Source organism: Methylophaga sp. (assembly GCF_009711715.1).
Classification (GTDB): Bacteria; Pseudomonadota; Gammaproteobacteria; order Nitrosococcales; family Methylophagaceae; genus Methylophaga.
Map to the genome: position 1 here is coordinate 1 of NZ_VENF01000021.1, position 54,536 is coordinate 54,536.

Consider the following 54,536-nt stretch of genomic DNA (forward strand, 5'->3'; position numbering starts at 1 on the left):
GATGATTTAATGGCGCCGATTGAGGGCTATCGGCCGATAAGTAAAAATTGATGCCTCTCTACAGGCTAGCAAACACGGGGGCTTCGGAGGTTTTTGCAGTATTTGGAGGCAAAATCCCTAGGACCCCCTTATGGCGAGAACGAAAATAGTGATTTTGGTGATTTTCGATTTTTTGAGCACTTTGGTCCGCCCTTTTACTCTTTCCAGGCGGGTCGGAATCATTTCATTTTTCTTGATAACACCGGCAATACCCCTCTCCAGTGGCAGCTTGACTGGCTGAGGCAGGAATTAGCGACTTCTGACGCCATCCACCGCTTTGTTTTTCTGGGCCTGCCGTTTCGTCCACAGCGTGAGAACACTTCCGCTTTTTCACGGGATAATTATTTTAACAATCCTGAGGTTGAAGCCGAATTGCACCAAATTTTCAGCGCACAGCATGTCGATGTGGTTTTTTCGGCCAACCTGTCCCGGTATGACGTGCAGCAAAGAGACGGCGTGCGATATATCACAACAGGCGGTGCGGGCGGGGTCATTGTCGATGATGATAATAGTTATCACCACTACACGCAGGTGTCGGTATCAGACGATGGGGTTTCAGTTAAGCCGATACGTCCTGCCATCAGTCATTCTTCTCTGCAAAGAACACTGAATAGCATCTGGTCTGCGATATTTACTTTCTTTTATGTCAGTTTCCCACGATTTCTGGTGGTAGTCAGTGTGCTGGTGCTGATCGGCTTCAAGCTGCGTGAAATCATTTATGAAGAGCGTGACTTCTACACCCATTTCTCTATTGATGATTCGCGCTATCGTGACAAACCCAAACGAATTGCGTTTTTTAGCAATAATTTCTTTCCCTTTATTTCCGGCGTGACGATTTCGATTGACCGTCTGGTCAGAGGGCTGGTCGCCAGGGGGCATCAGGTTCACCTTTTTGTACCCGACTATCCGTCCATGAAGACCTCGACATCACTTTGTACCCGAGTCAAAACACTGCTGGCTTTTGGGACAAACGGTGAATTCAGACTGACCAATCCGTTTCAAACCAGTATCAGAAAAGCCTTCAAGCAGCTTGATCCGGACCTTGTTCATGTCCATCATCCGTTCTGGCTGGGTTCGGTCGGTTTATGGCTGGCTAAACGATATAAAAGCCCCGTTATCTACACCTATCACACACGGCTAGAAATGTACTCTCATTATGTGCCACTGCCGGGCGCGTTATTCAGAAATGTTATTTCTCACCTGCTTGTTCGCCGTTTTTGCAATAAATGTGATGGCATCATTGTGCCCACCTACTCCACCGAAGAATATCTGCGTCTGATCGGGGTGAAAAGCCGTATTTGTGTTCAGCCCAGTGGGGTGGAATTCGAGCGCTTCAACTCGCCACAAATTCAGTCACTGGATGCGCTCAGACAAAAATATGCAATTCAGCCAGATCATCTGGTGCTTATCTCAGTGTCGCGGCTGGGACGGGAGAAAAACGTCAAGTTTCTGATTGAGGCAATCGCCAGTCTGGAAACCGAAATGCAGCAGAAACTTCGTTTGCTGATCGTGGGAGAAGGCGATGATCGAAATTATCTGGAAAACTACATATCAGACAATAATTTACAAGACATTATTAAACTGGTTGGTGCAGTGCCGCCCGATGAAATCCCCGCCTATTACCAGCTGTCAGATATTTTTGTTTTCGCCTCCAAATCAGAGACACAGGGCATGGTGCTGCTGGAAGCAATGTCAGCCGGCCTGCCCGTAGTAGCAATACGTTCAAGTGGCATTGATGACGTCATTATTGAAGCCGAAACCGGCTTTAAAACGCTGGATGATATTGAAAAATGGAACAGTAAACTGAAACTGCTGATCGAAAACCCTGCCATGCGAACCCGGTTTTCGAAACAGGCTGTCGCTTTTGCCCGTCTGCATGATTGTGACAGCGTGGCCAGAAAGGTAGATCATTTTTACAGCGAAGTATTAGCCGCTTATCACCAACAGGATCAGCGTTAGCCAGGTCTTATTGATTAGCGTTTGAGGCGCCTGTCCAACCAGACCAGGAACCCTATCAGGAGGCCAAGCAGTGAGATAGCAATGAGGATAGCTGTCCATGGCTGATCACCTGCAGCCGGCACCAGCAATTTACCGAGCTGGCCACCAAAGGCAATCACCAGAATGAGGCCGGGAATAAGCCCGACAGCAGAACCCAATATGTAGCGTCTGAATTCCATTTTAAATGCGCCGGCCAGCATGTTGGTGACCGTGAAAGGCGCAATCGGCAGCAGATTAATGACAACCATGCTCCTGAAACTATTATTCTGAATATAGCGCTCAGCGCGTCGAACCATTGTGCCGCCATGCTTTTCAATCGTATCGCGACCAACCCAGTGCCCCATCACATAGCCTGTCGCCGAGGAACTCAACGAGCCCAGAACTGCACACAACATGGCCCACTCAGTGTGGAAAACAAGGCCGGTAGTGACGACTAATAGCGTCAACGGGAACATCATCGCGAGCATTATCACGTACAGCAATGCCACTGAAATGAGTCCCACAAATGAGTATTCATAGTGCTGAATGCGATGGCCATAATTCAACAAGGCCGCTTCACTCATGTAGCCGCTATCTATCAGATAGCGCCATAGCAATGCCAGTCCAAGCAGTATGGTAAAAATCAGCACCGTACGTTTAATTGATCTACTCAATTTTGTCACCTTGGTGAAGAAGACACCTATGCCAGATTTATCAGAATGTCGAGGCTATGCGGTGCTTATGTAAGGAGATCCTGCCTCTGCAGGATTGGTCCGGGCCCAGCGCACTAAGTTCCGAATCGGGACGTCCCTAAATTAAGAACAAAGACACTAAAAATAGTGACATGGGACCAAGATAAAATGATTGTAGCCCCGTCGATCCAAGCTAAAGGGCATGGGGGACATTTGAAAATATCGCTGTTAAGCTAAAGTCTGTTATTACGTCATATTGTATCGTGCGCTTTCATTCTGATGGATATCTGATTTGCAGCATCACACCACCCATTCTGCCTACAACGACATTGCTCCCGGCTCGCCGGAATCGCAGGGTCGGCGCAGGCGACTACGCGCCTGTCAGGAATGCGACTGGGTTGTGGCCCTGCCGGGCTTAAGACCCGGTGAAGTGGCGGTTTGTCCCCGCTGTCAGCACACCCTGGTCAAGCGCCATTTCAGACCCGTGCAACGTAGTATGGCGCTGGCCATCAGTGCACTGATGGCTCTGGTACTCGCCGTCAGTTTTCCTTTTGTCAGTTTTTCTGCGTTGGGTATAGGCCAGAAAATTCAGCTAACGCAAACAGCCACACAATTGTTGAGTTTTGATCAGCCGCTGATTGCCATACTCGTATCACTGACTATTGTGATCCTGCCAGCAACTTATCTGCTCGGTGTTATCTGGCTGCAAACGGGCTTGCTGCTTAATAAGCCGCTTCGATTCAGCCGGGGTATCGCCCGCTCTTTGAAACATTTGCATCCCTGGATGATGGCAGATGTGTTTATCATCGGCGCACTGGTCAGTCTGTTTAAAGTTTCCAGTGCAGCTGATGTTACGCTGGGCATCGGTTTCTGGGCATTTTTCAGTTTCGCCATTTTATTACTGATGACTATGCGTTCACTGGATGATGACTGGTTATGGTTTGCCATTGCCGGTGAGCCGCTGGCGCCAGAGGGAACAAAGACCGGGCAAACTGCTGCCTTACAAGGGCTCACTGGCTGTTCTACCTGTGGTCTATTGCAGCGTCTGCCGGTTCGGGGCGCGGGCTTCTGTCAGCGTTGTGGGGAGCATTTGCAACCGCGACTGCCCCATTCTCTTCAGCGAACCTGGGCTTTATTAATTACTGCCTGTGTGCTGTATCTTCCGGCCAATGTTTATCCCATCATGCACAGTACCCGTCTAGGACAAACTCAGCCAAATACCATTATTGGCGGCGTGGTTGATTTGATTAATGGCGGCTCCTGGCCGATTGCTCTCATTATATTTACCGCCAGCATTATCGTACCTGTGGGCAAGATTCTGGCCCTGGGTTGGCTTTGTCTGCGCGTGGGAAAAAGCAGTGAGATTAGCCATCGCAGTCGGATACGACTGTACCGGCTCATCGAATTTATCGGCCGCTGGTCGATGGTCGATGTCTTTGTTGTGGCGATCCTGGTGGCTTTGATCCGTGCCGGTAATTTAATGTCAATCACACCCGGCCCGGCTGCACTGGCTTTTGCCTCAGTGGTAATATTAACAATGCTGGCTGCTATCAATTTTGACCCCAGACTGATTTGGGATAACCCCGCCGAACAATCAAACCAAGCTTTCAAGGACCCGCTCCATGAGTGACACCTGTTCAGCCGATCAGCAGCAGGATACTGATTTACACAAGGCAAAGGCCGTCAAAGCCTCGCGTTTATCACCGATATGGATCATCCCGGTGGTGGCGGCTTTGATTGGTGCCTGGCTGGTTATTGATAATTATCTGCATACCGGACCGCTGGTCACTTTGACCATTTCCAACGCCGAGGGCATTGAAGCCGGCAAAACCCGAATCAAAACCCGCAACGTGGATATCGGTCGCGTAGAAGAAGTGAAATTATCCGAGGATCTCAGTCATGCCTTGATCCTGGCTCGGATTAATCACGATGCCGAAGATGTGCTGGTCGAAGACACCCGTTTCTGGGTGGTCAAACCGCGCATCAGCCGCGAAGGTATCAGTGGCTTCGGCACTGTTTTATCCGGCGCCTATATCCAGCTCTATCCCGGCGACTCAGAACAGCAACGGCGCCAGTTTGATGTGCTGGAACAGCCTCCGGTCGCGCTGGATGGCACAGAAGGTATACGCATCAAACTGGTCAGCCAGCTGGGTAACTCACTGCGCCCTGGCGACCCGGTCACCTATCAGGGTTATACCGTCGGCCGGGTGGAAACTGTCGAATTTGACAGCGCATCACTGCAGGTGAATCACCAGCTTTATATCGAAAAGCCCTATGACGCCCTAATCAACAGTAATACCCGGTTCTGGTCTGCAAAAGGGGTGAACCTGGAACTCAGTTCCACCGGTTTTGAGGTCAATATTGCGTCGTTGGAATCGCTGATAAGTGGTGGAGTTACCTTCAGTGTTCTGGAAGATTTACCAGCCAGTCCGGTCGATCCGGATCGGATATTTCAGTTATTTCCCAGCGAAGAAGCGGCCCGTCAGGGAATGTTCAGTGACTCACTGGAATATGTGCTGCTGGTTGAGGACACGGTGCGAGGACTCAGCGAAGGTGCGCCGGTCGAGTTTCGCGGTATTCGTGTCGGCACCGTGAAAGAGGTGCCATGGCGTTTTACGTCACCGCAACGCCGTATTCGTGAAAATTTCGCCATTCCGGTATTAATCAGTCTTGAGCCACAACGTCTTGGTGGTCAGGAAGAAGTCGATCTCGAAGCCTGGCGTGAGAGACTTGAAGGCATTGTCCGCAACGGTCTGCGTGCCACGTTGAAATCGGGGAATCTATTAACCGGTGCCTTGTTTGTGGACCTGAATTTTGAACGTGAAGAGGCGGTTGAATACAAGGCAGAGACCTTTGAAGGCCGTCTTGTTATTCCCACCACACCAACGGGTCTGGCACAAATTGAGCTCAAGGTCTCCAGTCTGCTGGACAAGCTGAACAGCCTGAAAGTAGAGCCGATTCTGGCGGGCATGGATGACAGCATGCAGCAATCCGAGACACTGTTGCGTGAGGTTCGGGCGCTGACCGCCAGCATTAAACAGATGCTGAATAACCCGGAAATACAGCAGGTACCGGCTAATATCAATCAGACGCTGGCCGAGTTAAGGGATGCCATTAAAGGCCTGTCGCCTGAGTCACAGGCCTATCAGGAGCTGAACCAGACACTACAGAGCCTGGAAACCCTGCTGCGCGATTTACAGCCGCTGGCCCGTACCCTGGGTGAACAGCCTAATGCCCTGATCTTTAACCCGCCCGCGAGCGATGATCCACAGCCGCCGGCGGCCAAACCTTAACTGGAGCAGCGTTTATTGTGAGCACATTGAAGCCCTACCTTACTGCCCTTTTCATTCTCCTGCTGACCGCTTGTGCCAGACAAACGGTAGAAAAACAGCATTATTTTCTGCCGGCAGTGAGCAGTGTTGCCGAGTCTGCGGATAAGCTGGAGACAAAACGTCTACTACAAATCAGTGAAGTACAGCTGGCTGATTTTCTGGACAAGTCCGGTCTGGTGCTGCAACTGAACGACATTACCCTGAATCAGGCTAAAAACCATGTATGGGCCGAAGATCTGCGCCGGCAAATCAGTCGCGGTTTGCAGTCGCGACTGAACCGCCAACAGCAAGCATTTACGGTCGTCGGACCGCAAACGGCTGCTGACATGCGCTTGTCACTGGAAATCCATGCTTTCCACGGCCGTTATGACGGCCTGGCGCTGACCAGTGGTCAGTGGCAATTGAAAAATCAGCAGGGAGAAATAAAGCAGATTAAGCGCTTTGAGATAAAGACTGAACTCAATCAGTCTGGCTACCCGGCCCTTGTCAGAGCGCTGGGTGAAAATCTCGATAAACTGTCGGCGCAAATGACACAACAGCTGCAACAACTGCCCTAGTGTGCTGTCTTCGCATGTAAATTGACACTGTGAAGCTGAAGCCTGACTTGGGTTTTAAATCTCATCCACTTTTTTAATTTCCTCTGACGACCAGTTGGCGATGGCTGCATCTATGCTGCCGTGACGGCTGACAGCCCCGTCAAACTGATTCATGTAAACCAGTCCCAGGTTCACGCCATCCAGAATGATATTGTGCACCTGCCAGGGCTTGCTGCTGTCTTTTCTACCCATCGAGTAGTCAATCGAATAAACCTTGTTATTGCCGGTCTGGGCCTTCATTTTGATATAGGCCCGGGTATCGTTTTGCGAACTGAAGTCATCCGGTAGTGGCAGTACCTCAACGCTTTTAACTTCAAAAGTCTGGAAGCTTTTCATGTAGAGCTTCGACAGGCTACGCTTGAAGGCTGCCGAAAATTCCTGTTTCTGTTGCTGCGTCGCCTGTTTGCCATGTTTCCCCATCACTCCTCGGGCAATCGCATCAAAGTCCACGGCCGGCTCCAGCGTCTGCAACAGCTCATCAGCCATCGCCTGCGTCATTTTGCGCTCATCCAGAGTTTGATGTTCCTGGATGATATCCAGCACTTCACTGGTGGATTCCTGTATCACTTCTCTGGGATTTTTAATGTCCTGTTGCGCGCTGGCCGACAGCGCAAAGAAAAGCAGGAAAGCCATTAATGCCCGTTGGAAAAAAGTCGCTTGTCGCATAATAATCTACCCCTTCTCCGTCATGAGAATATCACTGAATAAGTCACTTTTTGCTGCGCTGAGTTCGCTGTTTATCATTTGATTGATAGGCCAGGATCAGCAAACCGGGCAAAAGCGTCAGATTGGCGGTCAATGCCAGTAACATGGCCAATGCGGTCATCAGACCAAAATACACGCTGGGAATAAAGTTGGAAAAGACCAGTACGGAAAAACCGATAATAACGGTGATTGAGGTGTAATAAATCGCATTACCGATACTCTGGTGACTATGGCTGACCGCCGTTCGTACGTTCTCGCTGGCAGCATATTCCTTCCGGAAGCGGTGCAGATAATGAATGGCATCATCAACGCCGATGCCGATAATGATCGCGGCAATGGTAATGGTCATCACATCCAGCGGTATGCCCAGATAGCCCATCAGGCCCAGCGCCGTGGCGGCGGCCAGCACATTTGGGATCAATCCCACCAGCGCCAGCGTCAGCGATCGGAGTAACAGCATGAACATGATCAACGTGGCAAGAATGACGAATATCAACGTCGAGGTTTGCGAATCGAACAGATGCTGAAGCATGCCATTAAACAGGACCGCCATTCCGGTTATGCGGATATTTTCCGGTTCAAAGCCCAATTCATTAACCGCATAGTTTTCGATATCGGCAATCAAGCCTTCAATGGTGTAATCGGGCACCGTTTCATGCAGACGTAAGCTAATCCGCATCATTCCGCTTTCCGGCGAGGCGTAGGGTTCAATCAAATCCTGGTAAACCCGCTCGGGCATCGCCTTTAGTGCCGTGACCAGTTCGACAGGTCCGAGTGGTTCACCGTCGTTATATGTCTGGGCGACCTGCTCCAGGTTTTCCAGTGAAATAACTTTACCAACCGCAGCTTTGCTGTCGAGATAATCATGCATCTCTCGCAAATATTGGATCTTATTGGGGGTGAACCAGTAAAGCCGGGCGTTCGCGTCCTCACCGGTGCTGAAAAAACTGCTCTCCTCCCGATCGGCTGCTTCATAGGGAGGGAATTTGAGGATAATATCCATCGGCATGGTGCCGCCCAGATTTTTATCGATAAATTCCAGTCCTTTATGAATTTCCGTGTGGTCGCGGAAATATTCGACAAAGCGGTTATCCATACTCAGCCGGCCGATACCCAGCGCTGCAACAATAAAGGCAATCAGCATCAGACCCAGAATCAGCCGGGTGTGGTTTACCGCGAGCGTACTGAGCCATTGTGTTATCCGAGGCTCGTCATGAAGGCGGGCGCTGTCACCGCTTCTGGGTAACAGCAACAGGATCCCGGCAAACAAGGCATAAGTGACCAAAAAGGACACCAGAATGCCGATACTCATAATCCAGCCGAAATCCATCACCGGCACGATATCGCTGGTAACCAGCGAGCCGAAAGCCACCATGGTTGTCAGTGCCATGTAAACACAGGGGGCCAGCTTATCCTTCATCGTTTCCAGCACCAGATCCTGATGCGGCATGTCGGTGTTTTTGGCACCCAATTCCCGATAGCGGACAATCAGATGAATCGCGAAGGAAATGCTGAAAATGGTCAACAGGGATATATAGTTTGATGAAACCACCGTGGTTGGCTGTTGCAGGAACCCCAGGATCCCGGTGGTCAGGAAAATAGTGACCCCCGTACTTGCGAGTGGAAACAGGACCCAGCGCCATTGCCTGAAAAGCCAGAACAACATCATAGAAATGATGGCAATGACGATAACGCCAAAGATCAACACATCCTGTTTGACATAGCTGATCATATCGGCGGCTATCATCGGCACCCCGCCGAGATAAGCCACTACCTCATCGCTCAAATCATCACGAATACTGCGGATATCGGAGATTAATGCCTCCCTGTCCTCCAGATGCTGGCTGTAGATCTTTTGATAGCGTGCTTCGACCGATGCCAGCTTTTCCTTTTGCTGTGCTGTCGGCTGCTCGATTGCACGCAATTCACGGCGTTCGTCCCTTAATTCTGCGAGTTGCTGATTTTGTTTTAACTGAATCCGTATCGCCGTGGTCTGACCATCTTCGGAAATGAGCAGATTGCGAAATAACGGACTCCGGGTCAGCTCCTCCCGCGCCATGGCCAGGTTCACATCTTCTGACAGCAGCGTGCGGTACCCTGTCGCCAGCTCAGAAACCGGTACATGCGGACTTTGCAGCAACGGTGCTTCCAGGAGTGAATCTACCGAGCTGACCCCTTTCACCTGTTCCAGCTCAGCTACAAGCGCCTGCAGATTTTCAATACTTGGGGGGCTGAGCAATGCCTGCTCTGTTGGCTTGTAGGTCAGTACCAGGAAGCCTTCACCACCGAACTGGTTACTGACATCCCGGTAATAAGCGAGATCCGGGTCTCCCTCTGCCACCAGTGTGTCTTCCGATGCATCAAAGCGGAAGTCTTTGATGAAATAGGCTGCCACCAGGCACAGACCGGTGATCAGCCATATCAGATAGCGTGGGTAATTAAAGCTTTTTTTCATGTCATATATTCAGTCTGAACTCGCAAAGCTAAGCCCACTGTGCCGAATCCCCCACTGACAGTAAAGGCCTTATAGCTGGAACCATAGACTATTAGTTGTAGCCGTAATGGCTAAGTTCATTTAACCGACAAATGCAATTAACAGGAGACAGATATGGGCCTGCTTATCGAGGGGAAGTGGTTTGATCGATGGTATGACACCGCTGCCAACAAAGGCCGGTTTAAACGCGATGAATCCAAATTCCGGCATTGGGTCACTGAAGATGGTCGCCCCGGCCCAAGTGGTTCCGCTGGCTTTCGGGCTGAACCGGACCGCTATCATCTGTATGTCTCACTGGCTTGCCCCTGGGCGCACCGAACACTGATATTCCGCAAACTCAAAGGGCTGGAATCGATGATTTCCCTGTCCGTAGTGAACCCGTATATGGGGGAAAATGGCTGGACTTTTGAAGCCGGTAACGGCGTGATAGCCGACCCGGTTTACGATGCGCGTTTTCTGCATCAGATATATACGGCCGCTGATCCGGCTTTTACCGGCCGCGTTACCGTGCCGGTGCTCTGGGATAAACAGCAGAACCGGATCGTCAACAATGAATCCGCCGAGATAATTCGTATGTTCAACGCGGCTTTTAATGGGCTGGGTGCCAAAGAAGGTGACTTTTACCCGGCGTCACTGCGTGCCGATATCGATGACATCAATGCCTATGTTTATGATCGTATCAATAACGGCGTCTACAAAGCCGGCTTTGCCACCACACAGGAAGGCTACGAAGAGGCGGTATTACCGTTATTTGAAGCGCTGGATGAAATTGATAAACGTCTGTCACAACAGCGATATCTGGTCGGCAAACAGATCACGGAAGCCGACTGGCGCTTGTTTACTACCCTGCTTCGCTTTGATGCCGTCTATTATGGTCATTTCAAATGCAACCTCAGACGTATTCAGGACTATCCGCATCTCGCCGGATACCTGCGTGAGCTTTATCAATGGCCCGGTGTCAGTGATACGGTCAGCATGACACATATCAAGGAACATTATTACCGCAGTCACTCCAGCATCAACCCGACCGGTATCGTGCCTGTTGGACCTGTGCTGGATTTAAACCGGCCACATCGCCGTGAGCAATTCTGATATACGTTTCGGGGTAATGTGAGGTTACCGGCAGATAGCCCGGGGAACGAAAGTTTTTAATGAAACCGGCCATTGGAAAATCACATGCAGGGCCATTACGCAGCGTGGTTATTTTGTGTCGCCACCCTGATTGCTGGAGAATCAGTCAACAAGCCTGTAGTTTCAGGCAAGTCATTGCGGTCATCTGACTTTAGAATTTAAAGCAGACTGGACAACAGACATCTTATCCCGCATCTAACACTGTGAGCATCGGACCATGAGAAACATCCATGCAGACAACCCATAAAATTCCCCCTCAATCTGGAGACAGCGATGAGAGTGCTGATGCGCGTGCAGCGCTGGCCAGAATGATCAGCCGCTATGCACCGCATGATGGTTTATTCGACCTGCCTCTGCCCGGCGTGCATTTACTGAGAACGTCGACCAGGGAAACCAACCCTACCCGCGCTGTGACCAAGCCCGGCATGTGCATTATTGCCCAGGGTGCCAAACGGGTTTTGATTGGTCAGGATGTCTATGATTATGACAACTCTCGGATGGCAGTGTACTCAACCGAAGTGCCGGTCTCAGCCAAAATCGTCAAAGCCAGTGTTGCTGAGCCTTATCTGTGTCTTATCGTTGATATTGAGCCGCAAAAGCTGGCGGCGCTGACGATGAAAGCCTTCCCCAATGGCGTTCCGCGGGTGCAGCATCCGAGAGCATTATTCATTGGTAAAGCCAATCCTAAAATTGTTGAAGCCGGCACCCGTCTGCTGGAACTGCTGGCCCAGCCCAAAGAGGCCGAGTTTTTGCAGCCTTTGATCATCGATGAAATCTTTATTCGCCTGCTACGCAGTGATATCGGCACCCTGGTGGCCCAGATTGCCGCTGCCGACTCCAGTTTGCAGCGTATTTCCAAAGCTATCAGCTGGATCAGGGAGCATTTTAAAGAAGCCATGAAGGTCGAAGAGCTGGCAGCGCTCAGTAATATGAGTGTGTCGGCATTTCATACCCACTTTAAAACCGTTACCCGCATGACGCCATTGCAGTTTCAGAAAGAACTGCGCCTGCATGAAGCCAGACAAATGATGCTGACACAGATGATGGATGTCAGCACTGCCTGCATGTACGTCGGTTATTCCAGTGTGTCCCAGTTTAGTCGCGAGTACAGCCGCTTATTCGGTGTACCGCCCAGTAAAGATGCCCGTTCCCATCTCGCAGTGAATTGAGTTCAGGCAATATCAAATACATGTTTTGAAATTTGAAGGGATTGATTATGAAAATCACGATCAATGAGCAAGTTCACCAGATCGATGTGCCTGACGAGATGCCTATATTGTGGGCGCTTCGGGATGTATTAGGCATGACCGGTACCAAGTTCGGCTGTGGTAAATCACTGTGCGGTGCCTGCACGGTCATGATGGATGGACAGCCTATCCGCTCCTGTGTCACCCCGGTTAAACAGGCGGAAAACAAAAATTTAACCACCATTGAGGCCGTTTCCAGGCAGCCTGCTGGCCGGGCCATTCAGGCGGCCTGGCTGGATAATAACGTTCCGCAATGTGGCTACTGCCAATCCGGACAGATTGTCTCGGCGACAGCCTTGTTGAACTCAAATTCCCGTCCCACTGATGATGATATCAACAACGCCATGAGTGGAAATATCTGCCGCTGCGGCACCTATACCCGGATTCGTGATGCGATCAAGCAGGCAGCTAAAAACCTGGAGGCCGGTCATGAAGGATAATATCGTCAATATCAGCCGCCGGAATTTTGTTAAAGGCTTTGCACTCAGCGGTTTCGTGCTTGCCGTGGGGTTACCCGGCCTGTCTGCCGCGGCTGATGAACCGCAATATGGCCGTAATGCCATGCCTCACGGCTGGGTCGATAATCCGCTGGTATTTGTCTCTATTGCCCCAGATGGCACGGTCACCATTGTCGCCCATCGTTCGGAAATGGGTCAGGGGGTTCGCACCAGTCTGCCGATGGTCGTTGCCGATGAGATGGAAGCGGACTGGAGTCGGGTTAAGGTTGAGCAGGCCTGGGGCGATGAAGAACGCTTTGGCAACCAGGACACCGATGGCTCACGCAGTGTGCGGCATTTCTTTATGCCGATGCGTAATGTCGGGGCGGCGATGCGCATGATGCTGGAGACGGCTGCGGCCGCCCTCTGGGCAGTCCCTGCCGCTGAAGTCAAAGCTCAGAACCACGAAGTGATTCATCAGCCTTCCGGCCGTCGTGTGGGCTATGGTGAACTCGCTGAATCTGCCGCCGAACTGCCGGTGCCGGATCGGGATAACTTCACTTATAAACCGGCTTCTGAATTTCGTTACATCGGCAAGACCGGTAACAAAAATATTGATGGTGAAGCGATCGCCACCGGTACCACCGAATACGGCATGGATGTACGTCTTGATAATATGGTCTATGCCGTGGTGGCGCATCCTCCGGCTTATGGAGAAACACTGAAATCCTACGATGACACTGAAACACTGAAGGTGCCGGGTGTCATCAAAACACTTACTTTGCCTTCCAGCCCGCCGCCGGCCATGTTCAATCCTCTCGGCGGTGTCGTGGTCGTGGCTGAAAATACCTGGGCAGCGATTCAAGGCCGGCAAAAACTCAAAATCGAATGGAATACCGGTCCAAACAGCGACTATGAGTCGGAGGCCTTCCGTGAACAGATGAAACAAGCCGCCAATCAACAGGGTGGCAAAGTCCTGCGTTCACAGGGCGATGCTTATAAGGCGTTGGACAATGCCGCTGCAACGCTGAGCGCCGATTATTACATCCCGCATCTGGCGCAGGCGCCGATGGAACCGCCGGTCGCGACAGCACATTTTAAAGGCGATAGCTGTGATGTCTGGGCACCGACCCAAGCACCGCAGGCCAGTCGCGATACCGTAGCTAAATGGCTGGAGTTAAAACCGGAACAGGTCATGATCCATGTCACCCTGCTGGGTGGGGGATTTGGCCGTAAGTCCAAGCCCGACTTCCTGGTGGAAGCGGCACTGACCTCCAGGGCCCTGGATGGACGTCCCGTCAAATTGGTCTGGACGCGGGAAGATGATATTCAGCATTCCTATTACCACACCGTCTCCTTTGAGCATCTGGAAGCGGCTTTTGATGAACATGGTAAGTCCCTGGCATGGCTGCACCGTACCGTTGCGCCATCTATTGTCTCGACCTTCGATGCCAGCACCATTCATCAGCAGGCTTTTGAGTTCGGGATGGGGGTGGTTAATGTCCCCTTTGCGGTGCCCAATATCCAGCTGGAAAACCCGGCTGCGGAAGCCCATACCCGCATCGGCTGGTTCCGTTCAGTCTCCAATATTCCGCATGCTTTTGCGGTGCAATCCTTTATCGCGGAAATGGCTCATCAGCAACAACGCGATCACAAGACCGTGTTGCTGGAGTTGATTGGTCCGGACCGGGAAATTGATCCACGAACATTGCAGGATGAATGGAATTACGGGGAATCACCGGAGCTGTATCCGCTCAATACCGGTCGCTTACGTCGTGTTATTGAACAGGTCACCGACAAGGCAAACTGGGGTAAGCAGCTCCCTGCCGGACAGGGTCAGGGACTGGCCGCACACTATAGCTTTGTTACCTATGTGGCTGCAGTGGTTGAAGTCGCAGTTAATGCCGATGGTGAGGTATCGATACCACAAATCGATATCGCGGTTGACTGCGGGCCACAGGTCAATCCGGAGCGCATTCGTTCCCAGATTGAGGGTGCCTGCATAATGGGGGTGAGTCTGGCGATGCTGGGTGAAATCAGCTTTAAGGATGGCATTGCGGTGCAGAATAACTTCGATGGCTACCAGGTCACCCGTATGGATGGCGCACCAGCTAAAATCAATGTGCATCTTATGCCGTCGGATGATTACGATCAGCCGTTGGGCGGTGTCGGCGAACCCGGTATGCCGCCCATTGCACCGGCTTTGTGTAATGCCATTTTTGCCGCCACCCAGAAACGGATCCGCAATCTGCCTGTCCGTTATCAACTGGAGGAGGCCTAGATGCAGAGCACAGATATTACTGTCCTCCGGCAGCTACATGACTGGCTGACATCAGGTCATTCGGTCTGGTTGACGACGGTGCTGAAGACTTATGGCTCCAGCCCACGCCAACCCGGTGCGATGTGCGCGATTCGTCAGGATGGCGCGTTGCTGGGATCGGTCTCCGGCGGCTGTATCGAGGAAGATCTGAAAGAGAAAGCTTTGACCGGACTGCTGCCAGAATCCGAGGTGATATTTCTCACTTATGGCGAGTCCGTTGAAGAGCGTGATCGTTTCCGTCTCCCCTGCGGTGGCACTTTGCGGCTTGCAGTGGAAAAAGTCACCGATATCGCTTGGGTGATTGAAGTACTGGATAAGATCGAACAGCGTCAACCAGTCAAACGCCGCTTATCACTGAACGCTGTCGACAGTTCTGTTCAGCCGGCCAATGCCAATGACAACAGTCCGGTAGTGGAATCCGCTGCCGAGTTGCATTTCGTTTATGGTCCCCGCGCCCGTCTGCTATTGATTGGTGCCGGTGAAACCTCAAGCTATCTCGCCAAAATGGCATTGGCACTGGATTACCAGGTGCTGGTGGCAGAGCCGCGTGAGGAAATGCAGTTGACCTGGCAGACTGAAGACGGTGAGTTGCTGGCGATGATGCCGGATGATGCGGTGGTTCGGGTTGGGCCGGATAACAATACTGCCATTATCACACTGACCCACGATCCCAAGCTCGACGATATGGCACTTTTGGAGGCATTAAAATCTGATGCTTTCTATGTCGGCGCTTTGGGTTCAAGCCGCACCAATGCCAAACGCCGGGAAAGACTGGCGATGTTTGATCTGACCGCAGAACAGATTGCCCGTTTGCATGGTCCGGTCGGCCTCGATATCGGTAGTAAAACGCCGGCTGAAATTGCCGTTTCGATCCTGGCAGAACTGGTTCAGCTCAGACAAAGCAAACAGCCGTCAGTCCAACAAGCGACAATCCGCGCCGTCAGTAACGGTTGATCATGTCAGGCAGAATCATCCGCCCTGTTGTACTGGCCGCCGGACAATCAAGCCGGTTTGGTAGTGACAAACTGTTGCATCCGATTGCCATACAGGGTGAACGCAAACCCCTTATTTTTCACAGCTTATATCCGTGGTTGACGATATTTAGTAACGTCGATGTTGTGATCCGGGAAGACAACCTTACCCTGCTTCATTTACTGGAAAACTGTGAATTTTCATCCCGCCTGCGACTTATTCCGGCAGAAAACGCCCGGCAGGGAATGAGTGCTTCTTTTATCGCAGGTATTCAAGCCAATATTGAAGCGGATGGCTGGCTGATAGGCCTGGCCGACATGCCTTATATCAACAGCCTTGTGATTGCTGATTCTCTGGCGGCACTAGAAGCGGGTGCAGCCATTACCCTCCCCGAGTTCAGTGGCCGCCGTGGTCACCCGGTGGGCTTAGTTGCAGACCTCCTGCCTCAATTAATGGCATTAAAGGGGGATAAAGGCGCCAGGGACATTATCCGAGCCTCAGCCAGGCCGATTTGTTTCATATCAAGCGTCGATGAAGGTATCTTTCGCGATGTTGACACCAGGGAGGATCTGCTGCCACAAAGCGGATAGTGATGACTGCTGTCGTCTCTAGACAATCGGCAGCTTGACCTCGAACAGGCTACCGGTGCCCAGTTTGCTTTCCACTGAAATCGAGCCTCGCATCAATTCGACAATCTGACGGGAAATGGTCAGACCGATGCCAGTACCTTCTATATTCGAGTTTTCGGCTTGCAGGCGTTCGAAGGGCTCAAACAGTAACTCCAGATGTTCTTCGGCAATGCCCTCTCCATCATCAGCAATCGCGATGGATGCATGACGTTCTCTGGTCGTGACATCGATAAAGACTTTGCCGCCGGGCCGGTTGTATTTGATCGCATTGCTGAGCAGATTGAGCAGCACCTGTTTCAGCCTGCCGTGATCAGCCATTGCGATTATCCGTTCCTGATTGCTGTGCTGTATCTCGATTTGTTTTTCACCAGCAAACTGCGAAATCAAAACCAGACATTCTGTGACAATCTCATTCAGATCCACCGCTTTGATTTGCAAGGACATCTTCCCAGATTCTACTTTCGATAGATCAAGCAACTCATTGATTAAATATAACAAATGCTTACCAGCCTTCAGGATTTCGGCGGCAGATTTTTTATCGTCCTGATGACCCTCAGGATTGGAATCAATCAGCTGACTGTAGCCCATGACGGCATTCAATGGCGTTCGGAGCTCATGACTCATATTGGCCAGAAAACGAGACTTGGCCTTATTAGCCGTTTCTGCCTTTTCCCTGGCAATGCTTAATTCAGCTTCGATCTGTTTTCGCCAGCGAATCTCCCGTGACAGTTTCCAGCTCCAGAGCGCAAAAATAGCAATCAGGCAGGCCGCAGAACCGGCGACAGCGATAAGCAAGGTCGGATCCGTTTTATGCTCATAGGTCACGGCAACCCAGTTTCGGGAGATGGTGTTTTGTTCCTGGACGCTAATCGCATTCAGGCCTTTACTCAGAATCGAATGCAGGATTGGCATATCATCCTTTACCGCCATATAGAGCTTCGCCCCATAAGGCGTGTCAGCAGCAATCTTGACATTGCCAAAGCCCAGATTCCTGGCGACGTAGTTGATGACCACCAGATTACCCATATAGGCGTCGACTTTGCCGGCATTGAGCGCAGCCAGCGCCTCATCGGCGATATCGGCCCTGTATAGCTCTATCTCAGGATGATGCTGTTCAATTGCCCGGGCAGCCGCACCGTGCCGGAATACGGCGACTTTTTTGTTATTCAGATCTGTAATATCGTTAATGCTGTTCGTTTCTTCCCTGGCAAAAATAACAAATGGCATCTCCAGAAACGGCTTATCTATAATCGAGTACTGAGATTCGTTGAGTTTGTATGGGGCCGCGACGGCTGACAACACATCCGCGGTTTCACGATCAGGCGCTTCCTCTGAGCGAATAAAGCGAAAGCGGACAGGCAGTTTTTGCTCTATCTGTTTCAGATAATCGACAGAAATGCCTTTGAATTGATGATCTTCGTCCAGAAATTCCACCGGCGCCCAGCCATGACTGACGGCCACCGTGATTTCCGGATTTTGCTGCAACCAGGCCTGCTCGGCTTCAGTGAGCTGAATATTGCTGCTGGCTGGCTTGTCAGCGTTCTGTGCAAAAATGCCATGACCGGATAATAAGAGTGAGACAGTACAGACAAACAGCAGGGGCAATTTCATCTAATAACCTGGCCTAGTAGCTGAGCAGTCAGTCTTCCCACAAGTGCGTTATGTTGCCATCGCCATTGATGGTGTCTGATACTGCTAAAGTAGTATGAGAGTGTTCTATGTTGTCACAATACTGTCAAGTCGACCTTTGCAGATGACGTCATTGAATGATCCAGCCTGGTCCGGGGTTGCCAGTATGAGGATGTGCCAGGTCTAGTGGGGATAAGTCCAGATATCCTGTTTTCGCTCCAATTCATAAAGTTCTTCATGCAGCAGCCTGATATTCAGCAAGGCCTGCATATCCTCGGGCGGGAAACCTCTCCGGGTCCCGCTGCGGGTCTCTGTGAACAGTGAGTCGAGATAGGGCTCGCAAAACTCGCTCCCCCAGAAAATAATCAGTTTTTTGGCAATATGGGGGTATTTTTGCGAGATTTTGATATAGGACTCGTCTTCCTGTAATTGTTGTATTTTGGGATTGCTCATAGAAAATTGAATGATGATAGTCAGGGCCTGAGAACAGCCTGATTGATCTGAAGCCGGGATGATGTGAAACACATCAAAGAAAAGCCTTACACGACCGCAAGGAGGAAGCTGTCTTTTAATTCATCGCCTTCAGAATCACCTGTTTAAGGATCGGCAAATGTGACTGCTCCAGATCCTTGACTGCCGAAAGCAATGTGATCGGCTTTCCCTCGGCCATTTCAGCTATTTCATTCACTGTGTCTGATTCAGACTTGAGCGATTGACGATACTGTTTTTTGAACTCGGCATAACTCAGTTCATCGTTGTGCCAGGCCTTTCTTAGCTCATTGGACGGACACAGGGATTTAATCCAGTTGTCATAGTCCAGGTCGGTTTTTTTAATCCCACGCGGCCACAGCCGATCTGCCAGCAACCTGATACCGTCGGCTTTGGCCGGCTTGTCATAGACTCTTTTCAGTTTGATTTTGTTTTCTGCTGACATGACACATTAGGCGTTGGCCGGTTGCAGTTTTGTCAGTATGGCTTTGTTGAATTCGTGCAGATCACCGGGGTGTCGTGATGTGATCAGATTGTCATCAATGACCAGCGGTTGGTCGAGATACACTGCGCCTGCTTCTATCAGCTCATCAGAAATCCGCTCATAACAGGTGGCCTTGCGACCTTCCAGCAGGTTGGCCGAAACCAGGATCTGTGGCCCGTGACAGATAGCAGCGACAAGTTTGCCATCGGCAAAGAAGTGTTTGGCAATATCCAGTGCACGCTGTGATTGACGTAAATTGGCTGGCGCCGCGCCACCTGGCAATAGCAACAATTCGTAGCTATCCGGATTGACTTCATTGAGTGTCATACCGGCGACTACTTCAGCACCTTTCTTACCTTTGATAATACCGCTTTGCAGCGAAGCGATATCACATTCAACACCGGCCTGCTCCAGTTGCTTGAGCGGCTCGGTCAGTTCAGCGTCTTCAAAATGATCCGTACTGAGAATGATGGCTTTCATTTTTGCCTCCTTTCTTTAACACTACTTCATCCCAACATGTTTATGCCTGGACTTCAAAATCCGCTCACAGATTTTGATGCGCACCGTTTATTTGTTACGGTTTGTTTATGGTGCTTACAGTTTCAGACAGACTTAAAGGCGCCATGTTCACAACAATCTGCTTTCAAAGAGATGCATGACTGGATTAAGGTCAGCAGAGAAAGCAAGATCCTGCATCGGCTGAGCCTTAGCCAGAATTGTCCCGGAAATAGCAGTTGCGCCATTCTGCTATAGCAAAACCGGGCTTATCACGCTGCCTGTTTAAACGCTTTGTTAGCGGTTCACGCAATTTTGTCTTTACTAACAGAGGGGAAACCACCATGAATATTCTGGATGTTTGTCAGCACAAAGTGGCGATGTTGGAAAAAAATGAAAAAGTTCAGGAAGCGGCCAGACAGATGAAAATACATCACGTCGGTGATGTGATTGTCGTCAGTAAGGAAAACGGTCAGAACAAACCGCTGGGTATCCTGACCGATCGCGACATAGTCATTAATTTAGTGGCGGATGATGTCGATCTCAGCGCCGTGACTGTGGGCGACTGTATGAGTGATGATCTGATGACGGTACGCGATGATGCCGATATCGCTGATACGATGAAAGAAATGAGTCGACGCGGTGTACGCCGGGCGCCGGTCATTGCCTCAGATGGCAGCCTCTGCGGGATATTGAGCATGGATGACTTGATTGAAGTCTCGTCTAATATTCTGCGCGATATGTCTGCTTTGATTACCAGAGAGCAAGCATGCGAGGAACTCCGGCATCGACATCATTGATCTGACTGCCGTTTTGATCCAGGGGAGAGTCCGCTCTCCCCTGTTTATTCCTTGTCACTGTTCAGTCTGCGTTTCACTTTATCGCATAAGGCAATTAACTGTGCGGCTTCTTCTTTTGTGAGGCCTGTTGCACAGAGTGCTTGTTCTGCCACCTGCTCAGCCTGCCGGGCAAAATCCCGGCCTTGACGAGTCAGAGTAATAGCCATGGTCCGTTCATTTCCCGGCACCCGGTTTCGTTGTAGATAGCCGCGGTTTTCCAAAGTTTTCAGCATCGGTGTCAGTGTCGCCTTGCTCAGACCGATAAACCGGCCCAGTTCAGTCACCGAAACCGCATCCTGCTGCCACAGGCCCATCATGACCACAAACTGTGAATACGTCAGTTGAAACGGCGATAACAGACTGGCATAGGCCTGTGTTACAGCGCCACTGGTGGAGTACAGGGCATAACAGACCTGCTCTGCTATTTTCGGCCCCATTGTGCGATCATTTTTTAAAGTGGTACTTGACATACTTATTTATCCGGCCTACCGTTAGTTAGCGAACAGTTAGTTTGCAAACGATAAGGAGAGAATAGCATGAAATCCATTATTTATCTGATTCCATTCATGCTCGCCGTTTGGCTGCCACAGGCTGCCAGCGCCGAAGACATGAAAGCCAGTGACGACTATATGCCTTCGCTGATCACGGAAACCCCATATGAAGGTCGTCAACTCGCGATCAAGATTGTGAGGAAAACGATAGGCACGATTCAGACTGATGCCGCAGCCAAACACCGGGTCAGAGCCAAATATGCTGAAGATCCGGCCCTGCTGATGAATGCGGCTGAATTAGTCGCTATTGAATTCAAAACTATCGCCATCGCCAACGACTACTGGCGTAACTGATCTGATTCATCCGGGCAGGAGGTTAAGCTACTGCCCGGATGTCACTGACGGGATATCTCTATGACAAATAATGCCTCAGCGTCCGCTGTGCTCGATCTGGCTTTCAGACCCTTTTTTCTGCTGGGTGCAGTATTCAGTGTTATTGCATTATTGCTCTGGGGAGCGAACCTTCATGGCTGGCTCACTCATGCTTATCATGGTTATACCCCGCTGTGGCATGGCCATGAAATGTTGTTCGGGTTTGTTGCTGCCATTCTGGTCGGCTTTTTGCTCACAGCAGTGCAGAACTGGACCGGCTTACGCTCAGCACATGGGAAAGCTTTGCTGCTGCTGATACTGCTTTGGCTGGCTGGACGGCTCGCGGTCTGGTTTGCTGGTTTCATGCCCTGGTGGCTGGTGATTATCATCGATGGCAGTTTTTTGCTCTACGCCGCCGGGCTACTCGCCTCGTTACTGTTAAAAAAACAGCAGAAACGCAATTACTTCGCGGTTCTGGCCTTATTGTTGCTGACTGCAGACAACGTGGTGTTTCATCTCGGAGTGGCCAGCGGAAACCTGCAAACAGCGACGCATGCGCTGCACAGCGTGATTTTACTGATTACTTTGCTGATGACGGTCATCGGCGGCCGGGTGATTCCGATGTTCACCGGCAATACCACTCAGATTCCGCCACGAACACGAATTCAGTGGCTGGATAAGGCTGGTTTAGGCTTCCTGTGGGTAATCGTTGTTATTTTTCTTTTCCAACTTCAAATTTATCTCCCGGATAAGTTGCTCGCGGTAATTTTTAGTTTTTCAGCCGTGCTTATCGCAGGCCGATGTGCACTTTGGCGTGCGATGTCGACCCGGCGCCATCCCCTGCTCTGGTCTCTGCATCTGAGTTACTGGTTTATTCCGCTGGGACTGGGGCTGATTGCCTGTCATTATGCCGGTATGGCGCTGAGTCTGAGTACGGCATTACATGCACTCACCGTTGGCGCGATGGGCGGTCTTATTCTGAGTATGATCTCCCGCGTCTCATTGGGTCATACCGGTCGACCGATTGTGGCGACACCATTGATAAAACTGGCATTTTTACTGGTACTGGCAGCGGCATTAAGCCGGGTCGGACTGATATTGATTATCCCGGCTTTCAGTCTCTGGGCCTGGTGGCTCAGTATCGGCCTCTGGGTAATGGCCTATACGTTATTTTTATATCGCTACAGCGCCATTTTACTCTCCCCGCGGGCAGATCGTTAAGGATAGGAACCGGACAATATCCGGTTCCAACCTGGTTTGCTGTCAGGGAATGTCCGCCAGACGCTGCTGCATTTCCTCGGCGCTCGGCCGCAGCTGTGCCAACCCCTTGCGAGCTCGGCGCTGTCCAAGAAAATACAGAACCGGTGCAGCAATAAAGACTGAAGAACTGGTCCCAATCACAATGCCGAACAACATCGGCAGAGCAAAGCTGGACACCGCCGAACCGCCTGCAACCCCCATCGGTAATAAAGCCAGAAAAGTCGTGACCGAGGTAAAGACCGTCCGTGTCAGCGTCGATGAAATGGATTCGTTCATCAAAGTCATCATCGGCTTATCCGGACAGGCGCGCAGATTCTCCCTGATACGATCAAACACAACCACCTTGTCATTGACCGAGTAACCAATCAAAGCGAGTAAGGCCGCGACCGCCGTCAGGTTAAACTCCACCCCGGTCAGCGCAAAAAAACCGATCGTTTTGGTCAAATCCAGCGCAATAGTCAGGGTGGCCGCAATGGCAAAATGTGATTCAAAGCGAATCGAAAGATAAGCCAGCATGCCGAATCCAGCCAGCAAAATGGCCAGAATCGTATCATCGGCAAAACCACTGCTGACCTTGGGACCAACCATATCCACTTTGGGAAAGGCAGCATCAGCCTGCACGGACTGCACCGCTGTTTTCAAGGCATCGACTTGCGCCGCTGTCGCTGCCGGGTCCTGATTTTCGGCCGGCAACCGGACCAGAAACTCGCCCTGCTCTGCAGACTCCTGAATCGAAGCCTGTGCCATGGCATGATTTTGCAGCGTAGCCCTTAGGCCTTCTACTGAAAGCTGACTGGCGTGAACTTCAACCAGCGTCCCGCCGGTAAAATCGACACCGTACTTCAGGCCCGGCTGAAAAAACAGCACAATGGCAGCGAGTGACAATAAGGCCGAAGCAGTGAGACCGACAAATCGTCCACGCAGGAAATCCAGCGTGCGGCGGCTGAGTTTATCAAGCAGGGCAAAGCCATTAATCTTTAATGGTTTCTTCTCACGGCCTTGTATCGACCATTCCATCAACAAGCGGGTGACCGCAATGGCGGTAAACATTGAGGTCAACAAACCAATACCTATCGTGACGGCAAAGCCCTGTACCGGACCACTGCCGAACATGAACAGCAGACTGACTGCAATCAGGGTAGTCAGGTTGGAATCAAGAATCGTGGTGTAAGCCTTGTCAAAACCTTCATGGAGGGCTTTCCAGGCTGATTTCCCTCGTCTGGATTCTTCGCGGATGCGCTCATTAATCAAAATATTGGCATCAACCGCCATACCCAGGGTCAGAATGATGCCGGCGATGCCCGGTAGCGTTAAAGTTGCACCAAGCAGACTCAAAATGCCGAACACCAGCCCCATATTGATCGCCAGTCCTACACAGGCGATCAACCCCCAGCGGCCATAAATGCCAATCATAAAGGCAATAACCAGTGCCGCGCCGATTAAACCGGTGGTGAGTCCCATGGCAATCGCATCACTGCCCAGATCGGGACCGACGCTGCGCTCCTCCATCACCAACAATGGCACTGGCAAAGCGCCTGCGCGAAGTAACAACGCCAGTTCAGCCGCTTCTTGAGTGGTAAAGCCACCGCTGATTTCGCCGCTACCGGCAGCAATCTCACTGCGGATCACCGGCGCGGTAATCACTTTGCCATCAAGCACGATGGCCAGTGGCCGGCCGATATTGTCGCGGGTCATTTTGCCGAACAGTTTGGCGCCCTCATTATCCAGTTTGAAGGTCACCACCGGTTCGCCGCTGTCCTGATTAAAGCCCGCCTGGGCATCGCGGATATGCTGACCTTCCATCGCCACCCGTTTTTCCAGCCTGAACTGTTGTTTGCCATCCTGGCCCGGCAAAGACACGGTATCCCGTTCACCGTTGCTGTCAGCATCCCAGTGAAAAGTCATTTTGGCGGTGGTGCCCAGCAGTTGACGAATATCTTTCGGATCCGCCACGCCCGGCATTTGTACCAGTATGCCGGCATCGCCCTGACGGGTAATGCTGGGGTCTACCAGCCCGGTCTCATCCAGACGACGGCGAACGACTTCCAGGCTACGTTCGATGGCATCGTTCATCACCGCATTAATCCAGACTTCCGTCAGCCTCAATTCAAGCCGGTTCCCGATGATTTCCAGCTCGAAGCGACGGCTGCCATCGTTGCCGTCACGGGCCAGTGATTCAACCATAGCCTGTGCCTGCTTGATCGAGTCACTGTTCCTGAGTGTTAATTGCAGACTGTCACTCTGTATTAGCGGGCGGCTGTAATAAATACCGGCTTCACGGAGCTGATCGGTCAGTTCATCTGCGAGTGTCTGGTATTGATCATGGATAAGCGCTTTGCTATCCGCCTCCAGCAACAGATGAGAACCGCCCTGTAAGTCCAGCCCCAGCGATACATTGTTTTCGCTATACCAGGCCGGTAACTTGCTGGCAATACTGTCAGGTAAAAGATTAGGGACCGCGCTCAGTAAACCGAGCACAATTAACAGGCCATAAACGATGGCCCGCGTAGATAATGATTTCATGCGAATCCTCGAAAAACGATCGAATCAAAACGCCGTCAGCCTCGCTGACAACGCAAAGTTTTTTGGGATTAGCTAAGTGGTGGTGCTCTCAGATAAGGACGCAGATAGGCACTGGCACTGAACTCTGCAGACACAATCTCAGTAAGCGATGAAACCGTATTATGATCTTGAAATCGATCATGCCAGCCGTCATTGACTGGGTGCCAGTCGGGTGAACCGGCATCTGCTGAAGTCTGCTCCGATTGTTCTGACTTGAGGCACAGTCTCAGTGAATTATCATGCAGTGCTATCCGGGCTTCCAGTTGTTTAACCAGGCCGGTACTACTGAACGTGCTGCCAGTTTTAGCGTAGGAAATAACCGGCAGTGATGCCAGTAACAAGGCAAAACACATGACCCATAGCCGGGCGGCTATCTGACTGGTTGATGTGTCTTGTTGTTGGGGCGACATGGGGACGCTCGGCAGTTGTATAGCGCAGTTCTTGTCTGCGTATCGCTAATATACAGGAATTATCCCGGATTGCGATTGAGTTTTTGAACTGATAACGGCGATGTCAAATTAAGCCAATCAGAACCAAAGTCTCACCCCGGCAACAAATGTCGCCGTACTGTCCTCGTCCCCTTCGCTTTCGGCCAGATCTTTTGTATCACCCAGTAATCGGCTGGCTGATACACCGATATAAGGCGCAAATTCCCGACTCAGGTGATAGCGCAGGCGTAAACCGGTGGTGATGCCATTGAGCCCCTGTCCCTGTTCAAAGTCTTCAACTTCAGAAAAGGCATAACTGGTTTCTGCCCGTGCCTGTAATATCAGCTTTTGTGTCAGACGCCAGTCATATTCGACTTCCAGATCCAGCCAGGTATCACCGTCGTCACTGATACGGAGATTGCTATCGATTTCAAACCAGTACGGTGCCAGCCCCTGAAAACCGATAATGCCGTAATAACGCTCCTGCTTGGCTCCGGTGCCGAAGCTGGTCTGGGTGCCAATACCGGTTTGCAGGTCCCAGAATGGACTGATACGGCGGCTGTACTGTAAATCGAGGTTTTCTATTTCACCGCTATGATCATCGTTGTAACTGCCTTCGGTTTCCAGCCAGAATCGATCCAAATCCTTGCCATACCAGGCCTGTGCATCCCACAGCAGTTGCTCACTGCCCTCGATGCTTTGCATCTCCAGTCGATCAAACATCAACTGACCATAAGCCATATCATCATGAATCGGTTTGGGCCAGCTTGGATCTGCCTGAAGACCGATGCCATCAGCCAGGCTCTGGCCTGCACCCAGTACCAGTAGCAGTGCCAGCGTCAAAGAGTAAGCTGAAAGTCCTTTGAATAATTGCATGGATAACTCCTAGGCAACCGAAACGACACGGAACATGCCGGCTTTCATGTGGTACATCAGGTGACAGTGAAATGCCCAGTCGCCGAAGGCATCGGCGGTAATCAACGCCGAAACCCGTTCCCCCGGTTTAACAATAATGGTGTGCTTTCTGGGCCTTAAATCACCGTGGCCGTTTTCCAGCTCCATCCACATACCGTGCAAATGAATCGGGTGATCCATCATCGTGTCATTGACCAGCGTGAGTCTGAGACGCTCGTCCTGGTAGAAACGTATCGGGCCGTCCACTTCCGAGAATTTCTTACCATCGAAAGACCACATATAGCGCTCCATACTGCCGGTCAGATGCAGTTCAATTTCCCGTGCCGGCGCTCTTTTGTCCGGCCAGCCGTGGTGACTTTTCAGTTGTGAGTAGGTCAACACCCGGTGATCGAGATGCTCGAAACCGACACCGGGATCATCAAGCCTGGATATCGGCTTGTCCACGACCATGGCGGCGCCGGGCCCGTGATTATCAGGTCCGTGGGAAACGCTGTCGACCGACTTTGGTTCGCTCATCTGATGGCCATCATGTTTAGCGTGATCCATAGCCATATTCTGATCGGTATTCATCGCGCTATCGCCATGCATGGCATGAGCTGCGCCCATGGCTTCCATCCCCCGCTCTACACGCGGGTAGAGATCAGGAATGGGCGCTGTCAGCCCGGGTGCGGATGCCAGTGTGGCACTGACATAACCGCTCCTGTCCTGCGACTGGGCAAAGAGGGTATAAGCGTCAGCGGTGGGTTCGACAATCACATCATAGGTCTCAGCCACACCAATCCGGAATTCATCGGTCTTAACCGGTTGTACCGGTTGACCATCAGCGGCGACAACCGTCATTTCCAGACCGGGAATTTTAAAATCAAAAAATGTCATCGCCGAGGCATTAATCACCCGCAGGCGCACTTTTTCTCCCGGTGTAAACAGACCGGTCCAGTTGCCGGCGCTGGCTTTACCGTTTATCAGATAAGTATATTCACTGCCGGTGACATCCAGAATATCTCGCGGGCTCATGCGCATCTGGCCCCACATCGCGGATTTTTGCCAGGCTGATTGCCAGCCCATCTTTTCAACATCTTCAAAAAAGTCGGCTACGGTGCGTTGATTGTAGTTGTAGTAGCCTTCAGCCACTTTCAGATTACGCATCACTTCCGCCGGACTGTCGAAAGTCCAGTCGGACAGCAAAATGACGTAGTCATGATCCACTTCGATGTCTTCGCCCGCTTCAGGCTCAATCACCAGCGGGCCATAATGGCCTAACTGTTCCTGCATGCCCGAGTGACTGTGATACCAGTAGGTGCCGTTTTGCACCACTGGAAAACGATATTCGAAGGTTTCTCCGGGCTTGATACCGGCAAAGGAAATACCGGGCACGCCATCCATCTGATAAGGCAGCAAAATACCATGCCAGTGAATCGAGGTATCGACATCCAGTGCATTTTTAACCCGTAAAACCGCTTCCCTTCCCTCCTTGAGTTTAAGCAGCGGGGCCGGAATGGTGCCGTTGATGGTGATGGCTTGTGACGTTAACTGCCGGTCAATTTCCAGCGTGGTTCTGGCAATATTGAAGTCAAAGATATCGGCATTACCCACTGTTTTTTTGGGGACCAGCGACATCTGCTGTTGTTTGGCCAGTGCCGGCATCAACGGGTAAACGGTGCTGAGCAGGCCTGCTGAAGCCAAAGCCTGTAATATTTGCCGTCGTTGCTTGTTATGATGCTGTGTCATACAAATTATCTTTTTTGGTGGTATCAGGGCTTATTGAGATCTCAGTCAGTCCTAGTAAGCTAGCAAAAGCCAGCTGTCACCAAAGTGACGCTAAGATGACAAAAATGTCATGTTGGCTTCATACCTCTGTCAGCTCGTGCTGTCAGGCTGACTGTATTTGGAATCAAAATGCGCCTGTTAATCATTGAAGATGACGAGAAAACCGGAAAATACCTGACTCAGGGGCTAACTGAGGCCTCTTTTGTGGTCAGCTGGGTCCGTCATGGCATTGATGGTTTACATGAGCAGGCCAATACGCCTTTTGATCTTATTATTCTGGATCGGATGCTGCCGGATATGGATGGTCTGCAGGTTTTAAAACAGTTACAAGGCCGGGGCCCCGTGCCGCCTGTTTTGTTACTGACCGCCAAAGACAGCATTGAAGATCGTGTCTCAGGTCTGGAAGCCGGCGCCGATGATTATCTGGTTAAACCTTTTGCTTTTGCCGAACTGCTTGCCCGCATCAGAACCCTGTTGAGGCGTGGCCAGCAACCGGTTGCCGATACGCGTCTGACGCTGGCTGATCTGGAAATAGATCTGGTCGGGCGGCGTGTTTACCGCAACGGCAAGCAAATCAGACTGACTGCCAAGGAATTTGCATTGCTCGAATTATTGCTCAGACATCAGGGGCAGGTTTTACCCCGCTCGATGATTGCCTCCATGGTCTGGGATATCAATTTCGACAGCGATACCAATGTCATTGATGTCGCGATTCGTCGGTTACGCGCCAAGATTGATGATGATTTTGAGCAGAAATTGATTCATACCGTCCGTGGTATGGGATACGTGTGTGATGCAACTGCCCGGGACTAAATTCAAATCTTTGTCGCTGGCAGCAAGACAGACCTTGTTGTTTGCCTTGATTATGTTGATTGTTATCAGTGGCTTAGGTGTGTTTGTTGAAACGGCTATTCGCCATCATTTCAGAGTCGGCGACAACGCAGAACTGCAGGCGATTATCGAACGGGTTGAAATGACCTTAAATCAGGGTGGTAACAATCTGATACAACGTTTTGAAGACATACTGATTGGTCATCACCATCCCCTGTTGCTGGTCACCGAGCCTGGGGGTACGCCGGTCTATCTGAGTGATCCTTCCGCTGCGGGATTGCTGCGCTGGCGGGCTAATGTAGATGAACAGCCGGTCACGCTGGAAACGGCTGACAAACAGCATTACCGGCTTCGCTATCAAACATTCACAACCAGCACGGGACAGCAATTTCATATCACCGCTGCCATAGCCATTGATTACCACCTGAGTTTTCTGCGGCAGTTTAACCAGAGCCTCTGGCTCATTCTGCTGGCAGCCATCGTCATGTCAACCGTGCTGGGCTGGTTAGCGATTCGGTACTCATTGCGCCCGCTTTCTGCCATCGTGGCCAAAATCCGGGCCTTGTCTGTATCGCAGCTGAATAACCCGCTTGACACCAATCAGGTTCCCCAGGAACTGGCACAATTATCTGAGTCACTCAATGCCATGATGAGGCGCATTGATGAAGCCTTTCAGCGCCTGGCGGACTATTCTTCTGATATTGCCCATGAACTCAGAACCCCGGTGACAGCGTTAATGACTCAGACACAGGTTGCACTGACTGCATCCAGAAATCCGGAAGAATATCGTGAGGTACTCTATTCCAGCATGGAAGAGTTGCAGCGCATGAGCCAGATGATTGCCGATATGTTGTTCTTGGCACAGACAGACAATACACAGCAATTACCAGATATAGAAACTATCCACCTTGGCAAAGAAATCAAAAGCTTGCTGGAGTTTTATAATCTGCTGGCTGAAGACAAGCAGATCACACTCTCCTGCCAGGGTGAAGCGAGGCTGTCGGCAAATCGCCTGATGCTGCGGCGGGCTATCGGTAACCTGCTAACCAATGCCATCCGTCATACCGCTGAGGGGGGCTGGGTGCAGTTAGCTATTGAGTCACAGCCATCCGGGGTCTGCATTCATGTGACTAACCCGGGAGAACCGATTACGCAAGCGGACAGAGAGAAACTGTTTGATCGCTTCTACCGCTCCAGAGGTACCGAAAATAAAGGTACGGGACTGGGCCTCGCCCTGGTCAAATCGATTGTACAGGCCCATGGTGGGCAAATCATGCTGGAATCGGACAGTCAACAAACACGCTTTACGTTGTTTTTTCCTCAATAGCCGTGGTGTGGTGAATACGCCAGAGGCAGGCAATCCCCACTAGCATACAAACTGCAGCGAGCCAGAGCGCACCACTGTAACTGCCTGTATGGGTGGAGATATAGCCGGCAATCGCCGGTGCCGTGATTTGTGCCACGCCGTAACTGATAGTGAGTCTGGCCATGGCCTTGGCCGGGTTATGCGGAAATTTGTGGCCGATAAAGACCAGCATCAGACTGACGACCCCCGCAAAAGTCCCGCCAAACAGGATCGCACCCAGCATATTGAACCAGAGGCTGTTGCTCAAGGCAGGAATCACAATTGACACCAGCATAATGCTGTAACTCATCACCAATGCTGAGGTTTCACCGAGCCGGTTTGAAAGCTTGTCCCAGATCACACAGGACGGCACGGCTGTCAGACCTAATATCACCCAAATCCAGTCTCCCCAGCCAGCCAGTGCCGGCATATGCTCAAGAATGGCGACGATAAAGGTGGCACTGACCACATAACCGACACCGGCACAGAAATAGGCTGCAATCATCAGGTTCATCCAGCTTCTGGAGGGTGGCTTAAAACGGTTGTCGCCCTGCTGGGACTGACGGACAGGTGCCGGCATCCAGCGCCAGGCCGGTATAAAAAACAGGATGCCGAAAAAACCCATGACTATCCATTGCATCGACCAGTCCAGCTGATGATTCATCCAGACAATGGCCAGGCCCGGTATGGCAATGCCCAGGCCCAGGCCGGAAAAATGCAGTCCCAGATTACCTTTGAACTGATGGCGCTTGAGCCAGCTCATGACAAAGCCGGCGGCGAGTATGATGCCAGCGGTACTGGATAAACCGGCAATCAACCTGAGCACACTCCACAAAACCAGATTCGTGGTCATTCCCATCGCGATGGTACTGAGTACGGCCAGGACCAGGTTGAGGCGGTAAAGCCTGAATTTAAGCTGTAAATCACTGATCCAGGCGATCAGAATCACACCGAGCAGGTAGCCGACGTAATTAAAAGTTGCCAGCCAGCCTCCAGCCAGAGTCGATAAACCGGCCTGTTCCAGCATCAAGGGTAAAAACGGCGTATAGGCAAACCGGGCAATGCCGACGGTCAGGATCAGGGCGCTGATTCCGGCCATGATGACTTTGAATCTGCTCAGTTGGGGTGAGTTGATCGCTAACAAACTATTCATCAGGCCCTTTTAATCAGCAAGGTTTATGCTGCTTATCATAGCCACTGACCGTGCAGGCTCAAACCGTTTAATGACGCATCAAGCCTGAATTTCTTGCTAATCAGCTAAATTTACTCATGACTGATGGTCTGCCTTGACCCACAAACCCTGTGTTTCAATCACCTCAAACCGCGCCCATTGGCGGAAACTTTCACGATCACAATAACCGGTCTGATACAGGTTCTGTCCGGCCACGGTTTTGTAAATAATCAGATCCCGCCCCTGTTGACAGCGCTCGGCATCATCAATTACCTGACGAACACCCCACAGGCTGCCGATATTGCCATTACTGTAAAAACGACCTCGCTCAATATTTTCCGGGTGACGGATATTAAGCTGAGCATGCTGCCTGGCTTTTTCCAACAATTCGGTCAGCCCTTCTTCGGTGATATCGACGAATGAGTCAAGCTCATGTATGGCTGCGTTAAAATCTTCGGTGGTCAGCACATAATCCGAGGTTGGCATCAAGCTTTGTTTTACGCTGATCTGTCGGGTATTGAAATGGGCGGGATAGCGTCGCCATGGAAACAGAAAGTTAAAGCTCAGTGCAATCGCCAGCATCACAGCCACATTAAGTAATAACGGATACAGCAAAAACTGGTAACCCATTTCACTAATCTCGCTGCCACCAATGACCGCAGTCAAAGCACTGGCGCCACCCGGCGGATGAATACAGCGCAGATAATACATGGCACCCACGGCGAGTCCTACCGCAATGCCGGCCGTCATAAAGCCTTCCGGCAACCACTGCTGGCAGCAGACACCGATAAAAGCCGAAATCATATGGCCACCGATAACCGGCCAGGGTTGGGATAGCGCCCCATGCGGTACGGCAAACAGCAGCACGGCTGAGGCCCCCAGAGAACTGATAATCAGCACACTACCTGTCAGTCCGAGCTGTGCTTGCTTCAGCACCCAGATTGAAAAAAAGATAGTCACCGCCATCCCCACCGCTGCGCCGAGGGCAGAAATCAGCTTTTCACCATGACTTGTCTGGTTCCGTTCAATGCCCAGCCATTGCGCAGCGGCACTTATATGGGATTTCCAGCTCATTGAAAGACTCAACTTGCACAATAATGGTGCGCTATCATAGCGATGATGGTGTCTGATTACCATAAAAACAGGTAAATTAAATACTTGTTATTTACTGGACCGTGTTCCGACACACTTTGGCTGGAATCTTGCTGAGAATTGTGCTGGATCAATGCAGTACTGTTTATATGACGCTAGGCTCTGACCGCGTTGTTATCCGAGTCGAAACTAAAGGAATGATTCTGAACCTGTTTAAGCCTTTGACACAGTTAGTGCGCCTGCTTTTTTTGCTTGTGTCAGTTAGTGCCTGCGAGGGAGAAAAAGCGCCTATTCGCGTCGCCAACCATGTCTGGCCCGGCTATGAGTTTCTTTCATTGGGTCAACAATTAGGTTATCTGCCGCAACAGAAAGTGACTCTGGTTGAAAGTCGCTCTGCCACAGAGTGTATTCAGTTATTGAAACAAGACCGTGCTGATGCCGCTACCCTGACCCTGGATGAAGTGTTACTCGCCAGAAGTCAGGGACTGGATCTGACGATTATTCTTATCATGGATATCTCGGTCGGTGCCGACCAGTTGATTACCAGGGAAGCTATCGATTCACTTGAGCAGCTGAAAGGTAAAACTGTCGCACTCGAACAGACGGCGGTAGGCAAACTGTTGCTGGCTAAGGCCAGTGAAAAAACCGGACTGAGCCTGGAAGATTTCGAGCTGTTACCTGCCACCATAGATCAGCATGTAGGGTTGTGGCATGAAGGCAAAGTGGATGCCATAGTGACCTATGAACCCGCGGCATCAATCATGCTGCGTAATGGCGGCCATGTCATTTTCGATAGTAGTCAAGTTCCTGAAACAATTGTCGATGTATTAGCTGTAAGAACCGATCTTATTGAGGAACACTCCGTTATGTTGCACCTGTTGGTCTCGGGCTTCTTCAAGGCGCAGAAACATTTTCTTACCAACCCTCAGGATGCCGCATACAGAATGTCTGACAGACTGAATGTGCCCAGCCGTGAGGTGATGTCTCTTTATCAGGGGCTGGAATTGCCGAGCATCAAACATAATAAAAAACTACTCACACCTGCCAACCCGCAACTGACTTCGGTTGCCAGGGATATTCTGCAACTTGGCCTATTTTCTGACACTGATGACCCTATGCTGACAGATCAATTACATACCGACCGGTTCCTGCCATGAAAAGCGGTCTGCTCCTTTTGATTTTATTCCTGCCCGGCCTCAGTCTGGCAGCTGAAAGCTTTCATCTGGGGATCTTTGCCTACCGACCGGTTGAGGTCATTGAAAAACGCTGGCAATACCTTGAATCCTATCTGGAACAACAAGTCCCGAATTCTGATTTTGTACTCCACATACTGGAACTGGATGAACTGGAACAGGGCGTTCAGCAGAACCGCTTTGATTTTGTTTTTACCAACCCGCTCCATTTCATTCAGATGCGCAGCAAATATCCGCTCTCCGGTGCGCTCGGCACGCTGGTAAGACTGGAAAACGAACATCCGGTATCAGCTCTGGGCGGTGTCATTTTCACGCTCAAAGACAATCAGAAAATCAAGCGTCTTGCGGATATTGAAGGGGAAACCATTGCTTCTCCCGGTAATGGCTTTCTGGGCGGTTATCAGGCCCAGCTATATGAACTGCATCAGGCCGGTATTGATATCAGTCAGCTTGATATCGTATTCACTGGCTCACCGCACGACAAAGTTGTTCAGTACTTACGGGCTGGCAAGGCCAGTGTCGGCTTCGTCAGGACCAGTACGCTGGAACAAATGGCGGCCGAGGGCCAATTGTCGATGGATGAGCTCAAAATCATTAACCAGCAGAGTTTATCCGACTACCCCTTTGTTATCAGCACCCGACTTTTCCCCGAGTGGCCTTTTATTGCCCTGCCTAAAGTAAGTGAGTCGACAGCACGACGAGTAGCCTCTGCCATTCTGGCACTGGAACCCAGTCACCCTGTCAGCCAGCAAATCGGTATTTCCGGGTTCACGGTACCAGCCGATTACCTGCCGGTTGAACTCTCAATGCGTGAATTAAGATTGCCGCCGTTTGATGTCGAGCCGGATGTCAGCCTGATGCAGATCTGGCAACAGCATAATGGGCTGATTATTGCCCTTGTGTTTACCTCCGTGATGATTCTGCTGTTGCTACTGGTCATTGCCAGGCAAAACTATTCGCTCCGGCTCAGTGAGCAGAAAGTCACCCAGTATCTGAAAGAGATTGAGAAACGCCATCAGTTTCTGCGCAGCACTTTCTCTGCTATCCCTGATTTAGTCTGGATTAAGGATCCGAAAGGGGTTTATCTCGACTGCAACAGTCGCTATGAGAGCTTCATGGGTAAAGCCCGGGATGAGATTCTGGGTCAGACTGATCACGATCATATTCCTTCACAGCAGGCCAGCGAGATTCATATTCATGATCAGGAAGTACTGAGGCATCGACTGCCCAGCATTCAGGAAGAAGTTTATCACTTTAAATCTGATGGCCATGAAGAGGTGCTGGAAATTATCAAGACACCGATTCTGGATGCCACTAACGCGATTATCGGCATGCTCGGCATTGGTCGTGACATCACCAGCCGCAAAAAAGCCGAAGAGGAGTTGCGCCTGTCGAGAGAGGTGTTCGAAAACACACTTGAAGGCATTATGATTACCGACCGCAATGCCATCATCGTTGATGTCAATCCGGCCTTTAACAAGATCACCGGTTATCAGCGCGAAGACGTGATCGGACAGAACCCCTCTATACTCAATTCCGGCCGCCAGTCCCCAGACTTCTATCTCGACATGTGGCGACAGTTGAATGAAATTGGCTTCTGGAAAGGCGAAGTCTGGAACCGCAATAAAAATGGCGAAATTTATGCAGAGCAGTTGTCGATTTCTTCACTGAAAGATGACAAGGGCAATATCGAATTTTTCGTCGGTATTTTTTCAGATATCACCCATAGCAAAGAGCAGCAGGAACAACTGAGTATGATGGCGCACTACGATGTGCTGACCACCCTGCCCAACCGCGCCCTGTTCGCCGACCGTTTCAATCAGGCAATCATGCACAGCAAACGTAATCAGACGCTGCTGGCTATTTGCTTTATTGATCTCGACAACTTCAAACCGGTCAATGATAACTTTGGTCATGAAACCGGTGACCAGTTATTGGTTGAGGTCGCCAACCGGCTGCTGGACAGTGTGCGCGGTGAAGACACCGTATCGCGGCTGGGCGGTGATGAGTTTGCCCTGTTGCTGAATGACATCAACTCAGAAAAAGAATGCATGCGCACTCTCGATCGCATTCTGCACAAGCTGGAAATGCCCTTCGTGATTAATGATCATTCACATTATATTTCAGCCTCCATCGGTACCACGCTCTATCCACGTGATGATGAAGATGTCGACACGCTGCTGCGGCATGCGGATCAGGCCATGTATCAGGCCAAACTCGCCGGTAAGCACCGCTATAACCTGTTTGACAGTCACCACGACAAAGTCGTCACGCAAAAACAGTTGATTCAGGATCAGGTGAAGAAAGCGCTGTATGCTGATGAATTAACACTATTTTATCAACCCAAAATCAATATGGGAACGGGGGAAGTGGTCGGTGTTGAGGCCCTGCTCCGCTGGCAGCATCCGGAAAAAGGTCTGATTCCGCCACTCAGTTTCCTGCCCCAGATTTCAAACACTGAACTGGAAGTGGAAGTTGGTGAATGGGTTATCAACCAGGCCATCAGACAACTGCATGAATGGTCTCAACAAGGCATTGAAATGGAAATCAGTGTCAATATCGCCTCTCACCATTTGCAGCAGCCTTCCTTTGTCTCAAAACTGGGCTATGCCCTGGATGAGTACCCTGATTTGAATCCTCGGCAGCTGCAACTTGAGGTACTGGAAAGCAGTGTGCTCGCTGATCTGAAAAAAATTCGTGAGACCATCGACGCCTGTCAGAATCAAATCGGAGTCAGCGTGGCCCTGGATGATTTCGGCACCGGCTATTCTTCCCTGACCCATCTGCGTTCCTTCTCGGCAGATACGGTCAAGATCGATAAAAGCTTTATTCAGGACATGCTCGACGATCCTAATGACTATGTGATTGTCGACGGCGTGATCGGTCTGGCAGAGTCTTTCAGCCGTGAGGTTATTGCCGAAGGAGTCGAATCCCGTCAACATGGCCTGATGCTGCTGGCCATGGGCTGCCATCTGGCGCAGGGCTTTGGTATCGCACGCCCGATGCCGGCGACGGAGTTTCCTGTCTGGCTCAAGCGTTACCGGCCGGAACAGAGCTGGCTGGATTATGCCGCCAAAACACGGTCGCTCGCTGACAATAAATCCACCTTGCTGAATCTGACTTTCAAACAATGGCATGCCCGCTTTGTCACCAGGTTGAATGCCTCACCAGAGACCATGCTCGACTGGCCGATTATGGATACCAGCCGTTGTCATTGTGGCGTCTGGATAGAGGCGGGTCATAAAGAGCAGTTATTCAAGGCCAGTACCCTGTCAGAACTCAGCCTCGCGCATGATGCGTATCATGCCAATGCGAATGAGATTTTTACTTTATACCAGGACAATGAGTTCGACAGAGCCCGGCAGGCACTTGATAATCTCAACCAGGCTTATGAAAGAATGCTGTCTGCGATTGCCAGCTGTCAGGCGGGACAGATGAACCCGGATAAAATTGTTGCCAGCTACTCCAGAGGCTTTCTTTAGGACTGCTGCTTTCCCTCAAGGCGGCGTTCTATCGATGCAAGCTTTTCATAAGCCTGGGATTCGTTATTGATGTTTTCGACCAGCCCACGGTGAATTGCAACCGAGACCGCTTCCTGATTATTAAAACGGGCACCATTCTTGAAGATGAAATCCACCAGTTCTCGGGCCGGCATATCCAGGTAAAGCGCCAGGTTCTGGGTTTCCTTGGAAAAGAACTTTAACACATCGGGATGGGTATGTTTCACCGTCAGGATGGCAAGATTATCAATCAAAACCAATTCATAACGGGTTTTCTCGGACAAGCCGTTATCCTGCACAAAACGCAGACTGGTCAGGCCTGTCAGTTCGTAAAAGGCATTCTGAACTTTGACTGAAGGTGCCTGCCGGTCGGCAACCAGCACTTTCAGCCATTTCAGACGGTGCCTGGCGAGAGTGATAATGCTCTTTTCCAACAAAGTTCGCCTCCTCCCTCAAGCTCATGTCTCGAGTATTTAGAGCCGAAATCCATTGTAAAGTTTATCAGCCGCATTTGGATAGTGGCATTCGACTGCGCCAAGAATTGGTATTGACGCGTTTCTCCGAACCGCCTGACATTGCTAAGCAATTGATCCGGTATCCAATCCAAATCAACCGCTCTCTGACCACTTTACATTCCTGTTTAATACGGGGAGACTCTGGCTGATAAAAGACCTGACGGGGTTTCTGTCCCGGGGCTGATTAATGAAATGAGTTGTTTTCCTTCAACGTTATGCAAAACGGATTATGTTGAAAATTCCCTTTATCCTGTTCTCTCTGCTATTGCCTGCTCTGGCCTCTGCTGCCGGTCCTGATGCCCACCTTGCCCTGCTCCCTGCGGGTGCTGAAGCCAGCCTGCTGGTGACTGATGCTAAAACCGGCAAGACCGTCTACAGTCACGACGCAGAGACTTTAAGGCCGCCTGCCAGCGTGCAGAAAGTCATCACTGCGCTGGCTGCAAGATTACAACTGGGCAATGAGTATCGCTTCAATACCGATATTGAAACCGAAGGTAACGACGTTATCTTTCGTTTCAACGGCGATCCTTCCTTGCGGCGCGATGATATTCGCAGACTGGTCGCTTCGTTAAAGCGTGAAACCTCGATTATCCGCGGTAATGTTTATCTTAACGGCGCTGCTTTTGATGACTTCGAACTGGCAGACGGTCTGCCATGGGATAACCTGGGCATTTGCTACAGCGCGCCATCAAGCAGTATTTCATTGGATGATAACTGCGCCGTAGCTAAAATGGTGTTCACTGATAATAACAATACCCAAATCGATTTCCAGGTCTCTCGCGACGCGCCTATCAACATCGTTGAAAAACTGGAGCTGACCGACGGCCTGGAAAAACGCTACTGCAAATTCAAACTGATGGCTGATAATACCAACCAGTATACTTTGGGTGGTTGCTTGGGCCGGCATAAAATCCCCCGTTTTCTGAGCTTTGCGATTCAAAACACCGAGCTGTACGTCGCCGAAATCATCCGTCGGGAACTGAAACATGCCGGTATTGAACTGCAGGGAGATGTGATTCGTAACGACCGCGCTTCCGGTCGCATTATCGCCCGCCATGAGTCAGCCGCTCTGCCGGAACTGCTGGATGAAATGCTCAAGGATTCGGATAACCTGATCGCCGACAATCTGCTTAAGGCTGTCGGTCGCAGCTATTACGATGAACCTGGCAGTTTTGATAATGGCGTGTCAGCAGTCAAAGCTGTGTTACAGGAAAAAGCCGGCATCGATCTGGCTCATGCCGCGCTGGCAGATGGTTCCGGTTTGTCGCGTAATAACCGGATGACGGCTACGCAGATAATGGCAGTCATGCAATATATCTACGCCCATCCCGAACTTAAACTGATGGATGCGATGGCTGAAGCTGGTAAGAGCGGTACCCTGCGCTATCGCTACAGCCTGCGTGGTGATACCTTCAAGGGCAGAGTCAGGGGCAAGACCGGCACGCTCTATGGCACCTATAACATCGCCGGTATGATGTCGACTGCATCCGGCAGTGCCCTGCTGTTCGTGCAGATGGTGACCAACTACCATCACCCTGATTATCACCGTCATGAAAAACGGGAAATCAGAAATTTCGAGAAAAAGTTCTATCAGTCGCTGTATTCGATGAAATAAGCGATTTCTCCGGCGTCAGGGATTCGCAATCCTGCCGCCGGAGATGTAAAATTCTGCGCTTCAGAAGTTTTGGAATTCAATCATGGCGCAATACGTTTACAGTATGAATCGCGTCGGCAAAGTCGTCCCGCCGAAACGCGAAATTCTTAAAGATATTTCCCTCTCATTCTTTCCCGGCGCCAAGATCGGCGTACTGGGTCTTAACGGTGCCGGTAAATCCACATTACTGAAAATCATGGCCGGTCTCGACCAGGATTACATCGGTGAAGCCAGGCCCATGCCCGGTATCAATGTCGGTTACCTGCCGCAGGAGCCGGAACTGGATGACAACAAAACCGTACTTGAGGTCGTTGAAGAAGCCGTCTCCGATGTGAAACAGGCTTTGGCGGAACTGGATGCGGTCTATGCCGCGTATGCAGAACCGGATGCTGACTTTGATGAGCTGGCCAAGAAGCAGGCTGATCTGGAAAACCTGATTCAGGCTAAAGACGGCCACAATCTGGATAATGCCCTGGAGCGTGCTGCAGACGCACTGCGTTTGCCACCCTGGGATGCGAAAGTCGGCACTTTGTCCGGTGGTGAACGCCGTCGTGTCGCTTTATGCCGCTTGTTGCTGGATCATCCGGATATGCTGCTGCTGGATGAACCCACCAATCACCTTGATGCCGAATCGATTGCCTGGATTGAGCGCTTTCTGCAGGAATATCCGGGCACTGTGGTGGCGATTACCCACGATCGCTACTTTCTCGATAACGCGGCCGGCTGGATCCTGGAACTGGACCGTGGTCGTGGTATTCCTTATGAAGGCAATTATTCTTCCTGGCTGGAGCAGAAAGAAAAGCGGCTGGAGCAGGAAGCCAAGGAAGAAGCCTCTCACCGCAAAGCCATTGAGGCAGAGCTGGAATGGGTGCGTCAGGGTGCCAAGGGCCGTCAGGCCAAATCCAAAGCCCGACTGAAGCAGTTCGAAGAGATGAACTCACGCGAGTTCCAGAAACGTAACGAGACCCAGGAAATTTATATTCCGCCCGGTCCGCGTCTGGGTGACAAAGTCATCGAACTGAATAATGTGACCAAGTCCTACGGCGACAAACTCCTGTTCGAAAATCTGAGCTTCTCGATCCCGGCAGGTGCCATTGTCGGTATCGTCGGTCCTAACGGCGCTGGTAAATCCACCCTGTTCCGGATGATTGCCGGTGAAGAACAGCCCGATAGCGGTGAAATCGAAATTGGCAGCAGCGTAAAGCTGTCTTACGTCAATCAGTCACGCGAGCTGGATGGCAAGAAGACCGTGTTCGAGGAAATCTCGGATGGCGCCGATATGATAACCGTCGGTAATTATCAGACGCCATCGCGTGCCTACTGCGGCCGCTTTAATTTCAAAGGCTCGGATCAGCAGAAATACGTCAAAGACCTGTCCGGTGGTGAACGTAACCGCCTGCATATGGCCAAGCTGTTGAAAGAAGGCGGCAATGTACTGCTGCTTGACGAACCGACCAATGACCTCGACATTGAAACTCTGCGGGCTTTGGAAGAAGCGCTGCTGGCCTTTCCCGGTTCAGCCGTCGTGATTTCGCATGACCGCTGGTTCCTGGATCGCATCTGCACGCATATTATCGCTTACGAGGGTGAGTCCAACGTGGTCTTCTTCGAAGGCAACTACAGTGACTATGCCGAAGACTACTTCAAACGCTTCGGTAAGGATCACCAGCCTGAGCGGATTAAGTACCGCCGTATCAGCTGATTGTTAGCAACCACAAAGGCACAGAGTACACAGAGATTAATCAGCCTGAACTGATAAATAGGCAAAAGAGTGGTCTTGCAACAAATGCGTGTATTTCAGCAGAATGAATACCGGTTATGTTGGCGAACAACTCTCAATGCCCGGTGATAGTTGAATAAATTCTTCTGTGCTCTCTGCGTCTCTGTGGTTAAATTTGCTTACTTCTGACTGATAAGCGGCTCATGCATCATTGCTGGCGTTCGCTCTTCACCGACGATGCCCTGACGTACCAGAAAATCCCCGAAATATTCACCTTCATGACGCTCGCTGGCAAACTGCTGAATCATCGGTTTCAGCGTTTCCAGTATCGTGTTTTCATCCACGTTTTCCAGATATAAGCGATTAAGCCGCTGTCCGCTGAAATCAGCACCCAGGTAGAGGTTGTATTTCCCCAGTGCTTTGCCGGTCAGGCCAATTTCACCCAGGTAGGGTCTGGCGCAGCCATTGGGGCAGCCGGTCATACGAATATTGATGAGCTGATCCGGCAAGCCGGCATCGACCACAATCTTTTCCAGCTTATTGAGAAATTCAGGCAGATAACGCTCCGCTTCAGCCATCGCCAGACCGCAGGTGGGTAAAGCGACACAGGCCATCGCATTCAGACGCAGGGCCGGACCTTTGCTACCGTCATCAAGTTGATATTTCTCAACCAGGGCTTCAATCTCAGCACGTTGCTCAGCGCTGATATTGGCGATCATCAGGTTCTGATTACAGGTAACCCGGAACTCCCCCAGGTGGACCGCTGCAATTTCTCGCAGAGCGGTACGTAATGCACTTTGCTCGGTATCAGCAACCCTGCCACCCGGAATATATAAAGTCAGGTGCGCCTGTCCGTTGTCTCCTTCTGTCCAGCCAAAACGATCGCCATTATGCTTAAGCTCAAACTCTCTGGCTGTCTGCAGCGGCTGACCATGATATTCGGCAAACTGCTCGATAAACCAGTCCAGGCCGTTATCATCAATCGTGTATTTAAAGCGGGCATGGGCACGGTTACTTCTATCGCCGAAATCACGCTGTATTGCTGCGATAGCCTGGCAGGCATCGACGGTCTGATCAGCGGGTACAAAACCGGCGACCGTCGCCAGTCTCGGATAGGTTGCCTGCTCACCGTATGACATGCCAAAACCACCGCCGACAGCAATATTGAAGCCCTGCAACTTGCCATTATCGACAACCGCAATCAGACCGATATCGTTGGCCAGCACATCGCAGTCATTGTCCGGTGGCACCGCGATCGCAATTTTGAATTTACGCGGCAGATAGACATCCCCATAAAAAGGTTCTTCCGGTTCTCCGCTCTGATAAACCGGCTCTTCACCCAGCCAGATTTCACCATAGGCACCGGATTGCCAGCACAGTCTGTCACTAATATCCTTAGCGATCTGGTAAACCTCGGCATGTATATTTGACTGATGGGGATTAATGCCGGTCACCACATTACGGTTCACATCACCACAGGCACCTTTGCTGTCGAGCATCAGCTTATTCACCTGTTGCATCAGCGTTTTCAGATCTTTTTTCAGGATTTCGTGAAATTGAAAAGTCTGACGTGTGGTCAGCCGTAAAGTGCCGTTAGCACAATCACCGGCAATCTCATCCAGCCCCAGCCACTGTTGCGGCGTCAATACACCACCGGGTAATCGCAGGCGAACCATAAAAGAATAAAGTGGTTCCAGTTTCTGATGACGTCGTTCATCCCGCAGGTCACGATGGTCCTGCATATAACTCCCATGGAATTTGAGCAGCTTATTATCGTCATCTGAAATAGCACCGGTCGCCGTATCGGCCAGGCCTTCCTCAATTCGACCACGCAGGTAATGACTGTTCAGTTTAAGCAGTTCCGCTTCGGGTAATTTATCGTTCATTCATTAACCTAAATAACTTTTGGCATGCTGCTCACCGATTCGGCAGCAGCGCTTGATGATCAGTAAACGTCGCGTTGATAACGTTTTTCGCGGCTAAGCTGACGCAGGTAATCGTTGGCCTCATCGCGGTTTTTGCCGCCCTCTTTGCAGATGATATCGATCAAGGCTTCATTAACGTCAGGCGCCATATTATCGGCATCACCACAAACATAGATATGTGCGCCGTCCTGTAACCAGCGCCAGATATCAATAGATTTTTGCCGGAGTCGATGCTGAACATAGATTTTCTCTTCCTGATCCCGCGAAAACGCGACATCAAGATTTGTCAGCAGGCCGGATTTGCGCCAGGCCAGCCATTCGACCTGGTACAGAAAGTCAGTCAAAAAGTGCTGATCACCGAAAAACAGCCAGTTGCGTCCTTTGGCCCCGCGTTCCTCCCTTTCCTGCATAAAGCTGCGGAATGGCGCGACACCGGTGCCGGGCCCAATCATAATGATCGGTACATCATCATTGTCAGGCAGTTTGAAATTTTTGTTGCTATCGATATAAACCGGGACTTTACTGTCTTCAGTCAATCTGTCTGCCAGCCAGGTCGACGCAACACCGGTCCGTTCACGCTCATGTGCTGAGTAACGAACCGCAGCAACGGTGATATGCACTTCATCCTCCACTGCAGCCTGACTGGAAGCAATGGAATACATTCTAGGTGGCAGCTTGCGCAGTAAACCGACAAACTGGCTTGCATCAAGATCGGCAATAGGATAAGCCTGTACCAGATCCATCACATCCCTGCCCCGCAGCCACTCATTCAGTGCTGTTTTATCTGCAACCAGATCGTTCAGTGCATCGGAGTTAGCCAGTTCCGCCCACTGTTCCAGCAGAGGACGGGTTATTAAGGTTATCTCGCGATGATGCAGTAATACGTCGCTGAGCTGTTGTTGTTGATTATCGAGTTCCACCATGGCTTCAGCATCAAAACCCAGCGTCTCGATCAAGCCGGCAACCAGTTCTGGATCATTCTGCGCATAGACACCCAGCGCATCACCAGGCTGATATTGCAGGCCCGAGCCCTCCAGTGACAACTCCAGATGTAACACTTCCTTATTGGAGCCACGCCCGCTTAAAACCTGTTTTTCCAATACTTCAGCGGGAAACGGATGCTTACGATCGTAAACTGTTTTTTCTGTTGATTGAACCGGTAAGTTAACAGTCGGTGTGGTACTGATAGCGGTAGTCGCCGAGAGCGCCTCAATCAGATCATTGATCCAGCCCTCAGCAGCATCATCGTAATCCACATCACAATCTACCCGCGGCACAATCGCAGTAGCACCGAGCGCGGCCAGGCTGGCGTCAAAATCCTTACCTGTCTGGCAGAAGTATTCGTAACTGGAATCACCCAGTGCCAGTACACTGTATTGCAAGTGTTTCAATGCCGGTGCCTTGCGACCATGCAGAAACTCATAGAGATCAAGCGCATTATCAGGAGGATCTCCCTCGCCATGGGTAGAAGACAACACGGCCAGATAGTCCTCGCTCTTCAGTTGTTTAGGCTTGTAGTCGGCCATATCGAACACCTTGCACTCAATGCCGTTAGCCTGGGCTTTTTCAGCGAGCAAGTGGGCCACATCTTCGGTATTGCCGGTTTGAGAGCCATAAAGAATCGTCAGTTTGACCGCACTTTCCCCGCTTGCATCAGGCACAGACAGAGCGGGTATCTGCATTGCATCCTGTGCTGCACGAAAACCGGACAGATAGCCGGAAAGCCATTCAACCTGCCAGCTTTCCATCCCCTGCAGTAATTGATTAAGTTGTGCCAGCTGCTCATCAGTGAGCGGTGCGTTATCTAACCTGATATTCATTCCTGATTAGTCTCTGAGTCTGTGCCAGTTAAAATAAGAAAATAACAAAATTGCTTATAAATATAAAATATATATTTCAAGTTTATATATTCATAAATGAAATATAGAGCCCGCAGGTGTGTCAGTACAGTGAATTGTCACAACAGATTTTTATCCCGCTGTTATATTCAATGACAATCCAAGTACTGTGAATGCTTCGTGATAAGAACTCTGGCTTTCAGCAAATTCGCTTTTAAATCAAGCAATAAAAAGTTTGCTTTTTAGATCGTCAGGCGTAATATCAGATTTACGTGTGTCAGGAAGGCGATATGGCCAACAATGGATGGCTCGCCAATAAAGCATAGTCGGTACAGGGAGCAGGTTAGACGATGCACACCGTGGATATTTTTCAGTGGTTTAATCGCCACAAACAAGTCATCAACTATTCTGCTGCACCATTGCTGGTATTGATGGTGGCTGGTGTCGCCCTGTTTGTCTACACCACTGGCGGCATCAAATATGTCTATTCCCACTCCATGTATGTGCCTATCGTCCTGTCCGGCATGGTATACGGCATCCAGGGCGGCATTGCTGTCGCCGTGCTCGGCGGACTGCTGCTCGGTCCCTATATGCCCATAGATGTTGTGACCGGCGAAATGCAGGCTACCGTCAACTGGCTTTACCGGACCGGTTTTTTCATTCTTATCGGCGCCTTGAGTGGCATCGCCAGTGATACGGTCAGAGCTTATATACGTCACCTTTACTGGGTTTCACGGCATGATGTGGCCACACAATTGCCAAACCGGCTGGCGCTGATGGATGATCTCAGCGTGATAAGGCACCGCCCAGGCCTGCAGCCGAATTCCAGAATCCTCCTGGTCTTGTCGGTTAACAGCACGATGGAGCTTAAAGCGGCCTTCGGACACGATGTCATTGAGAGCATTATCCGACAGACAGCAGATCGCTTTGGTCATGTCCTGACAAGTCGGGGCCAAGTCTATCGCGCCGATACTGAAGAAGTCAGTGCACTGATTGAGCGAATTGAAGCTCACAGTGTGAATGATTTGTTAGTGAATTTAAACCGCTCGGCACGTCTTCCCTATCAATTTGAGGGCATTCCCGTCCATGTCGATACACGCATGGGTTATGTGGCCATCAGCGATATTCAGGGTGATCCCGGTATATACCTGCAACAGGCCGAATCCGCGCTGAATGCGGCTAATGACACCTTACTCGAATTTGTCGAATATCAGCCTTCTATCAAGCTTGCCACCAGAGAAAACATGTCACTGCTGGGCGAATTGATGAAAGCCATTGACTTAAATCAGCTCAAACTGCACTACCAGCCTAAAATTGATATCCCATCAGGAAAGCTCAGCGGCGTTGAAGCCCTGATGCGCTGGCAACACCCGTCCCGCGGCAATATTCCACCGGGGACTTTCATTCCCTGTGCCGAAAGAAGCACTCTGATTCATTTGCTGACCCAGTTTGTGTTGGCCGAAGCCATGCGCACTGCCTTGTATTTTCAGGAACAATCTGTGACCGTGCCGATTGCGGTCAATATTTCGGCACATAATCTCTGCCAACCCGACTTTGCCGAGAATATTTTTAACTTATTGAGTGAGTATGGCCTCAGTGGTGAATATCTGGAACTGGAAGTGACCGAAAGCGCGCTGATAAGAGATATGGCCCATACCATCCGAGAACTGAGCAAACTTGCCGATGCGGGTGTAAAGATTGCTGTTGATGATTTTGGTACCGGCTACTCCTCCCTGCAGTACCTGCATCAGTTACCTATTTCCGAACTGAAAATCGACCAGTCTTTTGTTCGCAGGTTGCCCCAGGCTCAGGATGCCGTGCATATTATTGAAGCTGCTGTCGGTCTGGCACACAAAATCGATTTGAAAACCATCGCCGAGGGCGTTGAGAATATCTCGGTCATGCAGTTTCTCAGCGATATCGGTTGTGATATGGCTCAGGGCTATTATATCTCCCGACCAGTGCCTGACACTGAATTTATAAACTGGCATCGCCAGCTTCAGGGGCAATTTGACTGGCAAGACCAAAGCAAAATTATTTAACTCTGCCGCGAATTTTTTGTTTCTTCGCTTGTCATAGATGATGTGCTGCTTGCCATAGCAGCATCTTTATCCTTGCTATATCTTGGTTGACTTTGGATGGCACCCTATGTGCCATCCATTTTTTAGACCTGACTATGAAAGCTGCTCAGAAAGCCCGCCTTAAACTTCGTTGTCCGATAACTCTCGCAAGGGAACATCAAATTACTGTGCCCGCCGGCTGGTTCGATCTTGTCTATCAGATGTGCGCTGAAATAGAAGATATTGCCCAGCAAATCAATCAAAAACGGCGTCAGCGTATGTTTTTGCCACGCATCATTTTTATCGAAGAGCATATGGGTAAGCTGACCTGCGAAGTGATTAACGGCAACAAGGATATCAGCGAGGTGATCAAAAAGGCCCAAATGCGTTCAGTACAGCGCTGCATGTACTGTGGGGACGAGGCACATCAGTTTCGTCGTGGCGGAAATCTCGTCAGCTGTTGCGACAGACACCGCTCACAATTTTCACTATAGAAAATCAGGGATGATTGCGTATACAGCTGTCATAAACCTGGCTTTCAACCTGATCCTCATTGAGTGACTCATCAAAACTAAAGGCGAGATTGATAGCCAGGTCGACTATGCGGAAAAATTCGCTGTTAATAAATTCCGGTGGGGTTTCCTGCTGCATCTGATCTTTTGTTTTACCCTCCAGACGCTGCACAAAATAATCTCCGGTCAACGAGGCAATCATGCCACATTGTTTGTGTCCGTCCTCAGCCATGGCGGCTGTGGTCATCAAGCTTGTCGCAAGCAGTGCTGCCGGAATCAGTTTGGTTCGCATGAGATTACCCCGTTTTTTCACGCATCATTCGCAACTAGACTGCAATAATGGTCGCTAATATCCCGCAACCAAAGATAAATTAACGAAGGAAAAAAATGAAAGCTTTGCTCATTATCGCCCATGGCAGTCGCAGGCAGGCATCGAATCAGGAAGTCAGCGCGCTTGCTGAGCAACTGCGGCAGCATCCACACAATGACTATGATCTGATTGAGTCGGCTTTTCTGGAACTGGCAGAACCAGCAATTCCTGACGGGGTGGCTGAATGTGTCAGTCAGGGGGCCAACGAGGTGATTGTTTTCCCCTACTTTCTCAATTCAGGTAGACATGTGACAGAAGATATTCCGGAAATTCTGGACCAGGTCAGACCGCAATACCCCGAAGTCTGCATTGTGCTGAGTCAGCATCTTGGCGCTTCACCGGTAATGCCGGATCTGGTGTTACAGACTGCGGGCAAAGCAGCTATCAATCCTGCATAAAACTGCCAGAAAACTGATGCCCAGCTGGGCGTTGCTGAAGTTTGAGAATTAAGGTTCTGACAGCGCTTTCATCAGCGGAAAATACATAAGGCGCCAGTTCAGCCAAACGACCCTGAATATAGGGTGAAATCTCCGGGTCTTCAATAAACATCTGCGAGCGTACTTCACAGATCTTCCTGATGCCATTGGCAAAGCGTTCTACTTCATGAGCCGGGGTATTGTCTTCACCAATTACCCAGCCACGCGTTTTCCACTCACTGAAACAATCATCGGCCAGTGAACCAAATGCCGGCTCAGCAATGGCCGCTGTGTTAATCAACATTAAACAAGTCGCTAGCAAAAAAGCATGTCTCATCAGTGATCCCCGTTTTTCATCAACGGACCCGGATGACTTGACCTAAGTTCCTGCTGGCTGGCTTTATAAAGCGCCGGATTGACTGAGAAGCTCATGCACCCGCTCTGCCAATCGCCGGTAGCCACGGGCATTGGGATGAATGGGATCGGCCTTGAGTGCGGTTTCAGACTCGATGTCTGGAATAATGTCATTTTCCAGCGGCACCCGCAACGCGTGTGCCACTTCCTGATATAGCGGTGCTGGCTTGAGAAACAGGCCCGGTTTGGGCACGGACAGCATCACGACTTCTGCCCCATGCGCCCGGATAAGCTCAACCATGGCTGTCAGGTTCTGCTTCAGCTCGGCTTCACTAAGCTTACGAATCATATCGTTGCCGCCATGACAGAGCAGAACCAGTTGCGGCTGGTGCTGTTTCAACAACCGCTCAATCCTGGCCAGTCCCTCCCCGCTGACTTCCCCCGGTACACCGGCATTAATCACAGTGCGACCGCTTAGTTCAGTCAAGACGGCAGGATAACTTTCAGTTTTAGGGTCTGCGCCGGTACCGTAGGTAAGACTGTCTCCAAAAGCCAGAATGACTGCATCATTTGCAAGGCTGCGAAGCGGTGTCTGGCTGTTGTCATCACAGGCGGTCAGTACGCTCAGACTGATAACCAGCAGCCAGGCACTCAGCCGCCTTGGAAAATACATGTTCAGTGTACCGTCGAGGGAAACAGGCGTTGGAAATTCGCCGTTGTGGTGGCAGCAATGTTCTCAACGGTGTCACCACGCAGTTCTGCCAGAAATGCCGCCACATGTTTAACGAAAACCGGCTTATTGGTTTTGCCACGGTGTGGCACTGGAGCCAGATAGGGGGAATCTGTTTCAATCAGAATCCGATCCAGTGGCAGTTTTCTGGCCACATCCTGCAGTTCTCTGGCGCTCTTAAACGTCAAAATGCCTGACAGTGAAATATAGAAACCGATATCCAGAGCACGCTTCGCTGTTTCCCAGTTTTCAGTGAAACAATGAATGATGCCACCGGCTTCTTCTGCCTTCTCGTTTTCGAGAATAGCCATAGTATCTTCACGTGCTTCTCGGGTGTGAATAATCAGCGGTTTTTGTGTTTGTCTGGCTGCTTCAATATGCACCCGGAACCGATCCCGCTGCCATTCCAGATCCCCTTCACTACGGAAATAATCCAGGCCGGTCTCGCCAATAGCGATCACTTTAGGATGCGAAGCCTGGGCAATCAATTCTTCGACGCTGAACTGTTCCTGCTGCTCAACATTCGGGTGAATACCGACACTGGCTGTGACCTGCGAATAACGGTCAGCGATGGCTTTGACTTCGGCACAGCTGGCTTTATCGATGGCAATACAGAGAATGTGTTCAATACCATTATCGCTGGCTTCACGGACCATGGCATCAATACCGCCCGGTTCGTCAGCCAACATGTTGAGGTGACAATGAGAGTCAATGTACATAAAAAATCTTAAGTTTTGATGAGTAACGCCGGACGTTACATGGTGTAGGTGGCTTTATCGGATTTCAGCTTGTCCACCAGATAATTTTCAATTTTGCCACGGACGAGAGACGCCCCGCCATCGATATCACTGAAATGAACACCGATACCGGCAGCCTGGTTACCCTGCGCGCCGCGTGGTGTAATCCAGACGATATTACCGGCCACAGGCAGCTTTTCCGCTTCATCCATCAGGGTGAGCAGGATAAACACTTCCTCGCCGATCTGATAGCTCTTATTGGTGGGAATAAACAGACCGCCATTTTTCAGAAACGGCATGTAGGAATGATAGAGCATATTCTGATCAGTAATTTTCAGTGACAGAATGCCCTTGCGTGGATTCATTGCCATAGCTGTTACCCGTGGGTTTCCTTGAGCTGACGGATCTGGTCAGCATGTTGCATAACCGTCACCATAAAATCCTCTATTAACAATATCTTGTTCAGATTATTTTGAGACGATATTAACTTTATTGTGTCGCTGATGCAATCCATGATAGCCCAGTACTGACGCAGGATCTGGTCGTGAACCCTATCCTCTGCAAGCAGCAATTGATGGATTTTGGTTTGCATCATATTCTGGATCTGATACAAAACTGATTTCAAATCAAATTGTTGCCACTCGGCCGCCATTTGTACCGGATTGGCTTTAGCCTGCATCAACAGGGCGATATCCTGCATCACCTGCCGGCTTTGCTGCAAGCCTTTTTCACCCGCTGCCATCGCAGCCAGAGGCGCACCCTGACTCAGTTTGAGCAAGGATAGCCATTCCTCCTCGGCAAACTGCATATCCGTGTGCTGTAACCAGGCAAGTGCCTGTTCGGTGTCCGGCGTTGCGATGACCACGGTCTGGCAGCGACTCTTGATGGTAATCGGCAACTGCTGACTGTTTTCAGAAAGCAGGATCAATACTGATTCGGGTTGCGGTTCTTCCAGTAATTTCAGCAGACTGTTAAAAGCGGAAATATTCATCTGATCGGCTGCCGTGATCAGCACCGTTTTACCGCGAGACACCTTGGGCATCAGAGTCTGGGCCTGTTTCAGATCACGAATCTGATCAACTTTGATCTGTTTGCCAGCCTCTTCAGGGCTGACTTGATGATGGTCAGGATGGGAACCGGCAGCCAGTAGTTGGCAGCTATGGCACTGACCGCAGGCATTAAAGTCCTTATCCGGCTGAGTACAGAGCAGACTGGCAACCAGTCTGTCGGCAAAAGGCCGTTTACCCACACCGGGAATGCCTGATATCAACAAGGCATGGGGTAGTCTGCCCTGCTGCTGCATCGTTTTCACCTGATGCCAGGCCTGCTGATGCCAGCTGTACTCGACTATTTCAGTCATGCTGACAGCAACTCGGTGAGTATGGTGGACAGCTGATCTTGAATCGATTCAATATCCCGGCTGGCATCAATGAGTTTGATTCGTTCAGGTTCCATCTCAGCACGTTGCAGGTAACAGTTGCGAATTCTTTCAAAGAAGACGGCTTTTTCCTGCTCGAAGCGATCTTTTTGCTGCTGACGTTTAACAACTCGGGATTGCCCGACGGCAACCGGCAAATCGAATAACAAGGTCAGATCGGTCTGAATGCCCTTCAGGGTCCAGTCAGAAATGGTCTGAATCCGATCGCGGTCAATACCTCGACCACCACCCTGATAGGCAAAAGTCGCATCAACAAAACGATCACACAGCACCCAGTCACCCCGTTCCAGCGAGGGTTTGATGATCTGGTGTATGTGTTCTGCCCGGGCAGCAAACATCAGTAACAATTCTGTGTCTTCACTCATCCCGGTCTTACGCGGCGCCAGCAGCAACGCTCTTATCTGTTCACCCAGCTCGGTACCGCCCGGCTCGCGGCTGACCACCACCCGCTTACCCCGTGCTTCCAGAAAATCGCGGATAAAACTGATCTGGGTGGATTTTCCCGCCCCTTCGATGCCTTCAATGCTGATGAATTTGCCGTTCATTATTATTTGAGTTGGTAGCGTCTGACTGCCCGGTTGTGTTCTTTTAATGTTGCAGAGAACTTATGCCGGCCATCTTCGCCGGTGGCAACAAAGTACAAACTATCGCCATCAGCCGGATGCAATGCCGCTTCAATTGACTCGGCACTGGGCAGGCAGATGGGCGATGGCGGCAAACCAGCACGGGTATAAGTGTTATAGGGTGTGTCACTGCGTAAATCCTCTCTACGCAGGTTACCATCAAACTTCGCTCCCAGACCATAAATCACGGTTGGGTCCGTCTGCAGTCGCATGCCTTTTTGTAAGCGGCGTACGAAAACACCGGCTATCTCCGGTCTCTCCTCAGCGATGCCAGTTTCTTTTTCGATGATCGAGGCCATGATTAAGGCTTCGTAGGGCGATTCATAAGGCAAATTTTCAGCTCGTTCCGCCCAGGCCTGTTCCAGTGTTTGCTGCATTTGCTGGTAGGCACGGCGCAGGAAATCGAGATCCGTGGTTCCTGACGGGAAGTGATAGGTTTCCGGCAGGAACCAGCCTTCCCCGTTCTTATCTGGCGCGCCCAGCTCTGCCATGACCATATTCAGACTTTTGGTTTCGAGGGTTTTAACAATTTTGGGATGCGCATGCAGCGCAGCAATCATCTCCCCGGCCGTCATTCCCTCAATGATGGTGAAAGCATTCATTATGACCTTGCCTGAAACCAGCTTCTCCAGAAAGGCAGGTAACGTGGTTTCGGCTTGAATCTGATATTCGCCGGCTTTGATTTTATGTGCCTGATTGGTCAAACGGCCGTAGAGCTGGAGATAAAAAGGCGGTAAATCTGTTAAGCCCAGCTGGTTCAGATCCTGACTAATGGATTTAAGACTGCTACCCGGCGTGACGATGTAAGTCATGTCATTATCGAGCGCCAGTGGTTCATGGAGAAAACGCTGATATTGCAAAGCCAGATAAGTACAGACAGCAGCTACCACCGTGGCGGGTAACAGCACCTTGAATAACAGGGTCTTTTTCATATTAACGTTCAGTTGTTTTCAGCTCTGATTGCAGGTGGCGGGTCAGCTCGCCATGTTCCCAATAGCAGTCGGATCCATCCAGTTCAGTAACGGGCCAGATCCCGATAAGGCTGTTAGTCAGAAACACTTCATCCGCCAGTTCCAGATCAGCCAGTGTCAGGTCCTTCTCTTTCACGGGAATCGCCAGTTCCGCGGCGCTTTTGATAACTGCTGCACGCATAATCCCACTGATACCGTTTTCCGTGAGCGTTGGCGTGATTAATTGACCTTGATGAACCAGAAACAGGTTGCTCATCGTTCCCTCGACAAGTCTGTCCTTAACATCCAGCATCAGCCCTTCACGAATGTTGTCATCATCCCACTCACTACGCGCCAGCACCTGCTCTAGGCGGTTAAGGTGTTTAATGCCAGCCAGGCCGGGGTTGATGCCGAGACGATGCTGACAGAGACGCACTGTTATACCCTGCTGACAGCTTTGCGGATAATCCGGCATGGGGTGCGAGGAGATAATGCGAAGCGGTTCCGCATCAGTCGGTGCTTTGTAACCGCGACCACCACTACCCCGGGTCAGCATGATTTTGATGACGCTGTCTTCAGCAGTTTGAGCGCATAGCGTGGCAAGCTCAAATTCGAGCTTGTCTTTGTCGGAGAAGGAGATGTTGAGGCGTTCGCAACCTTTTGCCATGCGCTGAAGATGGGCTGCAAGATACTCCAGCTTGCCCTGACGAAAAGCCAGCGTTTCGAACAGACCGTCGCCATATTGCAGGCCACGGTCTGTTACAGGGATTCTGTTATCGGGTTGGCCGTTTATCAGAATCACCGAACGCTACCCTGGACTCAGCTCAGTTTTTTGAAAATGACAGTACCGTTAGTACCACCGAAACCGAACGAGTTAGACATGGCAACATTGATCGGCATTTGTCTCGCTGTGTGCGGTACATAGTCGAGATCACAGGCCTCATCAGGATTATCCAGATTAATGGTCGGCGGTGCAACCTGATCGCGTATTGACAAGATACTGAATACCGCCTCAACGCCGCCCGCAGCGCCTAACAGGTGACCAATCATCGACTTGGTTGAACTGACAGCTGTTTTAGCTGCTGAATCACCTAAAGCCTGCTTGATCGCCATGGTTTCAGCAACGTCGCCGGCTGGTGTCGAGGTGCCATGCGCATTGATGTAATCAATTTCTTCCGGGTTAAGCCCGGCGTCTTTCATTGCATTTTTCATGCAGCGTGCCGCACCTTCACCACCCTGAGATGGCATGGTCATGTGATA

The 54,536-nt window shown here is 50.7% G+C and carries 48 protein-coding genes and 1 pseudogene; 22 read left to right on the forward strand and 27 right to left on the reverse strand.

Going from position 1 to position 54,536, the window contains the following annotated elements; genetic code table 11:
- Positions 1–93: 93 nt before the first annotated feature.
- Positions 94–1,998, forward strand: a complete 1,905-nt coding sequence (locus FH755_RS12990; protein WP_292441545.1) for a glycosyltransferase — start codon at positions 94–96, stop codon at positions 1,996–1,998.
- Positions 1,999–2,012: 14 nt separating this feature from the next.
- Here the strand turns inward: FH755_RS12990 and FH755_RS12995 are convergent, their stop codons facing one another.
- Complete coding sequence (locus tag FH755_RS12995) at positions 2,013–2,690, reverse strand: TVP38/TMEM64 family protein (RefSeq protein ID WP_292441546.1); 678 nt, start codon at positions 2,688–2,690, stop codon at positions 2,013–2,015.
- 310 nt (positions 2,691–3,000) lie between these two features.
- Between FH755_RS12995 and FH755_RS13000 the strand changes: the two genes are divergently transcribed.
- The 3 genes from FH755_RS13000 to FH755_RS13010 are packed head-to-tail and all read left to right on the forward strand — an operon-like array spanning position 3,001 to position 6,597.
- Positions 3,001–4,338, forward strand: coding sequence for a paraquat-inducible protein A (locus FH755_RS13000; RefSeq protein WP_292441547.1), 1,338 nt, complete (start codon positions 3,001–3,003; stop codon positions 4,336–4,338).
- The gene (gene pqiB / locus FH755_RS13005; protein WP_292441548.1) at positions 4,331–6,001 is read left to right on the forward strand and encodes an intermembrane transport protein PqiB; all 1,671 of its coding nucleotides are present in this window, start codon (positions 4,331–4,333) and stop codon (positions 5,999–6,001) included. Before FH755_RS13000 ends, pqiB begins: the two co-directional genes overlap by 8 nt.
- Before the next feature lie 17 nt (positions 6,002–6,018).
- The gene (locus FH755_RS13010) at positions 6,019–6,597 is read left to right on the forward strand and encodes an ABC-type transport auxiliary lipoprotein family protein (protein ID WP_292441549.1); all 579 of its coding nucleotides are present in this window, start codon (positions 6,019–6,021) and stop codon (positions 6,595–6,597) included.
- Positions 6,598–6,651: 54 nt separating this feature from the next.
- On the opposite strand, the gene FH755_RS13015 is transcribed toward FH755_RS13010, so the two are convergent.
- Positions 6,652–7,302: a phospholipid-binding protein MlaC gene (locus FH755_RS13015; RefSeq protein ID WP_292441550.1), complete on the reverse strand. Its 651-nt coding sequence runs from the start codon at positions 7,300–7,302 to the stop codon at positions 6,652–6,654.
- A gap of 43 nt (positions 7,303–7,345) precedes the next feature.
- Entirely contained in the window at positions 7,346–9,796 is a 2,451-nt protein-coding gene (locus tag FH755_RS13020; RefSeq protein ID WP_292441551.1) for an MMPL family transporter, read from the reverse strand.
- A gap of 153 nt (positions 9,797–9,949) precedes the next feature.
- Here FH755_RS13020 and FH755_RS13025 point away from each other — a divergent pair, with 153 nt between their 5' ends.
- The 6 genes from FH755_RS13025 (at position 9,950) to FH755_RS13050 (ending at position 16,532) form a co-directional block, all read left to right on the forward strand.
- On the forward strand, positions 9,950–10,927 hold the full coding sequence (locus FH755_RS13025) for a glutathione S-transferase family protein (RefSeq protein WP_292441552.1): 978 nt from the start codon (positions 9,950–9,952) through the stop codon (positions 10,925–10,927).
- A gap of 269 nt (positions 10,928–11,196) precedes the next feature.
- A complete protein-coding gene (locus tag FH755_RS13030; RefSeq protein WP_292441553.1) occupies positions 11,197–12,135 on the forward strand; it encodes an AraC family transcriptional regulator in 939 nt (312 codons plus the stop codon).
- 44 nt (positions 12,136–12,179) lie between these two features.
- Complete coding sequence (locus FH755_RS13035) at positions 12,180–12,653, forward strand: (2Fe-2S)-binding protein (RefSeq protein WP_366658788.1); 474 nt, start codon at positions 12,180–12,182, stop codon at positions 12,651–12,653.
- Positions 12,643–14,931, forward strand: a complete 2,289-nt coding sequence (locus tag FH755_RS13040; RefSeq protein WP_292441555.1) for a molybdopterin cofactor-binding domain-containing protein — start codon at positions 12,643–12,645, stop codon at positions 14,929–14,931. Before FH755_RS13035 ends, FH755_RS13040 begins: the two co-directional genes overlap by 11 nt.
- A complete protein-coding gene (locus tag FH755_RS13045) occupies positions 14,932–15,924 on the forward strand; it encodes an XdhC family protein (protein ID WP_292441556.1) in 993 nt (330 codons plus the stop codon). It begins immediately after the preceding gene.
- 2 nt (positions 15,925–15,926) lie between these two features.
- Complete coding sequence (locus FH755_RS13050) at positions 15,927–16,532, forward strand: nucleotidyltransferase family protein (RefSeq protein ID WP_292441557.1); 606 nt, start codon at positions 15,927–15,929, stop codon at positions 16,530–16,532.
- A gap of 18 nt (positions 16,533–16,550) precedes the next feature.
- On the opposite strand, the gene FH755_RS13055 is transcribed toward FH755_RS13050, so the two are convergent.
- The 4 genes from FH755_RS13055 to FH755_RS13070 form a co-directional block, all read right to left on the reverse strand.
- Complete coding sequence (locus FH755_RS13055; protein ID WP_292441558.1) at positions 16,551–18,182, reverse strand: ATP-binding protein; 1,632 nt, start codon at positions 18,180–18,182, stop codon at positions 16,551–16,553.
- Between the two features lie 201 nt (positions 18,183–18,383).
- Positions 18,384–18,653 carry a hypothetical protein gene (locus tag FH755_RS13060; protein ID WP_292441559.1) on the reverse strand — a complete coding sequence of 90 codons (270 nt, stop codon included), beginning with the start codon at positions 18,651–18,653 and terminating at the stop codon, positions 18,384–18,386.
- A 115-nt stretch (positions 18,654–18,768) separates the two neighbouring features.
- Positions 18,769–19,134 carry a DUF488 family protein gene (locus FH755_RS13065; RefSeq protein ID WP_292441560.1) on the reverse strand — a complete coding sequence of 122 codons (366 nt, stop codon included), beginning with the start codon at positions 19,132–19,134 and terminating at the stop codon, positions 18,769–18,771.
- Positions 19,135–19,140: 6 nt separating this feature from the next.
- Positions 19,141–19,653, reverse strand: a complete 513-nt coding sequence (locus FH755_RS13070; RefSeq protein WP_292441561.1) for a type 1 glutamine amidotransferase domain-containing protein — start codon at positions 19,651–19,653, stop codon at positions 19,141–19,143.
- A 359-nt stretch (positions 19,654–20,012) separates the two neighbouring features.
- Here FH755_RS13070 and FH755_RS13075 point away from each other — a divergent pair, with 359 nt between their 5' ends.
- Positions 20,013–20,468, forward strand: coding sequence for a CBS domain-containing protein (locus FH755_RS13075; protein WP_292441562.1), 456 nt, complete (start codon positions 20,013–20,015; stop codon positions 20,466–20,468).
- Positions 20,469–20,512: 44 nt separating this feature from the next.
- Here FH755_RS13075 and FH755_RS13080 read toward each other — a convergent pair whose 3' ends face one another.
- Complete coding sequence (locus FH755_RS13080) at positions 20,513–20,977, reverse strand: MarR family transcriptional regulator (protein ID WP_292441563.1); 465 nt, start codon at positions 20,975–20,977, stop codon at positions 20,513–20,515.
- Positions 20,978–21,043: 66 nt separating this feature from the next.
- Here FH755_RS13080 and FH755_RS13085 point away from each other — a divergent pair, with 66 nt between their 5' ends.
- Together FH755_RS13085 and FH755_RS13090 are read left to right on the forward strand one after the other, a co-directional pair.
- Positions 21,044–21,352, forward strand: a complete 309-nt coding sequence (locus tag FH755_RS13085; RefSeq protein ID WP_292441564.1) for a hexameric tyrosine-coordinated heme protein — start codon at positions 21,044–21,046, stop codon at positions 21,350–21,352.
- 60 nt (positions 21,353–21,412) lie between these two features.
- Positions 21,413–22,591: an NnrS family protein gene (locus tag FH755_RS13090; protein ID WP_292441565.1), complete on the forward strand. Its 1,179-nt coding sequence runs from the start codon at positions 21,413–21,415 to the stop codon at positions 22,589–22,591.
- 42 nt (positions 22,592–22,633) lie between these two features.
- On the opposite strand, the gene secD is transcribed toward FH755_RS13090, so the two are convergent.
- The 4 genes from secD to FH755_RS13110 all read right to left on the reverse strand — a co-directional run bounded on the left by secD (position 22,634) and on the right by FH755_RS13110 (position 28,263).
- Positions 22,634–25,153 carry a protein translocase subunit SecD gene (gene secD / locus FH755_RS13095; protein ID WP_292441566.1) on the reverse strand — a complete coding sequence of 840 codons (2,520 nt, stop codon included), beginning with the start codon at positions 25,151–25,153 and terminating at the stop codon, positions 22,634–22,636.
- Between the two features lie 68 nt (positions 25,154–25,221).
- Positions 25,222–25,602, reverse strand: coding sequence for a hypothetical protein (locus FH755_RS13100; protein WP_292441567.1), 381 nt, complete (start codon positions 25,600–25,602; stop codon positions 25,222–25,224).
- Positions 25,603–25,719: 117 nt separating this feature from the next.
- Positions 25,720–26,496 (reverse strand): copper resistance protein B, encoded by a 777-nt coding sequence (locus FH755_RS13105; protein WP_292441568.1) that lies wholly within the window; start codon positions 26,494–26,496, stop codon positions 25,720–25,722.
- Between the two features lie 9 nt (positions 26,497–26,505).
- Positions 26,506–28,263: a copper resistance system multicopper oxidase gene (locus tag FH755_RS13110; RefSeq protein ID WP_292441569.1), complete on the reverse strand. Its 1,758-nt coding sequence runs from the start codon at positions 28,261–28,263 to the stop codon at positions 26,506–26,508.
- 168 nt (positions 28,264–28,431) lie between these two features.
- On the opposite strand from FH755_RS13110, the gene FH755_RS13115 reads away from it, so the two are divergent.
- Both FH755_RS13115 and FH755_RS13120 read left to right on the forward strand, forming a co-directional pair.
- On the forward strand, positions 28,432–29,115 hold the full coding sequence (locus FH755_RS13115) for a heavy metal response regulator transcription factor (RefSeq protein ID WP_292441570.1): 684 nt from the start codon (positions 28,432–28,434) through the stop codon (positions 29,113–29,115).
- The gene (locus FH755_RS13120; protein WP_292441571.1) at positions 29,096–30,460 is read left to right on the forward strand and encodes a heavy metal sensor histidine kinase; all 1,365 of its coding nucleotides are present in this window, start codon (positions 29,096–29,098) and stop codon (positions 30,458–30,460) included. Before FH755_RS13115 ends, FH755_RS13120 begins: the two co-directional genes overlap by 20 nt.
- Here the strand turns inward: FH755_RS13120 and FH755_RS13125 are convergent.
- Entirely contained in the window at positions 30,438–31,631 is a 1,194-nt protein-coding gene (locus tag FH755_RS13125; protein ID WP_292441572.1) for a YbfB/YjiJ family MFS transporter, read from the reverse strand. The genes FH755_RS13120 and FH755_RS13125 overlap by 23 nt on opposite strands.
- Positions 31,632–31,745: 114 nt before the next feature.
- Positions 31,746–32,723, reverse strand: coding sequence for an HPP family protein (locus tag FH755_RS13130; protein WP_292441573.1), 978 nt, complete (start codon positions 32,721–32,723; stop codon positions 31,746–31,748).
- Positions 32,724–32,974: 251 nt separating this feature from the next.
- Between FH755_RS13130 and FH755_RS13135 the strand changes: the two genes are divergently transcribed.
- Both FH755_RS13135 and FH755_RS13140 read left to right on the forward strand, forming a co-directional pair.
- A complete protein-coding gene (locus FH755_RS13135; RefSeq protein ID WP_292441574.1) occupies positions 32,975–33,898 on the forward strand; it encodes an ABC transporter substrate-binding protein in 924 nt (307 codons plus the stop codon).
- A complete protein-coding gene (locus tag FH755_RS13140) occupies positions 33,895–37,416 on the forward strand; it encodes an EAL domain-containing protein (protein ID WP_292441575.1) in 3,522 nt (1,173 codons plus the stop codon). Before FH755_RS13135 ends, FH755_RS13140 begins: the two co-directional genes overlap by 4 nt.
- On the opposite strand, the gene FH755_RS13145 is transcribed toward FH755_RS13140, so the two are convergent.
- Entirely contained in the window at positions 37,413–37,871 is a 459-nt protein-coding gene (locus FH755_RS13145) for a hypothetical protein (RefSeq protein WP_292441576.1), read from the reverse strand. The genes FH755_RS13140 and FH755_RS13145 overlap by 4 nt on opposite strands.
- 307 nt (positions 37,872–38,178) lie before the next feature.
- On the opposite strand from FH755_RS13145, the gene dacB reads away from it, so the two are divergent.
- Positions 38,179–39,564, forward strand: coding sequence for a D-alanyl-D-alanine carboxypeptidase/D-alanyl-D-alanine-endopeptidase (gene dacB, locus FH755_RS13150; RefSeq protein ID WP_292441577.1), 1,386 nt, complete (start codon positions 38,179–38,181; stop codon positions 39,562–39,564).
- Between the two features lie 82 nt (positions 39,565–39,646).
- Positions 39,647–41,305, forward strand: coding sequence for an energy-dependent translational throttle protein EttA (gene ettA / locus FH755_RS13155; RefSeq protein ID WP_292441578.1), 1,659 nt, complete (start codon positions 39,647–39,649; stop codon positions 41,303–41,305).
- Positions 41,306–41,502: 197 nt separating this feature from the next.
- Here the strand turns inward: ettA and FH755_RS13160 are convergent, their stop codons facing one another.
- The gene (locus tag FH755_RS13160) at positions 41,503–43,209 is read right to left on the reverse strand and encodes an NADPH-dependent assimilatory sulfite reductase hemoprotein subunit (RefSeq protein ID WP_292441579.1); all 1,707 of its coding nucleotides are present in this window, start codon (positions 43,207–43,209) and stop codon (positions 41,503–41,505) included.
- Between the two features lie 59 nt (positions 43,210–43,268).
- A complete protein-coding gene (locus FH755_RS13165) occupies positions 43,269–45,068 on the reverse strand; it encodes an assimilatory sulfite reductase (NADPH) flavoprotein subunit (RefSeq protein ID WP_292441580.1) in 1,800 nt (599 codons plus the stop codon).
- A 368-nt stretch (positions 45,069–45,436) separates the two neighbouring features.
- On the opposite strand from FH755_RS13165, the gene FH755_RS13170 reads away from it, so the two are divergent.
- Positions 45,437–47,128, forward strand: coding sequence for a bifunctional diguanylate cyclase/phosphodiesterase (locus FH755_RS13170; protein WP_292441581.1), 1,692 nt, complete (start codon positions 45,437–45,439; stop codon positions 47,126–47,128).
- Between the two features lie 134 nt (positions 47,129–47,262).
- Positions 47,263–47,640 carry a hypothetical protein gene (locus tag FH755_RS13175; RefSeq protein WP_292441582.1) on the forward strand — a complete coding sequence of 126 codons (378 nt, stop codon included), beginning with the start codon at positions 47,263–47,265 and terminating at the stop codon, positions 47,638–47,640.
- Between the two features lie 4 nt (positions 47,641–47,644).
- Here the strand turns inward: FH755_RS13175 and FH755_RS13180 are convergent, their stop codons facing one another.
- Complete coding sequence (locus FH755_RS13180) at positions 47,645–47,950, reverse strand: hypothetical protein (RefSeq protein WP_292441583.1); 306 nt, start codon at positions 47,948–47,950, stop codon at positions 47,645–47,647.
- A 95-nt stretch (positions 47,951–48,045) separates the two neighbouring features.
- Between FH755_RS13180 and FH755_RS13185 the strand changes: the two genes are divergently transcribed.
- Positions 48,046–48,426: a CbiX/SirB N-terminal domain-containing protein gene (locus FH755_RS13185; RefSeq protein WP_292441584.1), complete on the forward strand. Its 381-nt coding sequence runs from the start codon at positions 48,046–48,048 to the stop codon at positions 48,424–48,426.
- Here FH755_RS13185 and FH755_RS13190 read toward each other — a convergent pair.
- The 9 genes and pseudogenes from FH755_RS13190 to FH755_RS13230 all read right to left on the reverse strand — a co-directional run.
- Entirely contained in the window at positions 48,413–48,748 is a 336-nt protein-coding gene (locus tag FH755_RS13190) for a hypothetical protein (RefSeq protein ID WP_292441585.1), read from the reverse strand. The genes FH755_RS13185 and FH755_RS13190 overlap by 14 nt on opposite strands.
- Before the next feature lie 96 nt (positions 48,749–48,844).
- The gene (locus tag FH755_RS13195) at positions 48,845–49,471 is read right to left on the reverse strand and encodes an arylesterase (protein ID WP_292441586.1); all 627 of its coding nucleotides are present in this window, start codon (positions 49,469–49,471) and stop codon (positions 48,845–48,847) included.
- 2 nt (positions 49,472–49,473) lie between these two features.
- On the reverse strand, positions 49,474–50,247 hold the full coding sequence (locus FH755_RS13200) for a TatD family hydrolase (RefSeq protein WP_292441587.1): 774 nt from the start codon (positions 50,245–50,247) through the stop codon (positions 49,474–49,476).
- Positions 50,248–50,282: 35 nt separating this feature from the next.
- Positions 50,283–50,636 (reverse strand): PilZ domain-containing protein, encoded by a 354-nt coding sequence (locus tag FH755_RS13205; protein WP_292441588.1) that lies wholly within the window; start codon positions 50,634–50,636, stop codon positions 50,283–50,285.
- Between the two features lie 5 nt (positions 50,637–50,641).
- On the reverse strand, positions 50,642–51,625 hold the full coding sequence (holB, locus tag FH755_RS13210) for a DNA polymerase III subunit delta' (RefSeq protein ID WP_292441589.1): 984 nt from the start codon (positions 51,623–51,625) through the stop codon (positions 50,642–50,644).
- Positions 51,622–52,248, reverse strand: a complete 627-nt coding sequence (gene tmk, locus FH755_RS13215; RefSeq protein WP_292441590.1) for a dTMP kinase — start codon at positions 52,246–52,248, stop codon at positions 51,622–51,624. The genes holB and tmk overlap by 4 nt, the downstream gene beginning before the upstream one ends.
- Before the next feature lie 2 nt (positions 52,249–52,250).
- A complete protein-coding gene (gene mltG, locus FH755_RS13220) occupies positions 52,251–53,258 on the reverse strand; it encodes an endolytic transglycosylase MltG (protein WP_292441591.1) in 1,008 nt (335 codons plus the stop codon).
- Between the two features lies 1 nt (position 53,259).
- Positions 53,260–54,078, reverse strand: coding sequence for an aminodeoxychorismate lyase (gene pabC / locus FH755_RS13225; protein ID WP_292441592.1), 819 nt, complete (start codon positions 54,076–54,078; stop codon positions 53,260–53,262).
- A 17-nt stretch (positions 54,079–54,095) separates the two neighbouring features.
- Positions 54,096–54,536 (reverse strand): annotated as a pseudogene (locus FH755_RS13230) (beta-ketoacyl-ACP synthase II); the annotation flags it as partial.

Coding starts and splice junctions, on each gene's coding strand:
- tmk (WP_292441590.1), bottom strand. CDS start 52,248: ATGAACGGCAAATTCATCAGCATTGAAGGCATCGAAGGGGCGGGAAAA.
- FH755_RS13015 (WP_292441550.1), bottom strand. CDS start 7,302: ATGCGACAAGCGACTTTTTTCCAACGGGCATTAATGGCTTTCCTGCTT.
- FH755_RS13195 (WP_292441586.1), bottom strand. CDS start 49,471: ATGTATTTTCCAAGGCGGCTGAGTGCCTGGCTGCTGGTTATCAGTCTG.
- secD (WP_292441566.1), bottom strand. CDS start 25,153: ATGAAATCATTATCTACGCGGGCCATCGTTTATGGCCTGTTAATTGTG.
- FH755_RS13045 (WP_292441556.1), top strand. CDS start 14,932: ATGCAGAGCACAGATATTACTGTCCTCCGGCAGCTACATGACTGGCTG.
- FH755_RS13125 (WP_292441572.1), bottom strand. CDS start 31,631: ATGAATAGTTTGTTAGCGATCAACTCACCCCAACTGAGCAGATTCAAA.
- FH755_RS13205 (WP_292441588.1), bottom strand. CDS start 50,636: ATGGCAATGAATCCACGCAAGGGCATTCTGTCACTGAAAATTACTGAT.
- FH755_RS13165 (WP_292441580.1), bottom strand. CDS start 45,068: ATGAATATCAGGTTAGATAACGCACCGCTCACTGATGAGCAGCTGGCA.
- dacB (WP_292441577.1), top strand. CDS start 38,179: ATGTTGAAAATTCCCTTTATCCTGTTCTCTCTGCTATTGCCTGCTCTG.
- FH755_RS13120 (WP_292441571.1), top strand. CDS start 29,096: ATGCAACTGCCCGGGACTAAATTCAAATCTTTGTCGCTGGCAGCAAGA.
- pqiB (WP_292441548.1), top strand. CDS start 4,331: ATGAGTGACACCTGTTCAGCCGATCAGCAGCAGGATACTGATTTACAC.
- FH755_RS13185 (WP_292441584.1), top strand. CDS start 48,046: ATGAAAGCTTTGCTCATTATCGCCCATGGCAGTCGCAGGCAGGCATCG.
- FH755_RS13130 (WP_292441573.1), bottom strand. CDS start 32,723: ATGAGCTGGAAATCCCATATAAGTGCCGCTGCGCAATGGCTGGGCATT.
- FH755_RS13075 (WP_292441562.1), top strand. CDS start 20,013: ATGAATATTCTGGATGTTTGTCAGCACAAAGTGGCGATGTTGGAAAAA.
- FH755_RS13055 (WP_292441558.1), bottom strand. CDS start 18,182: ATGAAATTGCCCCTGCTGTTTGTCTGTACTGTCTCACTCTTATTATCC.
- FH755_RS13170 (WP_292441581.1), top strand. CDS start 45,437: ATGCACACCGTGGATATTTTTCAGTGGTTTAATCGCCACAAACAAGTC.
- holB (WP_292441589.1), bottom strand. CDS start 51,625: ATGACTGAAATAGTCGAGTACAGCTGGCATCAGCAGGCCTGGCATCAG.
- FH755_RS13065 (WP_292441560.1), bottom strand. CDS start 19,134: ATGTCAGCAGAAAACAAAATCAAACTGAAAAGAGTCTATGACAAGCCG.
- FH755_RS13090 (WP_292441565.1), top strand. CDS start 21,413: ATGACAAATAATGCCTCAGCGTCCGCTGTGCTCGATCTGGCTTTCAGA.
- FH755_RS13160 (WP_292441579.1), bottom strand. CDS start 43,209: ATGAACGATAAATTACCCGAAGCGGAACTGCTTAAACTGAACAGTCAT.
- FH755_RS13180 (WP_292441583.1), bottom strand. CDS start 47,950: ATGCGAACCAAACTGATTCCGGCAGCACTGCTTGCGACAAGCTTGATG.
- FH755_RS13040 (WP_292441555.1), top strand. CDS start 12,643: ATGAAGGATAATATCGTCAATATCAGCCGCCGGAATTTTGTTAAAGGC.
- FH755_RS13175 (WP_292441582.1), top strand. CDS start 47,263: ATGAAAGCTGCTCAGAAAGCCCGCCTTAAACTTCGTTGTCCGATAACT.
- FH755_RS13100 (WP_292441567.1), bottom strand. CDS start 25,602: ATGTCGCCCCAACAACAAGACACATCAACCAGTCAGATAGCCGCCCGG.
- FH755_RS13115 (WP_292441570.1), top strand. CDS start 28,432: ATGCGCCTGTTAATCATTGAAGATGACGAGAAAACCGGAAAATACCTG.
- FH755_RS13020 (WP_292441551.1), bottom strand. CDS start 9,796: ATGAAAAAAAGCTTTAATTACCCACGCTATCTGATATGGCTGATCACC.
- FH755_RS13190 (WP_292441585.1), bottom strand. CDS start 48,748: ATGTTGATTAACACAGCGGCCATTGCTGAGCCGGCATTTGGTTCACTG.
- FH755_RS13200 (WP_292441587.1), bottom strand. CDS start 50,247: ATGTACATTGACTCTCATTGTCACCTCAACATGTTGGCTGACGAACCG.
- FH755_RS13050 (WP_292441557.1), top strand. CDS start 15,927: ATGTCAGGCAGAATCATCCGCCCTGTTGTACTGGCCGCCGGACAATCA.
- FH755_RS13085 (WP_292441564.1), top strand. CDS start 21,044: ATGAAATCCATTATTTATCTGATTCCATTCATGCTCGCCGTTTGGCTG.
- FH755_RS13030 (WP_292441553.1), top strand. CDS start 11,197: ATGCAGACAACCCATAAAATTCCCCCTCAATCTGGAGACAGCGATGAG.
- FH755_RS13025 (WP_292441552.1), top strand. CDS start 9,950: ATGGGCCTGCTTATCGAGGGGAAGTGGTTTGATCGATGGTATGACACC.
- mltG (WP_292441591.1), bottom strand. CDS start 53,258: ATGAAAAAGACCCTGTTATTCAAGGTGCTGTTACCCGCCACGGTGGTA.
- FH755_RS13060 (WP_292441559.1), bottom strand. CDS start 18,653: ATGAGCAATCCCAAAATACAACAATTACAGGAAGACGAGTCCTATATC.
- FH755_RS13070 (WP_292441561.1), bottom strand. CDS start 19,653: ATGAAAGCCATCATTCTCAGTACGGATCATTTTGAAGACGCTGAACTG.
- ettA (WP_292441578.1), top strand. CDS start 39,647: ATGGCGCAATACGTTTACAGTATGAATCGCGTCGGCAAAGTCGTCCCG.
- FH755_RS13080 (WP_292441563.1), bottom strand. CDS start 20,977: ATGTCAAGTACCACTTTAAAAAATGATCGCACAATGGGGCCGAAAATA.
- FH755_RS13105 (WP_292441568.1), bottom strand. CDS start 26,496: ATGCAATTATTCAAAGGACTTTCAGCTTACTCTTTGACGCTGGCACTG.
- FH755_RS13110 (WP_292441569.1), bottom strand. CDS start 28,263: ATGACACAGCATCATAACAAGCAACGACGGCAAATATTACAGGCTTTG.
- FH755_RS13140 (WP_292441575.1), top strand. CDS start 33,895: ATGAAAAGCGGTCTGCTCCTTTTGATTTTATTCCTGCCCGGCCTCAGT.